Annotated in this window: 69 protein-coding genes and 1 other annotated feature (1 of these 70 only partly in view); of the genes, 58 read left to right on the top strand and 11 right to left on the bottom strand. The window is 27.5% G+C overall.

From position 1 onward, the window contains the following. The 16 genes from ABCP60_RS10770 to ABCP60_RS10695 all read left to right on the top strand — a co-directional run. Positions 1–989, top strand: partial view of a replication-associated recombination protein A gene (locus ABCP60_RS10770; protein ID WP_343101744.1) — the 3' portion only. Its footprint begins 286 nt before the window's first position; 989 of the gene's 1,275 nt are visible here — the last part of the coding sequence; its start codon lies beyond the left edge, outside the window; its stop codon occupies positions 987–989. 115 nt (positions 990–1,104) lie between these two features. Beyond that, complete coding sequence (locus ABCP60_RS10765; protein ID WP_166505820.1) at positions 1,105–1,875, top strand: GNAT family N-acetyltransferase; 771 nt, start codon at positions 1,105–1,107, stop codon at positions 1,873–1,875. Positions 1,876–2,049: 174 nt separating this feature from the next. After that, on the top strand, positions 2,050–2,583 hold the full coding sequence (locus tag ABCP60_RS10760) for a VanZ family protein (RefSeq protein WP_166505819.1): 534 nt from the start codon (positions 2,050–2,052) through the stop codon (positions 2,581–2,583). Positions 2,584–2,828: 245 nt separating this feature from the next. Continuing rightward, positions 2,829–3,275: an Rrf2 family transcriptional regulator gene (locus ABCP60_RS10755; protein WP_092924594.1), complete on the top strand. Its 447-nt coding sequence runs from the start codon at positions 2,829–2,831 to the stop codon at positions 3,273–3,275. 17 nt (positions 3,276–3,292) lie between these two features. Beyond that, positions 3,293–4,486, top strand: coding sequence for a cysteine desulfurase NifS (gene nifS / locus ABCP60_RS10750; RefSeq protein ID WP_343101743.1), 1,194 nt, complete (start codon positions 3,293–3,295; stop codon positions 4,484–4,486). Positions 4,487–4,529: 43 nt separating this feature from the next. Next, complete coding sequence (gene nifU / locus ABCP60_RS10745) at positions 4,530–4,985, top strand: Fe-S cluster assembly scaffold protein NifU (RefSeq protein ID WP_195928527.1); 456 nt, start codon at positions 4,530–4,532, stop codon at positions 4,983–4,985. A 158-nt stretch (positions 4,986–5,143) separates the two neighbouring features. Continuing rightward, on the top strand, positions 5,144–6,235 hold the full coding sequence (gene mnmA, locus ABCP60_RS10740; protein WP_343101742.1) for a tRNA 2-thiouridine(34) synthase MnmA: 1,092 nt from the start codon (positions 5,144–5,146) through the stop codon (positions 6,233–6,235). A 133-nt stretch (positions 6,236–6,368) separates the two neighbouring features. Beyond that, positions 6,369–6,585, top strand: a binding site (T-box leader). Positions 6,586–6,650: 65 nt separating this feature from the next. Continuing rightward, positions 6,651–9,296 carry an alanine--tRNA ligase gene (gene alaS / locus ABCP60_RS10735; RefSeq protein ID WP_092924602.1) on the top strand — a complete coding sequence of 882 codons (2,646 nt, stop codon included), beginning with the start codon at positions 6,651–6,653 and terminating at the stop codon, positions 9,294–9,296. Between the two features lie 21 nt (positions 9,297–9,317). After that, positions 9,318–9,575, top strand: a complete 258-nt coding sequence (locus tag ABCP60_RS10730) for an IreB family regulatory phosphoprotein (protein WP_092924604.1) — start codon at positions 9,318–9,320, stop codon at positions 9,573–9,575. A gap of 9 nt (positions 9,576–9,584) precedes the next feature. Continuing rightward, positions 9,585–11,762 carry a hypothetical protein gene (locus ABCP60_RS10725; RefSeq protein ID WP_092924606.1) on the top strand — a complete coding sequence of 726 codons (2,178 nt, stop codon included), beginning with the start codon at positions 9,585–9,587 and terminating at the stop codon, positions 11,760–11,762. Between the two features lie 53 nt (positions 11,763–11,815). Further along, a complete protein-coding gene (gene ruvX / locus ABCP60_RS10720) occupies positions 11,816–12,241 on the top strand; it encodes a Holliday junction resolvase RuvX (RefSeq protein ID WP_092924608.1) in 426 nt (141 codons plus the stop codon). 67 nt (positions 12,242–12,308) lie between these two features. Continuing rightward, on the top strand, positions 12,309–12,581 hold the full coding sequence (locus ABCP60_RS10715; RefSeq protein ID WP_092924610.1) for a DUF1292 domain-containing protein: 273 nt from the start codon (positions 12,309–12,311) through the stop codon (positions 12,579–12,581). A gap of 273 nt (positions 12,582–12,854) precedes the next feature. Then, complete coding sequence (locus ABCP60_RS10710; RefSeq protein ID WP_166505817.1) at positions 12,855–13,742, top strand: LCP family protein; 888 nt, start codon at positions 12,855–12,857, stop codon at positions 13,740–13,742. Positions 13,743–13,827: 85 nt separating this feature from the next. Beyond that, positions 13,828–14,265 carry a Fur family transcriptional regulator gene (locus ABCP60_RS10705; RefSeq protein WP_092924614.1) on the top strand — a complete coding sequence of 146 codons (438 nt, stop codon included), beginning with the start codon at positions 13,828–13,830 and terminating at the stop codon, positions 14,263–14,265. Between the two features lie 250 nt (positions 14,266–14,515). Continuing rightward, positions 14,516–15,319 carry a MotA/TolQ/ExbB proton channel family protein gene (locus ABCP60_RS10700; RefSeq protein ID WP_166505816.1) on the top strand — a complete coding sequence of 268 codons (804 nt, stop codon included), beginning with the start codon at positions 14,516–14,518 and terminating at the stop codon, positions 15,317–15,319. Positions 15,320–15,321: 2 nt separating this feature from the next. Beyond that, entirely contained in the window at positions 15,322–16,059 is a 738-nt protein-coding gene (locus tag ABCP60_RS10695; protein ID WP_092924619.1) for a flagellar motor protein MotB, read from the top strand. Positions 16,060–16,241: 182 nt separating this feature from the next. Here ABCP60_RS10695 and ABCP60_RS10690 read toward each other — a convergent pair whose 3' ends face one another. Further along, positions 16,242–17,006: a metal-dependent hydrolase gene (locus ABCP60_RS10690; RefSeq protein ID WP_166505815.1), complete on the bottom strand. Its 765-nt coding sequence runs from the start codon at positions 17,004–17,006 to the stop codon at positions 16,242–16,244. A gap of 302 nt (positions 17,007–17,308) precedes the next feature. Between ABCP60_RS10690 and ABCP60_RS10685 the strand changes: the two genes are divergently transcribed. The 5 genes from ABCP60_RS10685 (at position 17,309) to ABCP60_RS10665 (ending at position 21,188) form a co-directional block, all read left to right on the top strand. After that, positions 17,309–18,982, top strand: coding sequence for a ribonuclease J (locus ABCP60_RS10685; protein WP_092924623.1), 1,674 nt, complete (start codon positions 17,309–17,311; stop codon positions 18,980–18,982). Between the two features lie 56 nt (positions 18,983–19,038). Beyond that, the gene (locus tag ABCP60_RS10680) at positions 19,039–19,374 is read left to right on the top strand and encodes a YlbF family regulator (protein ID WP_092924625.1); all 336 of its coding nucleotides are present in this window, start codon (positions 19,039–19,041) and stop codon (positions 19,372–19,374) included. Positions 19,375–19,421: 47 nt separating this feature from the next. Next, positions 19,422–19,709 (top strand): DUF503 domain-containing protein, encoded by a 288-nt coding sequence (locus tag ABCP60_RS10675; protein WP_195237290.1) that lies wholly within the window; start codon positions 19,422–19,424, stop codon positions 19,707–19,709. 110 nt (positions 19,710–19,819) lie between these two features. Beyond that, positions 19,820–20,011, top strand: a complete 192-nt coding sequence (locus tag ABCP60_RS10670; protein ID WP_092924629.1) for a CD1290 family small acid-soluble spore protein — start codon at positions 19,820–19,822, stop codon at positions 20,009–20,011. Between the two features lie 28 nt (positions 20,012–20,039). Then, positions 20,040–21,188 (top strand): D-alanyl-D-alanine carboxypeptidase family protein, encoded by a 1,149-nt coding sequence (locus ABCP60_RS10665; RefSeq protein WP_343101741.1) that lies wholly within the window; start codon positions 20,040–20,042, stop codon positions 21,186–21,188. A 52-nt stretch (positions 21,189–21,240) separates the two neighbouring features. On the opposite strand, the gene ABCP60_RS10660 is transcribed toward ABCP60_RS10665, so the two are convergent. Next, a complete protein-coding gene (locus ABCP60_RS10660; protein ID WP_195928531.1) occupies positions 21,241–22,134 on the bottom strand; it encodes a LysR family transcriptional regulator in 894 nt (297 codons plus the stop codon). Positions 22,135–22,330: 196 nt separating this feature from the next. On the opposite strand from ABCP60_RS10660, the gene ABCP60_RS10655 reads away from it, so the two are divergent. From ABCP60_RS10655 to scpB, 10 genes are all read left to right on the top strand, one after another. Next, entirely contained in the window at positions 22,331–24,031 is a 1,701-nt protein-coding gene (locus ABCP60_RS10655) for an FAD-dependent oxidoreductase (RefSeq protein ID WP_343101740.1), read from the top strand. Positions 24,032–24,052: 21 nt separating this feature from the next. Next, a complete protein-coding gene (locus ABCP60_RS10650) occupies positions 24,053–25,231 on the top strand; it encodes a MalY/PatB family protein (protein ID WP_166505810.1) in 1,179 nt (392 codons plus the stop codon). Between the two features lie 167 nt (positions 25,232–25,398). After that, positions 25,399–26,958 (top strand): AbgT family transporter, encoded by a 1,560-nt coding sequence (locus ABCP60_RS10645; protein WP_343101739.1) that lies wholly within the window; start codon positions 25,399–25,401, stop codon positions 26,956–26,958. A 22-nt stretch (positions 26,959–26,980) separates the two neighbouring features. Further along, complete coding sequence (locus tag ABCP60_RS10640; protein WP_343101738.1) at positions 26,981–28,156, top strand: Xaa-Pro peptidase family protein; 1,176 nt, start codon at positions 26,981–26,983, stop codon at positions 28,154–28,156. A gap of 203 nt (positions 28,157–28,359) precedes the next feature. Continuing rightward, on the top strand, positions 28,360–28,575 hold the full coding sequence (locus ABCP60_RS10635) for a hypothetical protein (protein WP_092924643.1): 216 nt from the start codon (positions 28,360–28,362) through the stop codon (positions 28,573–28,575). 5 nt (positions 28,576–28,580) lie between these two features. Further along, entirely contained in the window at positions 28,581–28,883 is a 303-nt protein-coding gene (locus ABCP60_RS10630) for a spore coat protein (RefSeq protein WP_166505808.1), read from the top strand. Positions 28,884–29,030: 147 nt separating this feature from the next. Next, on the top strand, positions 29,031–29,354 hold the full coding sequence (locus ABCP60_RS10625; RefSeq protein WP_343101747.1) for a M24 family metallopeptidase: 324 nt from the start codon (positions 29,031–29,033) through the stop codon (positions 29,352–29,354). A 166-nt stretch (positions 29,355–29,520) separates the two neighbouring features. After that, positions 29,521–30,108: a site-2 protease family protein gene (locus tag ABCP60_RS10620; protein WP_343101737.1), complete on the top strand. Its 588-nt coding sequence runs from the start codon at positions 29,521–29,523 to the stop codon at positions 30,106–30,108. A 15-nt stretch (positions 30,109–30,123) separates the two neighbouring features. Next, positions 30,124–30,846 carry a segregation/condensation protein A gene (locus ABCP60_RS10615; protein WP_092924651.1) on the top strand — a complete coding sequence of 241 codons (723 nt, stop codon included), beginning with the start codon at positions 30,124–30,126 and terminating at the stop codon, positions 30,844–30,846. Positions 30,847–30,850: 4 nt separating this feature from the next. Beyond that, the gene (scpB, locus tag ABCP60_RS10610; protein ID WP_092924653.1) at positions 30,851–31,381 is read left to right on the top strand and encodes an SMC-Scp complex subunit ScpB; all 531 of its coding nucleotides are present in this window, start codon (positions 30,851–30,853) and stop codon (positions 31,379–31,381) included. Between the two features lie 186 nt (positions 31,382–31,567). Here scpB and ABCP60_RS10605 read toward each other — a convergent pair whose 3' ends face one another. After that, complete coding sequence (locus ABCP60_RS10605) at positions 31,568–31,810, bottom strand: small, acid-soluble spore protein, alpha/beta type (RefSeq protein ID WP_242871303.1); 243 nt, start codon at positions 31,808–31,810, stop codon at positions 31,568–31,570. A gap of 190 nt (positions 31,811–32,000) precedes the next feature. On the opposite strand from ABCP60_RS10605, the gene ABCP60_RS10600 reads away from it, so the two are divergent. The 3 genes from ABCP60_RS10600 to ABCP60_RS10590 all read left to right on the top strand — a co-directional run bounded on the left by ABCP60_RS10600 (position 32,001) and on the right by ABCP60_RS10590 (position 33,614). Beyond that, complete coding sequence (locus ABCP60_RS10600) at positions 32,001–32,600, top strand: DUF2953 domain-containing protein (RefSeq protein ID WP_195237298.1); 600 nt, start codon at positions 32,001–32,003, stop codon at positions 32,598–32,600. After that, positions 32,554–32,976, top strand: coding sequence for a spore germination protein GerW family protein (locus ABCP60_RS10595; protein WP_343101736.1), 423 nt, complete (start codon positions 32,554–32,556; stop codon positions 32,974–32,976). Before ABCP60_RS10600 ends, ABCP60_RS10595 begins: the two co-directional genes overlap by 47 nt. A 197-nt stretch (positions 32,977–33,173) precedes the next feature. After that, positions 33,174–33,614, top strand: coding sequence for a MarR family winged helix-turn-helix transcriptional regulator (locus ABCP60_RS10590; protein ID WP_092924659.1), 441 nt, complete (start codon positions 33,174–33,176; stop codon positions 33,612–33,614). A 201-nt stretch (positions 33,615–33,815) separates the two neighbouring features. Here ABCP60_RS10590 and ABCP60_RS10585 read toward each other — a convergent pair whose 3' ends face one another. Next, on the bottom strand, positions 33,816–34,469 hold the full coding sequence (locus ABCP60_RS10585; protein ID WP_343101735.1) for a hypothetical protein: 654 nt from the start codon (positions 34,467–34,469) through the stop codon (positions 33,816–33,818). Between the two features lie 202 nt (positions 34,470–34,671). Between ABCP60_RS10585 and ABCP60_RS10580 the strand changes: the two genes are divergently transcribed. The 5 genes from ABCP60_RS10580 (at position 34,672) to ABCP60_RS10560 (ending at position 38,313) form a co-directional block, all read left to right on the top strand. Further along, entirely contained in the window at positions 34,672–35,640 is a 969-nt protein-coding gene (locus ABCP60_RS10580; protein ID WP_166505804.1) for a hypothetical protein, read from the top strand. 11 nt (positions 35,641–35,651) lie between these two features. Next, entirely contained in the window at positions 35,652–36,935 is a 1,284-nt protein-coding gene (locus ABCP60_RS10575) for an FAD-dependent oxidoreductase (protein ID WP_195928535.1), read from the top strand. 93 nt (positions 36,936–37,028) lie between these two features. Beyond that, the gene (locus ABCP60_RS10570; RefSeq protein ID WP_195928536.1) at positions 37,029–37,262 is read left to right on the top strand and encodes a hypothetical protein; all 234 of its coding nucleotides are present in this window, start codon (positions 37,029–37,031) and stop codon (positions 37,260–37,262) included. Between the two features lie 108 nt (positions 37,263–37,370). Beyond that, positions 37,371–37,586 carry a DUF4177 domain-containing protein gene (locus ABCP60_RS10565; RefSeq protein ID WP_092924667.1) on the top strand — a complete coding sequence of 72 codons (216 nt, stop codon included), beginning with the start codon at positions 37,371–37,373 and terminating at the stop codon, positions 37,584–37,586. Positions 37,587–37,701: 115 nt separating this feature from the next. After that, the gene (locus ABCP60_RS10560; RefSeq protein ID WP_343101734.1) at positions 37,702–38,313 is read left to right on the top strand and encodes a VanZ family protein; all 612 of its coding nucleotides are present in this window, start codon (positions 37,702–37,704) and stop codon (positions 38,311–38,313) included. Positions 38,314–38,427: 114 nt separating this feature from the next. On the opposite strand, the gene ABCP60_RS10555 is transcribed toward ABCP60_RS10560, so the two are convergent. Both ABCP60_RS10555 and ABCP60_RS10550 read right to left on the bottom strand, forming a co-directional pair. Then, the gene (locus tag ABCP60_RS10555; protein ID WP_166505799.1) at positions 38,428–38,940 is read right to left on the bottom strand and encodes an ImmA/IrrE family metallo-endopeptidase; all 513 of its coding nucleotides are present in this window, start codon (positions 38,938–38,940) and stop codon (positions 38,428–38,430) included. 80 nt (positions 38,941–39,020) lie between these two features. Beyond that, the gene (locus ABCP60_RS10550) at positions 39,021–39,422 is read right to left on the bottom strand and encodes a helix-turn-helix transcriptional regulator (RefSeq protein ID WP_092924675.1); all 402 of its coding nucleotides are present in this window, start codon (positions 39,420–39,422) and stop codon (positions 39,021–39,023) included. Between the two features lie 263 nt (positions 39,423–39,685). On the opposite strand from ABCP60_RS10550, the gene ABCP60_RS10545 reads away from it, so the two are divergent. After that, positions 39,686–39,901: a helix-turn-helix transcriptional regulator gene (locus ABCP60_RS10545; RefSeq protein ID WP_092924677.1), complete on the top strand. Its 216-nt coding sequence runs from the start codon at positions 39,686–39,688 to the stop codon at positions 39,899–39,901. A gap of 96 nt (positions 39,902–39,997) precedes the next feature. After that, a complete protein-coding gene (locus tag ABCP60_RS10540; RefSeq protein WP_343101733.1) occupies positions 39,998–40,804 on the top strand; it encodes a phage antirepressor KilAC domain-containing protein in 807 nt (268 codons plus the stop codon). A gap of 30 nt (positions 40,805–40,834) precedes the next feature. On the opposite strand, the gene ABCP60_RS10535 is transcribed toward ABCP60_RS10540, so the two are convergent. Next, positions 40,835–41,092, bottom strand: coding sequence for a hypothetical protein (locus ABCP60_RS10535; protein WP_343101732.1), 258 nt, complete (start codon positions 41,090–41,092; stop codon positions 40,835–40,837). A gap of 70 nt (positions 41,093–41,162) precedes the next feature. On the opposite strand from ABCP60_RS10535, the gene ABCP60_RS10530 reads away from it, so the two are divergent. The 6 genes from ABCP60_RS10530 to ABCP60_RS10505 all read left to right on the top strand — a co-directional run bounded on the left by ABCP60_RS10530 (position 41,163) and on the right by ABCP60_RS10505 (position 45,572). Further along, a complete protein-coding gene (locus ABCP60_RS10530; RefSeq protein WP_343101731.1) occupies positions 41,163–41,591 on the top strand; it encodes a lambda-exonuclease family protein in 429 nt (142 codons plus the stop codon). 45 nt (positions 41,592–41,636) lie between these two features. Then, entirely contained in the window at positions 41,637–42,167 is a 531-nt protein-coding gene (locus ABCP60_RS10525) for a hypothetical protein (protein WP_343101730.1), read from the top strand. Positions 42,168–42,214: 47 nt separating this feature from the next. Then, on the top strand, positions 42,215–42,898 hold the full coding sequence (locus ABCP60_RS10520) for a hypothetical protein (protein ID WP_343101729.1): 684 nt from the start codon (positions 42,215–42,217) through the stop codon (positions 42,896–42,898). After that, on the top strand, positions 42,783–43,562 hold the full coding sequence (locus ABCP60_RS10515) for an ATP-binding protein (RefSeq protein WP_271899762.1): 780 nt from the start codon (positions 42,783–42,785) through the stop codon (positions 43,560–43,562). The genes ABCP60_RS10520 and ABCP60_RS10515 overlap by 116 nt, the downstream gene beginning before the upstream one ends. Positions 43,563–43,656: 94 nt before the next feature. Further along, positions 43,657–44,085: a DUF4829 domain-containing protein gene (locus ABCP60_RS10510; RefSeq protein ID WP_343101728.1), complete on the top strand. Its 429-nt coding sequence runs from the start codon at positions 43,657–43,659 to the stop codon at positions 44,083–44,085. Positions 44,086–44,456: 371 nt separating this feature from the next. Next, the gene (locus ABCP60_RS10505) at positions 44,457–45,572 is read left to right on the top strand and encodes a hypothetical protein (protein ID WP_343101727.1); all 1,116 of its coding nucleotides are present in this window, start codon (positions 44,457–44,459) and stop codon (positions 45,570–45,572) included. A gap of 73 nt (positions 45,573–45,645) precedes the next feature. Here ABCP60_RS10505 and ABCP60_RS10500 read toward each other — a convergent pair whose 3' ends face one another. Genes ABCP60_RS10500 through ABCP60_RS10490 form a run of 3 tightly spaced genes read right to left on the bottom strand, consistent with a single transcriptional unit; the run spans position 45,646 to position 46,329 of the window. Then, positions 45,646–45,792, bottom strand: coding sequence for a YvrJ family protein (locus tag ABCP60_RS10500; RefSeq protein WP_092924691.1), 147 nt, complete (start codon positions 45,790–45,792; stop codon positions 45,646–45,648). A 58-nt stretch (positions 45,793–45,850) separates the two neighbouring features. Then, positions 45,851–46,078: a DUF2922 domain-containing protein gene (locus tag ABCP60_RS10495; protein WP_092924693.1), complete on the bottom strand. Its 228-nt coding sequence runs from the start codon at positions 46,076–46,078 to the stop codon at positions 45,851–45,853. 26 nt (positions 46,079–46,104) lie between these two features. Then, entirely contained in the window at positions 46,105–46,329 is a 225-nt protein-coding gene (locus ABCP60_RS10490; protein WP_195237315.1) for a DUF1659 domain-containing protein, read from the bottom strand. A 208-nt stretch (positions 46,330–46,537) separates the two neighbouring features. Between ABCP60_RS10490 and ABCP60_RS10485 the strand changes: the two genes are divergently transcribed. The 9 genes from ABCP60_RS10485 to ABCP60_RS10445 all read left to right on the top strand — a co-directional run bounded on the left by ABCP60_RS10485 (position 46,538) and on the right by ABCP60_RS10445 (position 54,462). Beyond that, positions 46,538–46,804, top strand: a complete 267-nt coding sequence (locus ABCP60_RS10485; RefSeq protein WP_092924697.1) for a Mor transcription activator family protein — start codon at positions 46,538–46,540, stop codon at positions 46,802–46,804. A 446-nt stretch (positions 46,805–47,250) separates the two neighbouring features. Further along, positions 47,251–48,441, top strand: a complete 1,191-nt coding sequence (dltD, locus tag ABCP60_RS10480; protein ID WP_195237319.1) for a D-alanyl-lipoteichoic acid biosynthesis protein DltD — start codon at positions 47,251–47,253, stop codon at positions 48,439–48,441. After that, positions 48,401–48,547, top strand: a complete 147-nt coding sequence (locus ABCP60_RS10475; RefSeq protein WP_343101726.1) for a hypothetical protein — start codon at positions 48,401–48,403, stop codon at positions 48,545–48,547. Before dltD ends, ABCP60_RS10475 begins: the two co-directional genes overlap by 41 nt. 15 nt (positions 48,548–48,562) lie before the next feature. Beyond that, entirely contained in the window at positions 48,563–50,071 is a 1,509-nt protein-coding gene (gene dltA, locus ABCP60_RS10470) for a D-alanine--poly(phosphoribitol) ligase subunit DltA (protein ID WP_195237321.1), read from the top strand. Next, positions 50,071–51,219 (top strand): D-alanyl-lipoteichoic acid biosynthesis protein DltB, encoded by a 1,149-nt coding sequence (gene dltB / locus ABCP60_RS10465; protein WP_092924703.1) that lies wholly within the window; start codon positions 50,071–50,073, stop codon positions 51,217–51,219. The genes dltA and dltB overlap by 1 nt, the downstream gene beginning before the upstream one ends. 17 nt (positions 51,220–51,236) lie before the next feature. After that, a complete protein-coding gene (gene dltC, locus ABCP60_RS10460; protein ID WP_092924705.1) occupies positions 51,237–51,467 on the top strand; it encodes a D-alanine--poly(phosphoribitol) ligase subunit DltC in 231 nt (76 codons plus the stop codon). Positions 51,468–51,763: 296 nt separating this feature from the next. Further along, positions 51,764–52,615 carry a DUF3100 domain-containing protein gene (locus ABCP60_RS10455; RefSeq protein WP_343101725.1) on the top strand — a complete coding sequence of 284 codons (852 nt, stop codon included), beginning with the start codon at positions 51,764–51,766 and terminating at the stop codon, positions 52,613–52,615. A gap of 18 nt (positions 52,616–52,633) precedes the next feature. Further along, positions 52,634–53,104 carry a hypothetical protein gene (locus tag ABCP60_RS10450; protein ID WP_092924709.1) on the top strand — a complete coding sequence of 157 codons (471 nt, stop codon included), beginning with the start codon at positions 52,634–52,636 and terminating at the stop codon, positions 53,102–53,104. Positions 53,105–53,148: 44 nt separating this feature from the next. Next, positions 53,149–54,462 (top strand): amidohydrolase, encoded by a 1,314-nt coding sequence (locus tag ABCP60_RS10445; RefSeq protein ID WP_343101724.1) that lies wholly within the window; start codon positions 53,149–53,151, stop codon positions 54,460–54,462. A gap of 40 nt (positions 54,463–54,502) precedes the next feature. Here ABCP60_RS10445 and ABCP60_RS10440 read toward each other — a convergent pair whose 3' ends face one another. Next, positions 54,503–55,789 (bottom strand): transcriptional regulator, encoded by a 1,287-nt coding sequence (locus ABCP60_RS10440; protein ID WP_195581310.1) that lies wholly within the window; start codon positions 55,787–55,789, stop codon positions 54,503–54,505. Between the two features lie 180 nt (positions 55,790–55,969). Between ABCP60_RS10440 and ABCP60_RS10435 the strand changes: the two genes are divergently transcribed. Beyond that, complete coding sequence (locus ABCP60_RS10435; protein WP_092924715.1) at positions 55,970–56,440, top strand: hypothetical protein; 471 nt, start codon at positions 55,970–55,972, stop codon at positions 56,438–56,440. Positions 56,441–56,604: 164 nt separating this feature from the next. Continuing rightward, on the top strand, positions 56,605–57,671 hold a 1,067-nt coding region (locus ABCP60_RS10430; RefSeq protein ID WP_343101723.1), incomplete at its 3' end, for an SH3 domain-containing protein.

Below are 57,671 nucleotides of genomic sequence, written 5' to 3'. Positions count from 1 at the left end.
TAATTTTAATGTTAGATGAGATACAAGCTCTAAATAAAAAACAACAACAATCATTACTAGAAGTTATAGAGGAAGGATCAGTAACTTTAATAGCAAGTACAGCAGATAACCCATACTTTGCTATATATAAAGCAATACTTAGTAGATGTTCAGTATTTGAGTTTAAACAAATAAATTCACAAGATATATTTATAGGCCTTATGAATTCAATAGAAAAATTAAGAAATCTCTATAAAAGCAAAACAATAAAAGTTGAAGAAAAGGCTATAAGATATATAGCAGAAACTTGCAATGGTGATATGAGAAGTGCTTTAAACAAATTAGAACTTGTATTTAATGTTAGCATTGATAGTAATTCTGATGAAATTAACATAACTCTAGATAATACAATAGAATGTTCTTCTGTTAAGATACTTAATTATGACAATAAAGGAGATGATAGCTACTCAATATTGTCTGCATTTCATAAGTCTATAAGAGGTTCTGATATAGATGCATCTATACATTATCTAGCAAGGCTTATAAAGGCAGGAGACTTAAATAGTATAACTAGGAGGCTTTTGTGTATTGCATGTGAAGATGTAGGACTAGCTGTACCCCAAGCTATAACTATAGTTGAGGCTTGTGTCAACGCAGCAAATCAACTAGGGTTTCCAGAAGCACAATTGCCTTTAGCACAAGCTACAATATATCTAGCAAATTGTCCTAAGTCTAATTCTACATACGCTGCTATACAATCAGCTATATATGATTTAGATAATATAGAAGTTGGAGATATACCAGTCCACTTAAAAGATGCACACTATAGTGGTGCTAAAAATCTAGGTAGAGGTATAGACTATAAATACCCTCATAATTATGAAAATAATTATGTAAGTCAGCAATACATGCCAGAACTTATAAAAGATAAAAAATATTACAATCCAGGTAAAAATAAAAATGAGATGGCTTTTAAAGCTTATTGGGAAAATTTAAAAAATAAAGGTTAATAAGAAGGAGATATATTAACAATTATAAAATTATCATAAAAACCACTATTGATAATAAAAATATTATAAGGGTAGTTTTCATATATATATTGATTTTTATATCAGGGGGAAGTATATGATTTTGAAAATAGATGAAAAATATCATAAGAAGGTAGTTGATTATTTAAGCAAGGAACCTGAATTTAATTTATTTATAGTTGGGGATATTGAAAGATTTGGATATGATAATAGTTTTTTTAGTGTATGGGCAGATATAGATAGAAGTGGCAATATAGAAGGAGTATTAGTTAAATATTTAGATTTTTTAACATTTTATTCTCATTCTAAATTTAATGTAAAGAGATTTTCTAACTTTATAGACAAATTAGATTATACTGAAATAAGTGGTAAAACAGCATGTTTAGAAAAATTTGAAAATAATTTAAATATCAATAGAAAAAGAATAGTTAGTTTTTGTAAGTTACTTACAACCAAAAATTTAGAAAATACAATGAGAAGTTCAAATGTAAAAAAGATTAGATTTGGTAATATAGGTAAAGTGGTAAAATTATATGAAGTTATAGAAGAATTTGAAAACACTACAGTAGAAAACATAAAAAATCTTCTAAAAACTGGAAGGGGTTATTATATACCATGTGATAAACAAGTTGTTGCTATGGCAAAGAGTACATTAGAAAGCCAAAAATATGGACTTATAGTTGGTGTAGGGACTCATCCAAATTACAGAAATAAAGGTTATGCAACTGTATGTATAAGCAAGTTATGCAGAGAATTATTAGAAGAAGGAAAAATTCCGTGTTTATTTTATGATAATGAAGAAGCAGGAAAGATATATAGAAAATTAGGATTTAAAGAAATAGGAAAATGGAGTATTTATTATGCTTAGGGTGTCCTCTTATTGGGAGATACCCTATTTTATATTCAAACAATATAGACATGACTAAAGTTTAAGAAAAAACTTTATTATTTAGTGAGTATTATAGGATATATTTTTTGTAAAAATTGGACTTGTATAATTATATAATGTATAATCATTAAATATAAAAGAGGTGATACTACCATGAAAAAAATAATTTGCTTAGTATTAGTTATTTTAGCAATGGGAACTATGTATTATTTTTCAAGCCAAGAAGGTAATGTATCTAAAATACAATCAGATAAAGTTGTTAAAATAGTTGATGAAGTAAGACAAGAGGTTACTCTAAAAGATAGTAAGTTAATAAGTATAAAAGATAAAGTATTTAATGTTTTGAAAAGATATGGAAGCAAAAGTTATATAGTTAGAAAATTAGCTCATTTCAGTATATATGCATGTATTGGCATTTCTTTATGTTTAATGCTTTATGTATTTACTAAAAGAGTATTTATATCAGCTACACTAGCATTTATAATAAGTGCTTTATATGCTTATTACGATGAAATGAGACAACTATCAGTAGCTGGAAGAGTTGGAAGTATAAAGGATGTATTTATAGATTCAAGTGGAGCTATTACTGGAATAATAATACTGGTTGTAATAATAGTTATGTTTAATGGAATAAGAGGATTTTTTAATTTCCTATTCAAAAAAAGTAATTATAAAGAGACTGTTTAAATACGGTCTTTTTTACTTATAAAAAATATTTAGAAAAATTAAAAAAATAATATGTTTACGCTATAAAAAAGGTGGTATATATATAGTATAAATAAAGCATTTTAATTAGTGAATGTGAAAAAATAAAACCTAGTAAATTAGTATGAATTTAATGTTGACAAAATTACTAGGATATAATAAAATAATATTGAAGATAAAACCTAGTAAATTACTATGAATTGTAATTGAGTAAAGGGTGATAATATATGAAACTATCAACTAAAGGTAGATATGGGCTTAAAGCTATGTTTGAATTATCTCTAAATGAAGAGAATGGACCAGTTCCATTAAAATATATAGCTAAAAAACAAAATATATCAGAACAATATTTAGAGCAGATATTTTCATCACTTAAGAAATCTGGACTTGTTAAAAGTGTAAGAGGTGCACAAGGTGGATATTTGCTAGCTAAAAAACCTGAAGAAATAAAAGTAGGGGATATTTTAGTAGTGCTAGAAGGACCTATATCAATTTCAGATTGTGTTATAGATGAGGATATTTGTGAAAATTCAAATATATGCGTTACAAAAGTCGTTTGGGAAAAATTAAAGAAGGGAATAGAGGATGTAATAAATGCTATAAACCTTCAAGACATGATAGATGATTACAACAAAAACAAATTAGACTGTGATATAACAAATTTATTAAAGTAGATTGGAGCGAATACAAAATGGAAAAAAGAAGATTATATATGGATTATTCAGCTACAACACCTGTTAAAAAAGAAGTACTAGATGAAATGATGCCTTATTTAACAGATTATTTCGGGAATGCATCTAGTTTTCATACATTCGGAAGAGAAGCAAAAGCTGCATTAGATAAAGCTAGAGGGCAAGTAGCAAACCTTATAAATGCAAAACCAAATGAAATATACTTTACAGCTGGTGGAACAGAAAGTGATAACTGGGCAATAGAAGGAGTTGCTTTCTCTAATAAACATAAAGGAAACCACATAATAACATCTAAAATAGAACACCATGGTATACTTCATGTATGCGAATACTTAGAAAAATATCATGGATTTGAAGTAACTTACCTAGATGTTGATGCTGAAGGTAGAATTAAATTAGATGAATTAGAAAAAGCTATAAAAGACACTACAATATTAATAACTATAATGTTTGCAAATAACGAAATAGGAACTATACAACCTATAAAAGAAATAGGTGAAATAGCTAAAAAAAATAATATAATATTCCACACAGATGCAGTTCAAGCAGCTGGAAATATTAATATAGATGTTAAAGAATTAAATATAGACTTAATGAGTATGTCTTCTCACAAGATATATGGACCTAAAGGAATAGGTGCTTTATACATCAAAACTGGAACAAAGTTACATTCATTTGTACACGGTGGAGCACAAGAAAGAAGAAGAAGAGCTGGTACTGAAAATATACCTGCAATAGTTGGATATGGAAAAGCAGCAGAAATGGCTAAAGAAAATATGGATAACCATATAGAAAGACTTACTGCATTAAGAAAAAGATTAATAGATGGAATACTTGAAAATATACCATACACAAGAGTTAACGGAAGTATGGAACATAGATTACCAGGAAATGTTAACTTCTCATTTGAATTTATAGAAGGAGAAGGAATACTATTAATGCTAGACATGTTAGGTATAGCTGCATCAAGTGGTTCTGCATGTACATCAGGTTCATTAGATCCATCACATGTTTTAATGGCTATAGGATTACCTCATGAAATAGCACATGGTTCTTTAAGATTATCTATAGGAGACTTTACAACTGAAGAAGACATAGATTATATAATAGAACAATTACCAACAGTTATAGAGAGATTAAGAAGTATGTCACCTCTATATGACAAATTTATAAAAGAAAACAAAGACAAATAATATCGGGAAGATTTAATATATAAAATTAAAGGAGGATAACATCATGCAATATAGTGAAAAAGTTATGGATCATTTCATGAATCCAAGAAATATAGGAGAAATAGAAAATGCTAGTGGAATAGGCGAAGTAGGAAACGCTAAATGTGGAGATATAATGAGAATATATCTTGATATAGATGAAGATACAAAAGTTATAAAAGACGTTAAATTTAAAACTTTTGGATGTGGATCAGCAATAGCTAGTTCATCAATGGCTACAGAAATGGTAAAAGGTAAAACTATAAATGAGGCATTAGCAGTAACAAACAAAGCTGTTGCTGAAGCTTTAGATGGTTTACCACCAGTTAAAATGCACTGCTCAGTACTTGCTGAACAAGCTATAAAATCAGCTTTAATAGATTATTCTAAAAAGCACAATATACACATACCAGAATTAGATGGTGTTGTTATAGATGATGATCATGATCATCACCATGATATAGAAGAGGAAGAAATGTAATTTATTAAGTAATAGATGATATAATATCCCTTTTAAGTTAATACTTAAAAGGGATATTATATTTTATATATTGAAAAATTATGCTATTATCCTTTTAAAAAGTTATAAAAATATATATAATAGTAAGATAAATGTAATTAACAAAAGAAGGTGACGTTATGAAAAAAAGAGTTATGATCGGTATGAGTGGTGGAGTAGACAGCTCTGTTGCAGCGTATCTTTTAAAAGAGCAAGGATATGATGTAATAGGTGTTACTATGAAATTATGGCAAGATGATGATAATGAACTTATAGAAAATGAAGGTGGATGTTGTTCATTAGCAGCTGTTGAAGATGCGAGACAAGTTGCTGATAAGATAGGTATACCTTTTTATGTATTAAACTTTAGTGATGTATTTAAGGAAAAAGTTATAGAACCATTTATAGACGAATATTTAAATGGAAGAACCCCTAATCCTTGTATATCTTGTAATAAGCACATAAAATTTGATGACTTCTTTAGAAAAGCTCGTCAAATAGGATGTGATTATGTAGCTACAGGACATTATGCAAAAATAGAAAAAGATGAAGAAAGCGGAAGATTTTTACTTAAAAAATCTGTTACAGATAAAAAAGACCAAACTTATGCTTTATACAACTTAACTCAAGAGCAGTTAGAACATACTTTACTTCCAATAGGAGATTATGAAAAGGATAGAGTTAGAGAAATAGCAAAAGAAATGGGCATGGATGTTCATAATAAGCCAGATAGTCAAGAAATATGCTTTGTCAAAGATAATGATTATGCTGGATATGTTAAAAAACATTCTAAAAAAAGAATTGAAGAAGGATTCTTTGTAGATACTAAAGGAAATGTATTAGGAAAACACAAAGGTATAATAAACTATACTATAGGTCAAAGAAAAGGTCTAGGAATAGCGCTTGGTAAGCCTATGTTTGTTGTTGATATAGACCCTGTTAGAAATACAGTTGTACTTGGAGATAATGAAGATATATTTAATAAAGTATTAATAGCTAAAGATGTAAACTTTATATCAATAGATGGTGTAAAAGAAGACGAACCTATAAGAGTTGAAGCTAAAATTAGATATTCAGCTAAGCCATCACCAGCTACTGTATACAAGCACGGAGAAGATGCTATAAAGATAGTATTTGATGAGCCACAAAGGGCTATAACTAAAGGTCAATCAGTTGTTATGTACAACGGTGATGTTGTAGTTGGCGGAGGAATCATAGACTTAGCTTTATAAAGCTATTTTATTAATAACTAAGATAAAATTACAAGTATTTGTGAAACAATATGAATATAAATTTATATGTGTAGCAAAATACTATTGATTATTTCAACATAATTTAGTAATATAATGTAATAAAACAAATATATTAAATACAGTGAAAAGAAATAGTAAATTAATTGAAGCTTTACAGAGAGAGAATATTGGTGAGAGTTCTTATGATAGATTAATTGAAGCAGTCTTTGAGTATCGATTTTGAAATAATAGTATGAGTCGACGGTAGTTCCGTTATAACTTAAGGTTTTCCGAAGATACTGAATATTCAGTAAGTAGGGTGGTACCGCGAGAATAAGCTCGCCCCTATACTATGTTATAGTGGCGAGCTTTTTTATATGCAAATTTGTAATACATAATTAAGGAGGAAAAAATAATGCAATCAATGGGATTAAATGAAATAAGAAGTAAATTTTTAAACTTCTTTGAATCTAAAGGTCATTTAGTGCAACCAAGTTATTCACTAGTTCCACAAAATGACAAAAGTTTATTATTAATAAATGCAGGTATGGCACCGCTTAAAAACTACTTTACAGGTGCTGAAGTACCACCAAGCAAGAGAATGTCAACTTGTCAAAAATGTATAAGAACAGGTGATATAGAAAATGTAGGTGTTACAGCTAGACATGCTACATTATTTGAAATGCTAGGTAACTTCTCTTTCGGAGATTACTTTAAGCATGAAACATTAAAGTGGGGATGGGAATTTGTTACAGAACATTTAAACATACCTCAAGATAAAATATGGGTAAGTGTATACTTAGAAGATGATGAAGCTTACGAAATATGGGAAAAAGAAATAGGTATACCTAAAGAAAGAATAGTTAGACTTGGTAAAGAAGATAACTTCTGGGAAATAGGAACTGGTGCTTGTGGTCCTTGTTCAGAAATACATTTTGATAGAGGTCCTGAATATGGATGTGACAATCCAGATTGTAAGCCAGGATGTGATTGTGATAGATACTTAGAATTCTGGAATCACGTATTCTCTCAATTTAACAAAGATGAAGATGGAAACTACAACCCACTTGAGCATAAAAACATAGATACAGGTATGGGTCTTGAAAGAATGGCTTGTATAATGCAAGGTGTTGACACTATATTTGAAGTTGATACTATAAAGCATATATTAAACTCTGTTGAAAAAATAACTAATACAACTTATGGAAAAGATGCTAAGAATGATAAATCTATAAGAATAATAACTGACCATATAAGAAGTGTTAGTTTCTTAGTATCAGATGGTGTACTTCCATCAAATGAAGGAAGAGGATACGTTCTTAGAAGATTACTTAGAAGAGCTGCTCGTAATGGAAAATTACTTGGAATGAAGGAATCATTCTTATATAAATTAGTTGACGAAGTTATAAAAGTAAGTGGAGAAGCTTACCCAGAGCTAGTTGAAAAGAGAGACTATGTACAAAAAGTTATAAGAATAGAAGAAGAAAAGTTTAATGAAACTATAGATAAAGGTATAGAAATATTAGCTTCTTATATGGAAGATTTAAGAAAAGAAGAAAAGACAGTATTAAGTGGAGAAAATGCATTTAAACTGTATGATACTTATGGATTCCCTGTTGACTTAACTAGAGAAATATTAGAAGAAGAACATATGACTATAGATGAAGAAGGATTCCATGCTGAAATGGAAAAGCAAAGACAAGCAGCAAGAGATGCTAGAGGAAATATGGACTCTGTAGCTTGGGAAAAAGATGCAGTATCTCAATTAGATAAGTCTATATGCACATCATTTGAAGGATATAACAACTTAAATGAAGAAGCTACTGTTAAGGCAATAGTTAAGGATAATGAAATAGTTGAAAGTGTTGAAGCAGGTGATGAAGCTATAATAGTACTTGATAAAACTACTTTCTATCCAGAAGGTGGAGGTCAAGCAGGAGATAAAGGTACTTTAGTTAATAAAAATGAAGATATCGTAATAGATGTTGTTGATACTAAAAAAGGTCCAAACAATACTATAAAACACATAGTTGTTGTAAGAAGTGGTAAAATAAATGTAGGAGAAACTTTATTTGCTAAAGTAGATAAAGAAAGAAGAATGGCTTGTGCTAGAAACCATAGTGCTACTCACATACTTCATAAAGTATTAAAAGAAGTATTAGGAGAACATGTTAATCAAGCAGGTTCTTTAGTTACAGAAGATAGATTAAGATTTGACGTAACTCATTTTGAAGCTATAACTAAAGAGGAAATAAAAGTTATAGAAGAAAAAGTAAATGATATAATATTTGATGCTTTAGATATAACTTGTGAAAATATGAGTATAACAGATGCTAAAAATAAAGGTGCTATGGCTTTATTTGGAGAAAAATATGGTGATGAAGTAAGAGTTGTTTCTATGGGAGATTATTCTATAGAACTTTGTGGAGGAACTCACTTAACTAACACTTCTCAAATAGGAATGTTTAAGATATTATCTGAAGGTGGAGTAGCTGCAGGAGTTAGAAGAATAGAAGCTATAACAGGTAAGGCAGTTTACAACTACTTAAATGGAAAAGAAGATGTAATAGCTAATGTTTGTTCAAGCTTAAAAACTAAAGAAGATAGCTTAACTACAAGAGTAGTAGCTTTATTAGAAGAAAACAAAAACTTAGCTAAAGAATTACACGATGTTAAAACTAAGATGAGTTTACAATCAATAGAATCAGTACTTGATTCAAAGGTTGATGTAAATGGAGTTAACTTAGTTACTGCTAAATTCGAAGGAATGGATATGAATACTTTAAAAGAAGTAGCAGATAACTTAAGAGACAAATTACAAAGTGGAGTTGTTGTTTTAGCAAATGTAGCTGATGATAAGTTAAATCTTGTTGTAACTGCTACTAAGGATGCAGTAGATAAAGGAATACACTCTGGAAATATAGTTAAATCTATAGCAGCTATAGCTGGTGGAAAAGGTGGAGGAAGACCTAATATGGCTCAAGCTGGTGCACCAGATGTAGAAAAAGTAGAAGAAGTATTAAATGGAGCTAGTGAAGTTGTAAAATCTCAAATAAAATAATTTTAATAAGGGGGATTTAACATGAATAATAATTTTGATAGTACTGTGAAATTTGAAGGATTTGAATCTGAAAATATGAGTATTAGTGATACAATAAAATTTGTATATCAATCACTAGTTGAAAAGGGGTACAATCCTATAAACCAATTAATAGGATATATCTTATCAGGTGATTCTAGTTATATAACTAGTCATAACAATGCAAGGGCTGTTATAAAGAGATTTGAAAGGGATGAAATACTAGAGGAAGTAATAACACATTATCTAAATAGAAAGTAGGTCAATCTTATGAAAAAAAAGGTTGTATCAGTGTTGATAACATTAATGATACTCCTAGTTTCTATTCCAAAATATAGCTTTGCCGATGAACACGGCAAAGTTATATTTATTAATATGAATAGAACTAATTTAAATACTATGCTAAGTGTACCAACTCTTAAAAAAGAATTAAAAAATAGAGGATATGTTGCCCTTATGAATATAAGAGGTGATGGAGGTACTGATGATAGAAGATCTTATGCTAGTATGGGTGCAGGAGGAAGAGTTAATGTATCTGCACAAGAGTATATAGATTTTCAAGAGTTAACTAAAGAAAATGGAAAAGTTTTTAAATCCGTAACAGGTAAAGAACCAAAGGCAATAAACAATATAGATATAAATAAATCTATAAATGATAATATAGAATATGGCCAATATGGATCAATGCTAGGTGCCCTTGGACAAACATTATCTGAAAATAATTTAAAAACAGCAGTTCTTGGAAATAGTGACAAGATTGAAAATGGAGAGCTTGTAAAAAATAGAAATATAGGCTTAGTTGCAATGGATGAGTACGGAAGAATAGATGGTGGAAACATTGATAATATTAATGTAAAAGATGAATCTATGCCGTATGGAATAAGAACAGATTATAATAAACTTATAAAAGAAACTCAAAAATATTACAATGAAAGTGATGCTATATTTGTTGACTTAGGAGATACATATAGATTAGATCAATATAGATTATTCTTAAATGATAATACATACAAAAGTATGAAGGCAAATATAGTTAAAAATATAAATAAATACCTTAAAGAAGTATTTAATATGGTAGGAGAAAATGATGTTGTATATATAAGTAGTGCATTTCCAAATGATCTAGACTACAAAAACAGAAGAAGATTATCTCCTATAATAAAGTTTGAAGGAAATAAAAAAGGATTGTTATCATCAGCAACTACTAGAAGAGAAGGAATAGTTGCTAATATAGATGTTGGTGTTGATATCTTAAATGAATTTGGACTTAAAAATAAAAATATGGTAGGTAGAAGCTATGAATTAATTCAAAAGGATGATAACATAGGTTATATTCAACATGAATTTGTAAAAATGGTTTCAGTATCTGACATAAGAGCAAATGTAGTAAATACATTTGTTGGTATAGTGTCAGCTTCTTGGGTAATAGGAATGATTGCTATATTACTTAGAAAATATGTACCATACAAAGAACGAGTATTTAATGTATTAAAAGAGCTTATAAAATTAGGGATAATAATGCCACTAGCACTACTTCTGGCACCTGTATTTAATTTTAAGACACCTATGACTATAACAGCTGGGATAGTACTTACTACACTAATTCTTTATATATTAGGTAGAAAGCTATTTAAAGATGATATAAAGCAAATGGGATTCTTTGCTTTAGTAACTATAATTGTTATAGTTATTGACTCCGTATTTGGAACATATTTAATGAGAAACAATATAATGAGTTATGATGCTATAATAGGTGCAAGATACTACGGTATAGGTAATGAATATGAAGGAGTAACAATAGCAAGTGCTGTATTTGCTATGGCAGTGCTTCTAAATTACAAAAAAATACCTAAGTGGTTAGTAGCTCTAATGAGTATAGTAATACTAATAACAAGTGCATATCCTTCTATGGGAGCCAACGTTGGTGGTGCTATATCTGAATCAGTAGCATACTTATTATTTATACTACTTATATATGATGTAAAATTAGACTTTAAAAAGGTTATATTACTAGGAGTAGCAGCAGTAGCTGTAGTTGTAGCCTTTGCAGTATTAGACGTAGTATCAGGAAGTGAATCTCATTTATCTGTATTTGTAAATCAAATACTAGTAAATGGACCAGGAGCTATACTACAAACATTTGGTAGAAAGATACAAATGAATATGAAGTTAGCTCAAACTAGTGTATGGGTTAATATATTGCTAGCAGGAATATTTATAATTGCTATGTTTATATTTAAGCCACCTAGACACTTTAGAGACATAGCTAAGAAATATCCTATATTATTTAAAGGATTTATTGCATCTATGGTAGGATGTATAGTTACACTTTTAGTTAATGACTCAGGAATAGTAGCAGCTTCAACTGCATCAATATACATACTTATACCAATAATAATTATAAGTATAAATATGATAATATTTAACAAAGAAGACAATAAAAATTAAACCATAAAGGTCAGGTTAAAACCTGACCTATCTTAAAATTTAAGGAGAAAAAAATGCTAGACGGAAGAATAATGGGACTTGATGTTGGTGATAAGACTATAGGAGTTGCAGTTAGTGACTTAATGGGTCTTACAGCACAAGGAGTTAAAACAGTAAAGAGAATAGGGAAGAAAAAAGACATAGAAGCATTAAAAGAAATAATAAAAGAAAGACAAGTAACTAAGATAGTTTCAGGGTTACCTAAGAATATGAATGGAACATTAGGTCCACAAGGTGAAAAAGTAATAAAGTTTTGTGAATTATTACAAGAAGAAACGGGAATAACAATAGAATACTGGGATGAAAGATTATCAACAGTAGCAGCAGAAAGAACACTTATACAAGGTAATGTTAGAAGAGAAAATAGAAAAAGTGTTATAGATATGGTAGCTGCTGTAATAATACTTCAAGGATACTTAGATAGACAAAGAAATTTTTAAAATATATATAAATTAACTAGTTTATGATATATAATATAGTTAATAAATAGAATTAGAGGTGGATAACATGCAAGAAAATATAATAAACTTAATCGATGAAAATGGCCAAGAAAGTGCTTTTGAAATAATATTAACACTAGAAGCAGAAGGAAAAGAATATGCTATATTAGTTCCTTTAGAAGAAGAAACAGAAGAAGCTTTAGTATTTAGAATTGACCAAGATGAAGAAGGCGAAATATTAGTTCCATTAGAAGATGACAAAGAATATGAAATAGTTGTTGATGTATACAACACATTAATGGAAGAAGAAGGATTAAACTTCGACGAAGACGAAGAATAATAAAAAGACTACCTAGCAATAGGTAGTTTTTTATATATTAAGGTATTATAAACTATTTAGTTTTAGGATAATTTATAGTAGTTTAATATATAAAATTTAAAATATTTTACTGATACTTAGTTTGAGAGATTGATGCAAACATAAGTTAGATAAGATATATAATTGGTAAAATGAAATATTTCGTCGATACGTCGCTTAAGCATAGTAAATTTTTTGAGTAAAAATATAATAGTGAGGCAAAATATTTACAAATAAGAATAAGGAGTAATGATAATGAAAAAATTTATATTATGTCTTTTTATAATACTTATTTGTATAACACAAAAGATTGACTCATTAGAAAATAGTAGTTTAGAAAATAGTAAAAATGATATTGAAAATATACTTCTAATTGGGACAGATAGTTCAAATACTAATAAACCATCAAGGTCTGATTGTATGATAATACTAACTATAGATACTAAAAATAAAGCTCTAAGGCTTACGTCCCTAGCCAGAGATACATTAGTTAATATACCTAATATAGGATATGAAAAATTAAATCATGCATATGCTTATGGTAAGGAAAAACTACTTTTAGAAACAATAAATAATAATTTTAATTTAGATATAAAGGATTATGCAGTAGTAGATTTTAAATCATTTATAGAAATAGTAGATACTATAGGAGGGGTAGAAGTAGACGTTAGTCAAAAAGAAATAGAATACCTTAATAAAACTATAGAAGTCTGTTATGATTTAAATTCTCAAAATGAGGGTAATATAAAGTATATAGACAAAGTAGGAAATAATAAATTAAATGGATACCAAGCTCTTGCTTATGCAAGAATAAGGAAGATGGATACCATTTATAAGCGAGATGAAAGACAAAGAAAAATATTAACTGATATAGCAAACAAATTAACTAATATACCTTTAAAAGATTATCCAAAGGTTATAAGTAGTGTAGTTAAACATATAGATGTAAATATATCTATTGATAAAATATTTAAATTAGCATTAATATCTCAAAAGTTAGCTAATTATGAGATAAAGCAATTGGAGTTTCCAGTAGAAAAGTATAGAGATGAAGGTATAAGCAATGAAAGTAAAAAGTATGTTATAAAGTGGGACAAAGAAGAAAATCTGAAAATTCTAAATGGTTTTATATATAACAAATAAAATGTCTATAAATTATTGACAAAATGGCCATTATCAAATAAAATAATTAATAAAGATTATCAATTGAAAACAAGGGTGATATTATATGAATACAATGGAGTTATTAAAAGATAAATTAAAAGAAACAGGATTTAAAATAACACCACAAAGAAGAGCAATAGTTGAAATACTTATAAAAAATACAGATAAACATTTAAGCAGTGAAGAAATATATGATTTAGTTAGAGTAGATTGTCCTGAAATCGGATTAGCAACAGTTTATAGAACTATGCAGTTATTAGATGATGTTGGGGTTATATCAAAGCTTAACTTAGACGATGGATGTATAAGATATGAAATATGCCTAGATAAAGAAGATAGCCATAATCACCATCATTTAATATGTAAAAACTGTTCAAAGATAATAGAGGTTAAAGAAGATTTACTAGACTCAATCGAAAGACAAATACAAGAAACATACAAATTTGAAATAATGGATCATGATTTAAAGTTTTACGGACTATGTGAAGATTGTTCTAAATAAAAATATAATTATATTTTTTACTAGATAAAAAGGCATCTATCAAAAGATAGATGCCTTTTTGATTATGGATATTTATTAAATGTGTTTACTTAATAATGTATAAAAGCTACATAAGCTATATAAATAAAAACATGTTAAATATATAAAAACATACTTAATATATGATGATAAAAGCCGATAATATAAATTATAAATATTAGAATAGTAAAGCTTTCTAAAGATACAAAAAATATAGAAGGGACATTGAATTATGACTGGTTTAATATCATTATTTTTAGGTTTTGGATTTTTATTACTAGGTTTCATGGGTGAAGGAGGGCATGCTAGTGCTCTTGTTTCTTGGACGCCTCTTGTAATAGTATTTGGAGGAACAATTGGTTCCTTAGGTACATCATTTACTCCTAAACAATTAAAAAATATAGGTAGAATTTTAAAAGTTGCTTTTACTAGAAAATCAGCAGACTTAGTAGAAGTAATAGCATATCTTAATCATGTATTAGACAAAGTAAAAAAAGAAGGTTTTTTAAGTATTGAAGCTGAAGTAGACGAAGAAGAAAAAATGGATCCTTTTATGAAAAAGGCACTTTTATCAGCTATTGATGGGGTTCACCCTGAAGAGCTTAGAAATATGTTAGAAATTGAAGCATCAATGAGTTTTAAAAGACATAAGGTTGGTGCAGCTATATTTGACTCTGCTGGAGGAACAGCACCAACTATGGGTATCGTTGGTACAGTTTTAGGTCTTATACACGTTCTTGGAGGACTAGCAAGTGCAGATATGAATGCACTAGGAGGTAGTATATCGGCTGCATTCTTAGCAACTCTTTATGGACTTGGAAGTGCCAACTTAATATTCCTTCCAATTGGAACTAGACTTAAAAATTTAGGAAAAAATGAACAATTAGAAAAAGAAATTATAATGGAAGGTATAACATTAATTCAACAAGAAGTAAGCTCAACAATATTTATAGAAACTCTTAAAGGTTTTTTAGATAAAAAGGATCAAGCTAAGTTAGAAGAAAGATATTTAGAACACGTTGAATTGGAGGGTTAATCATGCAAAAAAGAAATAGATTTGAAGAAGAAGAAGAGCATGAAAACCATGAACGTTGGTTGCTTTCCTATGCAGACTTTATAACATTATTAATGATATTTTTCATTATAATGTATGCAATGAGTAGTATAAATAAAGGGAAATATGAAAAACTTACAACTGCTTTAAATGAGGCTATGGGTGATGGAACAGCTATAGCAGATACTGGAAGCAATATGGGTGGAGAAACTGGAAATGGCCTAAGTGAAAATGAAAAGTTAGAGAAAGTAAAAGAAAAGTTAGATAAGTATCTAAAAGAAAATAATCTTTCAGGTAGTGTTAATACAACAATAGAAAAAAGAGGATTAGTTGTTAGCTTTAATGATTCATTATTCTTTAATAGTGGTAAAGCAGACGTAAAACCAGATCAAGTTAATAAACTTGTTAAAATAAGTGAGATTATAAATAAATCCTTAGTAAAGGATAGTTATATAAGAGTTGAAGGTTATACAGATAATGTGCCTATGCACAATGAAATATTTAAATCTAACTGGGATTTATCAGTAATGAGGGCTAGTAACGTAGCGCAGATTTTAATAAATAATGGTGGAATAAATCCTCAAAAAATATCAGCAATAGGTTATTCAGAATATAGACCAAAATCTGATAATAATACAGTAGAAGGTAAGGCTAAAAATAGAAGAGTGGATATATTAATATTAAATTCTAAGTTTAATGAAGTTGAGAATAACAAAAAATAAAACATATATGCTCTAATTAACAATTTACATAAAATTATTAATTTAAATATTACTAGTGTAGTTACTGAATATTTATAGTAGCTATAATTTAGAATTAAAAAAGATATTAGCACAAATTGTGTTAATATCTTTTTTATATACAACTAAGCTTTAATATTTTAAGTATTTTTTAATAAATACTATTATAATATTGATAAATTTAATAAATTAAACTTATTTATTATAGTGAAAACTACCAATGTAGTTAAAATCATAATAAATATTATTTCTATAGCGTTATTTAAAAAGCCACCTACTTTAAAAAATCCTAGAGAAAACTTTTTATCACTAATAGGATATAAAAGAGGAATACCTGATCTTGTAAATAAATCTCCTAAAAATATATGACTAGCATAACTTATAGTTCCAAAAAATGATAAATTTAATATATTAGTTATTAGCTCGATTTGTTTTAATAAAAAATATACTATAATTATTGCAAATATACTGTGAGAAAAACTTCTATGTTTTAGCCAAGGAAATGTGGCAAGCATAAAGCAAAATATAGAAAAGTATATTTTAATATTAACTAAATAAAGACAAAATCCGAGAAGTATAAATATTAATGATATAAATACTTTTCTTAAGAAAGTATGATTAAGCTTTGACTCTATTATAAAAATAGATATAAATGTTATTAATGAGCTTAAAAAAAAGTTATCATTTATTTTAAGTGATATAAAAAATATAAATACATTTATCAAATATATTGTGATTTTTAAAATAAACTTAGAAGTATTCTTTTTTAAAAACATTTCAGATACTATTGAATTTGATTCATCTAAATCTGGTAGAATAGAGAAAAATGCAGATAATATGATATTAAAAATAGATATTGGTATATTAAATAATAATGAGGCTTGAATAACACTTAAAACACCTATAGTACAATGAGTTTTACCCCTCATAAAACCTCCCATTATAATTTAGATAAATATAATGTATATTTATCGCTAAATTTTATTTAATCAATACCTAAATAAAATGCATATTTAAGTATATAATAATATTTTATTTTATAGTTTGAGAATATCAGAATAATTTGACTTTGTCAAAATAATACAATAAATGTATTTCAAATACTACTTAATTTATTGATGAAATTATGGTACAATGATAATAACTGGTAAAGAGTGCGTGAATCGATATTATTTAAAATTTTAGAACGTGTTGAAATTTTAATAAAAACTGAATAGACATAGAGGAGATGATGCAGTTGTTCAAAAAAAGCGCCAATAAGATAAAAGTAATGGCACTAGGCGGTCTTAACGAAGTCGGCAAAAACATGACAGTTATCGAATACAAAGATGAAATAATTGTTATAGATGCGGGGTTAAGTTTTCCAGATGATGATATGTTAGGGGTAGATATAGTTATACCAGATATAACTTATTTAATCAAAAACAGAGATAAAATAAAGGGTATATTCATCACACATGGACATGAAGACCACATAGGAGCGCTTCCTTATATACTTAAAAAAATTAATGTACCTGTGTACGGTTCTAAGTTAAGCATAGGTCTTATACAAGTTAAGTTAAAGGAACATAAGTTAAATAACGTTAAGTTAAACGTTACTACACCAAGACAAATAATAAAGTTAGATCATATGGATGTTGAATTCATAAGAAATAATCACAGTATACCGGATGCTTGTTCTATAGCTGTTCATACAGATCAAGGAATAATATATCATACAGGTGACTTTAAAATAGACTTAACACCTATTGATGGGGATGTAATGGATATGCATAGAATATGTGAGCTAAGTAAAAAAGGTATACTTTTAATGTTAGCTGATAGTACTAATGCTGAAAGACCAGGATCTACATTATCTGAAAAGACAGTAGGATTAGGATTATATGATTTATTTAGAAAAGCTGAAAATAATAGAATAATAGTTGCAACATTTGCATCTAATATACACAGATTGCAACAAATAATAAATGCAGCAGAAAGATTTGGAAGAAAAGTTGCAGTTTCAGGAAGATCTATGGTAAATGTAGTAGGCGTTGCTAGTGAATTAGGATATTTAGACGTACCTGAAAATATGCTAATAGATCTAAACGATCTTCACAGATATGAAGATAGTGAAGTAGTTATAATAACTACAGGTTCTCAAGGAGAGCCAATGTCAGCTCTTGCTAGAATGGCAAGTTCTGATCATAAGAAAGTGGAAATAAGAAATGGAGATTTTATAATAATATCAGCTCATCCAATACCAGGAAACGAGAAATTAATATCTAAAGTAATAAACTGCTTATTTGAAAAAGGGGCAGAAGTTGTCTATGATGAAGTAGACATACACGTATCAGGACATGCTAAGCAAGAAGAATTAAAGTTAATCCATAGATTAGCTAGACCTAAGTTTTTCATGCCAGCACATGGTGAGTATAGGATGCTTAAAAAGCATGCGGAACTAGCAGAAGAATTAGGTATGCCTAGTCAAAATATATTTGTAAATAAAACAGGAGATGTTTTAGAAATAGATAGAAATTCAGCTAAGGTAACAGGAACTATACAAACAGGAAATGTATTAGTTGATGGATTAGGTGTGGGAGATGTAGGAAACATTGTTTTAAGAGATAGAAAGCATTTATCAGAAGATGGACTTATGATAGTTGTAGTTACTATATCTAAAGAAGAAGGAAGAGTATTAGCAGGACCAGACATAATATCTAGAGGATTTGTATATGTAAGAGAATCTGAAGATTTAATGGATGGAGCTAAAAATGTTATAAAAGATGTATTAAGAGACTGCGAAGATAAAAATATTAAAGAGTGGGCTTATTTAAAAAATAGTATAAAAGAAAACTTAAAAGAATATTTATACCAAAGAACAAAGAGAAATCCTATGATACTTCCTATAATAATGGAGGTATAATTAGAAAAGATTGAATATAATTTATTATATTCAATCTTTTTTTATGGGGGGAAACTATGTCAGTAAAAGATAGCGCTATGAAATTAGCAAATGAAATAAGAAATAGTAAGGAATATAAAGACTTTAGAAAAAATATGAATGAAGTAAAAAAAGATAAATCTTGTGAAAAACTTTTAAAGGAATATCAAGATATTCAAATTAAAGCACAAGGATATGTACTAAGAAACCAAGAGGTAGATAAAAAAGTCATTATGAAATTAGAATCTGTAGGAAAAAAGGTATCTAATAATAAAAAATTATATAACTACTTAAATAGTGAGCAAAAATTTAAATCTATGATGGATGATATAAATAAAATACTTGCTAAAAGTGTTGAAAAGGATTATAAATAGAAATACTATTAATAAATTTCATAGACTCACTAAGGAGAAAATAATATATGAAGATACTAGTCTTAAAAATAAGTTTAAGAGCAAATTGGGTTCATTCCCTTAAGGAAAAAAGAATGATAGTAAAAAGTATAATAAAAAAACTACAAAATAATTTTAATGTATCTATTATAGAAGTAGATAATCAAGATGTTCATCAGATAATATCAATAGGAATATGTAGTATAAGTTTAGAATTTAGTATGTGTGATTCAATAAAAGAAAAAATAATAAACTTTATAGAAGATAATACTGATGCATTAATGTTTGAAATAGAAGAAGAAATAATAAATTACTAAAAAGGACTTAAAGTTAAGTCCTTTTTTTATTACAAAAAATAACAATCATAAATACCTTATATTAGTAAAAGATAAAAACATATAGAAATTTACTAATAGGAGGTAAAAATATGAGCAAGCAAAATGCAAAAAAAGCTCTAAAGCAACTAAAAATGGAAGTTGCAGCTGATTATGGGATGACTTATGATGATGCATTTGAAATAATAGAAAATGCACATGTAAATGAAGTTTTAGCTAATCATTTAAAAAGAGTAGAAGAACATAAGACTTATTTTTCTAACAAATTAAATAATCAAAATTAATATAACTTAAGCATAAGAGGTGTATAATATGAAAAAGCTAGCTAGTATATTAGTTGCATTTATAATGGCTATTGTACCTATTAATACAAGTTTTGCAAATGATACGGGAAACATAAATGTATCCTCAAAATCCGCAGTACTTATGGATGTAGGTAGCGGAAAAGTTTTATATGAAAAACAAGCACATGAAAAGTTGCCACCAGCTAGTGTAACAAAAGTAATGACTATGCTTTTATGTATGGAAGCACTAGAAAGTGGTAAGCTAAAATTAACAGATGAAGTGCAAATAAGTGAAAATGCATCTAGTATGGGTGGAAGTCAGATATTTTTAGAAGCTGGAGAAGTACAAGATGTAGATACGTTAATAAAAGGTATAGCAGTAGCATCAGCAAATGACGCTTGTGTAGCTATGGGAGAACATATTGGAGGAAGTGTAGAAGGCTTTGTAGATATGATGAATAAAAAGGCTAAAGAATTAGGTATGAAGGATACTAACTTTGTAAACACTAATGGTCTTCCAGTTGATAATCACTACACTACTGCTTATGATATAGCTTTAATGTCTAGAGAGCTATTAAAGCATGAAGCTATAAGTAAGTACCTTACAACTTGGATGGACAAGGTTGTAGTAGGAAAGAAAAAGGTAGAAGTAGGACTTGCTAATACTAATAAGATGGTAAAACACTATCAAGGTACAACAGGTGTTAAAACAGGATTTACACAACAGGCAAAATATTGTTTATCTGCATCAGCTAAAAGAGGAAATACTCATTTAATAGCAGTAACATTAGGTGCAGAAACTTCACCAGAAAGATTTAAAGATTCTTCTAACTTACTAAACTATGGATTTGCAAATTATGAAAGTGTTAATCTTTGTACAAAAGATGATAAAATAGCAAACATAAAGATAGATAAAGCTGAAGATGAAAATATAGAATTAGTTGCAAAAGATGATTTAAGCCTTTTAATCAAAAAGGGTGGAAATAAAAACTTTGAAAGAAAAGTTAAGTTAAATGAAAATCTAAAACTTCCTATCAAAAAGGGAAGTGTACTTGGACAGATGGAAATATATCAAAATAAAAAGTCTATAGGGAAAGTGGACTTAGTAAATAATAAAGATATAAATAAAGCTGGATATATGAAAATGCTACAAAGGGTTATAGAAAACATGTTTTAAAAAATAGGTGCCTTAAACAACTTTTATAGTTAGAATAAGGCACCTATTTTTACTAATAACAAAAACATCTAGATTTAGATGTTATAAATTTCATAAAAATTTCTTCTGATTTACTGAATTTATGATTTTTTCTATAAGATATATAATAATTAAATTTAGTATCTAATTCTTTTACATCAACTTTTTTTAGAGTTTGATTTCTAAGTTCTTGTCTAATTGTAATTTTAGGAACAAAAGAAAGTCCTCTACCAGAAACTACAGATTGTTTTATTGCTTCAGGGGAATTAAATGAAAATATTATATTTAGTTTATTAACATCTAAACCATTTTTTCTAAGTATATTCTCTAAATTAAGCCTAGTAGCAGATGAATCTTCTCTCATTACTATTGGTATATTATAAATATCATCTATAGATATTTTATTATAAGTAGAATCTGGACTTGCAACTAAAACAAGTTCATCAGAAAGTATAGATACACATTCTAAGTCATTAGGAACAGATGATTCTTGGATTATTCCTAAGTTTAGGGTCATATCTTGTATTTTTTTTATAATTGAAAAAGTACTATCTATATGCATGGATATATTTATATCACTGTATATTTGTTTAAAAGTATATAAAGTACAAGGAAGGGCATAGTCCCCCATACTCCTACATGAACCTATATTTAAATCAGTATTTCTTTCTTCAAGTTTTTTTAAAGAAAGATGTATATTATCTTCAAGTGCTAATATAGCATCTGCATAATCATAAACTATCTTACCTTCTTCAGTAAGTTCAACGCCTCGACGTCCTCTATTTAATAGACATACTCCAAGAGTATTTTCAAGACTTTGGATTTGCATACTAAGACCAGGCTGACTTAAGTGAAGCATCTTAGCAGCTTTAGATATACTTTTAAATTTAACAGTATTGTAAAACGAACGTAAATGTATAAGATTCATAAACACTCTCCTAAAAGTTTTTCAAATAAATGATAATTAATTCTTACAATAAATACATTATATAACAAAACGTTATCATATATAACAAATACTTATATAAAATGATATAAAAACTATGTTAATATTTAAATATGAACTTGATATAAAATTAACGAGTAATTAATATTATAAAAAATATTTCAAAGAGGTGAAGAAATTGAGTAGGAAAATTTTAATAGTAGGTGGAGTTGCAGGTGGAGCTTCAGCTGCTGCTAGGCTTAGAAGACTTAATGAAAATGATAAAATAATAATGTTTGAAAAAGGGCCACATGTATCTTTCTCAAATTGTTGTTTACCATATCACTTAAGTGAAGTTATAGAGGATGCAGAGTCTTTAGTTTTTATGCAACCAGATAAGTTCTTTAATCAATATAGAATAGATGCAAGAATAAATAATGAAGTTATAGATATAGATAGAACAAATAAAAAAATTAAAGTTAAAGATTTAATAAACAATAAAGAGTATGAAGAAAGTTACGATAAGTTAATATTATCTCCTGGTGCAAATCCAATAGTACCTAATATACCTGGAATTGAAAATATAAATGTATTTACAGTTAGAAATGTTGTTGATATAGCAAAATTAAAATATTTTGCTAATAAGTCATATGAAAATAAAGTAACTGTAATAGGTGGAGGATTTGTAGGAGTTGAAGTTACTGAAAATCTTAGAGAAGCTGGATATGATGTAACATTAATAGAAGCATCTAAGCAAATAATGAAGCCATTTGACTATGATATGGTACAAATACTTCATAAAGAGTTAGATGATAAAGGAGTTAACTTAATATTAGAAGATAAGGTAGTAGCATTTGAAGATGGACATACTGTACTATATTCAGGAAGAAAAATAAAGTCAGACGTAGTTATTATGGCTATAGGAGTTACTCCTGATACTAAGTTAGCTAAACAAGCAGGGCTAGATATAGGTGAAACTGGATCTATAAAGGTAGATCACAATTATTGTACAAATGATAAAGACATATATGCAGTAGGGGATGCAATAGAAGTATATAATGCTTTAACTCATAGAAAAACTAGATTACCACTTGCAGGGCCTGCTCAAAAACAAGCAAGAGCTGTTGCAGATCATATAAACAATATTCAAGTTAGAAATACTGGATTTATAGGTTCTTCAGTTATAAAAGTATTTGATTTAAATGGAGCATCTACTGGTCTTAATGAAAATATGATAAAGGAATTAGACATTAATATAGACTATGAAGTTGCAAGGGTTATACCTTCAGATAAAGTTGGATTAATGCCAGGAGCAAATCCAATGCACTTTAAATTAATATTTGAAGTACCAACAGGAAAAATACTAGGAGCACAAGCTATAGGTAAAGGAAGTGTAGACAAAAGAATAGATGTTATAGCAACTCTTATAAAATTTGGTGCAACTGTAGAAGATTTAAAAGATTTAGAGTTATGTTATGCACCAACATTTTCAACTGCAAAGGATGTAGTAAACCATGCTGGATATGTAGCATCTAATTTACTTAACAATACATTTAAGCAAGTACCTGTTACAAAGGTTAGAGAGCTAGTAGAAAATGGGGAATATATAATAGATGTTAGAGAAGAAAATGAATTTGAATTAGGTCATGTAGTAGGGGCTAAAAACATACCTTTAAGTCAATTAAGAGATAGATTAGATGAAATACCAAAGGATAAAACATTATATGTACACTGTAGAAGTGCACAAAGAAGTTATAATGCAGTATTAGCACTTAAGCAGTTAGGATTTGAAAATGTATATAATATAGCTGGAAGCTTTTTAGGTATATGCTTATATGAATATTTTAATGATAAGACTAAAAATAGAAAGCCTATAGTTACACAATATAATTTTAATTAGGGGACAATTTGGAGGAGTAATATGATATATAATTTCGATGAAATAATGGATCGTAGTAACAATTTTTCAGCAAAGTATGATGAGGCTAAAAATAAATTTGGGAGAGATGATATAATACCTCTTTGGATTGCTGATATGGATTTAAAAACAGCACAGCCTATAATAGATGCAATAATAGGAAGAGCTAATCAAGGGATGTTTGGATATGTATCAAGACCAGAAAGATACTTTGAATTAGTAAGAGAGTGGCAATTAAAGAGAAATAATTGGGATGTTGATACAAAGTATATGGCACATGCTACAGGAGTAATGCCAATGATGTGTCATTTTATGAGAGAGTTTTTAAATGAAGGTGATAAGGTTATAGTTCAACCACCAGTATATTCGGAATTCTTTACAGCTGTAAAAGATTGGGGAGGAGAATTAGTATACAATCCTTTAAAGCTAGTAGATGGAGATTATCAAATGGACTTTGAAGACTTAGAAAAGAAGCTTAAAGATGGGGCTAAGTTTTTAATAGTTTGTAATCCTCATAACCCAGTTGGGAGAGTTTGGAGTAGAGAAGAACTAACTAAACTTGGTAATTTATGTTTAGAAAACAATGTTATGGTTATATCTGATGAAATACATTCAGACTTAATATTATTTAATAACAAGCATATACCAATGGCATCTATAAATGAAAACTTTAAAAAGAATACTATAACTTGTATGTCAGCTACAAAGACTTTTAATTTAGCAGGTCTTCAAGTATCAACTACAGTATTTCCTAACTTAGAAATGAAAAAGATATATGAAGATGTACAAGGAAAGTTGGATTCTAAAAGAAACAATGCATTTAGTGTAGTGGCAAATATGGCAGCTTATGCTCATGGTGAAGAATGGTTAGAGCAATTATTAACTTACTTAGAAGGTAATGTTGAGTTTATAAATAACTTCTGTAAAGAACATATACCACAAATAAAGCCAAATACTCCAGACTGTACATATTTAATGTGGCTAGATTGTAAGGATTTAGGGCTAGAGGGAGATAAATTAGTTGATTTCTTTACAAATGAAGCTAGACTTGGATTAAATGATGGAAGAAGTTTTGGAATAGGTGGAGAAGGCTATATGAGATTAAATGTAGCTTGTTCTAGAAAGTTATTAGAAAAAGCTATGAATCAATTAAAAGAAGCAGTAGATAAGAAAAACTTATAGGGGAGTATAGGTTTTAAAATAAGGGATTATAGCTAGTTTAGTTATAATCTCTTGAAAATAAATTTATCTAAGAGTTAATGATTTATATAACTAATAATAATTTTGCTCAAAAGGAAAAGGGTTTTATACATTGTTTTAAATAAAATTTTATAATACGGGGGTTTATTATGGAAATTAAAGCACCGGCAAAGTCAAAAAAGAGCTTTCTTTTAAGATCTTTAGACACAGTTGAAAGAGTAGGTAATTCGCTACCTCATCCAGCGACAATATTTATAATATTAACAGCAGTTGTAATATTAGGATCAGCTATTGCAAGTAGTATGGGTCTTTCTGTAAGTTATGATGCTTATGACCAAGCAACTGGAGCTATAGTTGAAACTCAAGTTGTAGCAGAAAGTTTACTATCACCAGATGGTATTAGATATATGTTTACTTCTATAGTATCAAACTTTACTAGCTTTTTTGCACTAGGACCAGTATTTGTAATAATACTATGTGTTGGAGTTGCAGAAGGAACAGGATTTTTATCAGCAGCCTTAAGAAAAGTAGCAAAAGTTACACCAAAGAAGATGGTTACAGCTATGATAATATTCTTGGGAATAATGTCAAATGTAGCATCATCTACTGGATATGTTGTATTAGTTCCATTAGGAGCAATAATATTTATGAGTTTTAAAAGACATCCAATCGCAGGTATGGCAGCAGCATTTGCAGGAGTATCTGGAGGATGGAGTGCAAACTTACTTATAGGTACAAATGACCCAATGTTTGCAGGTATATCAACAGAAGCTGCAAATATGATAAATCCAGAATACTTTGTTCAACCAACAGCTAACTGGTACTTTATGATAGCATCAACTTTCTTAATAGTAGCAGTAGGAACATTTGTAACAGAAAAAATAGTAGAGCCAAGACTTGGAAAATATGTATCAGATGAAGACGCAGTAGTTGAAGATATAACAGACCTTGAAAAAAGAGGTATGAAGTGGGGAGTATTATCATTAATAGTTTATATAGCATTTATAGGATTATTAGTACTTCCTCAAAATGGAGTACTTAGAGACCCAGAAACTGGTTCAATATTAACTTCACCATTTATGAGTAGTATTATACCTATAATGGCATGTTTATTTTTGGTACCTGGAATATTCTATGGAATAGGAGCTAAGGTTATAAAAAATGATAAAGATGTTATAGAGTTAATGATAAAAGGTGTAACTAGTATAGCAGGATTTTTAGTTTTAGTATTCTTTGCAGGACAATTTATAAAGTTCTTTGACTATTCAAAGCTTGGAACTATAATGTCAGTTAATGGAGCACATTTCTTAGAAAATACAGGCTTTGTAGGATTACCACTTATAATATGCTTTATAGTTTTAACAGCTCTTTTAAATATAATAATAGCTGTTGACTCTGCTAAATGGGTTTTAATGGCTCCAATATTTGTTCCTATGTTTATGCAAATAGGATTATCACCAGAGCTTACTCAATTAGTATTTAGAATAGGAGATTCATGTACTAATGTTATAGCACCACTTATGCCATTCTTTGCACTTATAGTGGCCTTTTGTCAAAAGTATGAGAAAAAAGCTGGGGTTGGTACATTAATAACAACAATGTTACCATACTCAATAGCATTTTTAATAGGATGGACGTTATTATTTATAGTTTGGTATACATTTGGTTTACCAATAGGACCAGGATCACCATTATTTTATGGAGCATAATATAAATTAGGAGATAGTGAATATGAAACCTAAAGTTCAAAAGATAAAGAGATTATTAAGAGAAAATAATATTGATGGAGTTATAGTAAACTCTCCGGAAAATTTTACTTATATAACAGCTTATTCTTCACATCAACATACAGTATCTAGACAAGCACATTTTGCTGTAAGTGTATTAGATAACAAAGAAGAAAGTAGGGCTATAGCTATAGGAATGGATTTTGAAAGTGAAGCATTTTCTGATTATATGGACTGTATAGTTAAAAAATATAGTACATGGGTTGGGGGAAAAACTTTTGAAGAAGTTTTAGCTAATAAAGAAGTTGTATCTAATAAAATTTTTGTAACTTCATTAGATGTAGTAGTTGAAAGTATAAAAGAATTAAATCTTGAAGATAAAAAAGTAGGTATAGAACTTGATTTTATATCAGCAACATATTTTGATTCTTTAAAGAGAGCTCTTCCTAATGTGGATTTTGTAAATGTTTCTAATTTATTTATAGAAGCTAGAAGTGTTAAAGAAGATGATGAAATAGAATACTTTAGAAAGTTAGCTAGAGTAGCTGATGAGGCACTTTTACATACAAGTCAGTTTGTTAAAGAGGGAGTAAGTGAAAGAGAACTGTTTGATATATACTGTAAAAAGGTAATGGAATCAGGAATATGCTTCCCAAGTGGATGGTCATCATTTTGTGCAGGTGAAAATTCAGGAAGACTTTGTCGATCTACTGATAGGATAATAAAAAATGGAGATGTAGTAAAATTCGACGGGGGGGTAAATGGAGACACTAACTTTTATACAACAGATTTTTCTAGAAGTTGGATAGTTGGAGATGCTCACCCAGTACTTAGTGAGTTAAAGCAAAGATTAGTTGAAGCTCAAAGGCTTATGATAGATTCAGTTAAACCAGGACTTGGTTTTGATGAATTATTCTCAATAGGATTTAATTATGTAAAAGAAAAGTATAAGTTCTATGAAAGAGGTCATCTAGGACATAGTATAAGTATGGGACCTCAAACGGCAGAGTCACCATTTATATCATTAAGCGAAAAAAGAAAGCTAGAAGTTGGTATGATACTTTGTATAGAAACACCATGTTATATATCTGGATTTGGTGGATTTAATATAGAAGATATGATATTAGTTACAGAAGATGGTTGTGAAGTATTAACACCACTTACACCACATTATAAATAAAAATAGAAGGTAGTGTTAAAGTGCTTAACACTACCTTTTTATATACTGATGAAATTATAATATTTTAAAAGTTATGAAAAATTGTTGTATAGTAAGTTTATATATTTATTTTGAATTTATTAATAAGGTAGATATTAACATGATTACTTTTAAATATTAATACGCATAATATTATATGAAAATATATTGTAGGAGGTAATTGAATGAGAGCACTTTCAGAAATAGAAAATCTATCTTTAGCAGCAGTGTTAAAAATGGAATCTGATGGTTTAATTATGCAAAGAGCAATAGATTCTTTAATATCAGATGAAGACTTAAAGAGACAATCAGAGGCTAGTATATTAGCAACAGAAGGAAGAATTAAAGCAATACAACAATTTATAGTTGAGAATAAAATACCAGCTACTGAGGAGGAATAGATACTATGAGAAATATGCTAGGAAATTTAATAAAAGATAATGCAGATCTAAACGATGAAATAATAGCTTTAGGTATGCTTTCATCTGCAAAAGAAGCTGCAGACATGTATCTTAATTCTACATTAACAAGTAGTACACCAGAATTAAGAGCGCTATATTCAGCATCATTAACTCAAATGGTTGGAGGTCATACAGCACTTACTGAATTAAGTCTTAATAAGGGATGGATTAAGCCATATGATACTCCTATTCAACAATTAACATGTGCTTATAATGAATCAAAACATGTTATTAGCGAAAATAGATAGTTATATTTCAATTTTAAAGAACTTAAATTGTAACCTTTATTTTGTCATTCAACCGACAGGATAATAAAAAATGGAGCGTAGTTAAATTCGACGGGGGGGGTAAATGGAGACACTAACTTTTATACAACAGATTTATCTAGAAGTTGGATAGTTAAAGCTCAAAGGCTTATGATAGATTTAGTTAAGCCAGTACTTGGTTTTAATGAATTATTCTCAATAGGATTTAATTATGTAAAGGAAAAGTATAAGTTCTATGAAAGAGGTCATTTAGAACATAGTATAAGTATGGGACCTCAAACGGTGGAGACACCATTTATATCATTAATCGAAAAAAGAAAACTAGAAGCTAGTATGATACTTTGTATAGAAACACCATGTTATATATCTGGATTTGGTGGATTTAATATAAAAGATATGATATTAGTTACTGAAGATGGTTGTGAAGTATTAACACCACTTACACCACATTAAAAATAATATATAAATTAAAAAGGCAGCTATTAATAAATAATTAGTAGCTGCCTTTTAATGTAATAGATTAGTGGTTAACATATAAGTATCTGATTATACAAAAGTTTTGATTATGAATTAATTACTTGATATAATAAAATTAAAACTAAATATAGGAGATGAAAAAATGAATTTAGATTATATATTGTCAACGGTAGTTGCAATTGCTGTTGCTATAAGCGTTCATGAGTTTGGTCATGCGTATTCGGCACACTTACTGGGGGATGATACAGCTAAGATGTATGGAAGAATGACTATAAATCCAGCTAAGCATATAGACCCTATTGGGCTTTTAATGATGATTATATTTAAAATAGGTTGGGCAAAACCTGTTCCTGTTAATCCAAATAATTTTAAAAACTACAAGATAGGAAATGTGTTAGTTTCATTTTCAGGAGCTATAGCAAACATTATAACTGCTATAATATGTGTGCTTATAAATAAGTATATAAATATGCATGCTATTAATTTAATAGCTTCTATGACTATGATATATAATGTAGGTTTTGCTGCATTTAACTTACTTCCTCTACCTCCACTTGATGGATGGGGAATAGTATCAACATTTATACCATATAAATACAATGAATATGTTTATAGATATGAAAATATGAGTAGTATAATATTTTTAGTTTTAATATTTACAGGATTAGTTGGTATATTTGTAGAACCAATAAGAGATATAATAATTAACATAGTATTTTTATTTGCATAATTTAAGAGGTAATCCATGAAGTATAATATACATTTACAGGTTTATGATGGACCACTAGATTTATTATATGATATGATATCTAAGCAAAAGATAGATATAAAGGACATATCAATAATAGAAATAACAAAACAATACATAAATTATATAAAAATGCTAGAGAAAATGGACTTAGAGGTAACTAGTGAATTTATAACAATGGCATCTAAGTTACTTCAAATAAAATCTAAGTATTTATTATATAAACAAAAAGAAGATGAAGAAAGTGTTGACCCTAGACTTGAATTAGTAGAACAATTAGAAGAATATAAAAAGTTCAAGCTAGCAACAGATTCTATAAAAGATAACATAACTTATATAGATGAATTATTCTTTAGAAAAAAAGAAGAAATAATAACAGATGAAAAAGTAGAATTAGAAGATATATCTATAGAGGCTATAAAAAATATACTTCCTTTAATACTTAAAGTAAAATCTGTTGAAGATGAAAAAGTAGAAGATAAAAGATTAGACAAAATAGTAAGAGGTAGAATAATACCTGTTGAAGAAAAGATATCTTTTATAAGAAGTATAATAGAAGTAGAAAAAGAAGTAAGATTTACAAAGATAATAGAGTCTTGTGATAAAGATGAAGTTATAGCAACATTTTTATCTATATTAGAAATGATAAAAGGAAAAGAAGTAATAGTAGAACAAGACTTATTCTTTGATGACATAATAATAAAGAAAAGCTCGGAGTGATAAAATGAGACGTGAAGATATTAAAAATATTATAGAAGCTATAATGTTTGCTTACTCAGAACCTATAAGTATTGGTGAGCTAAATAGTATAATAAATGAAGAGCTATCAAGCAAAGAGATAGAGTTAATGTTAAACTCTTTAATAGAAGAGTATAAGGAAAACAATAGAGGTATACAAATAATAAAATTAGAAAATAAATACCAAATGACTACTAACAAAGAGTATGCAGGATTTATAAAAAAATTATTAGAACCAAAAAAAAAGAAAACACTAAGTCAGGCAACTCTTGAAACACTAACTATAATAGCCTACAAACAACCTATAACAAAGGTTGAAGTAGAAAATATAAGAGGAGTAAAATGTGATAGAGCAATATCTGTTTTACTTGAAAATGAACTTATAAAAGAAGCTGGAAGGTTAGAAAAAATAGGGAAACCTATAATATATAAAACTACTGATGAGTTTTTAAAATTACTAAGCATAGAAAGCTTAGATGATTTACCACCATTAAATGAAGAAAAAGAAATCCAATAGGTTTATCCTATTGGATTTTTTACATTCAAGATAATTATATTAAGTATAAAACTATTGATAACTCATAAAGGTAAGATATTTCAATAGCTTTGAAAATGTAAAAAATAATATTTTAAGCAACGGACAAAGTCGTTGGCGATATGAGCGAAGCGAATTTTTTTAATTATATTAATTTTAATAAAAAACTTACTTTTCTTTATACATCTTTAAAAGTATTTCTTCGCCTTTAGTAACTAATGATTTAGTCATAGCTCCTCCAACTAGCTCTCCAGCAAGAACATTCTTATATATCCCTTCTAGTGTGTTTTGAGGGGCATTACTTTCAATTTTATCACTAACTTCATTGTAGTTAAATCCTTGTTCATTAGCAATTTCCATTTTAAGCATATTTAAAGCTTGTTTTGCATTTTGGTTAATTGGTTTATTCATAGAATACATCCTTTCATTTGTTGTATTTATAAAATAGGATATACGTAATTTAAAATATAATACAAGATATTAAAATTCTATATAAAAGTATATGAAATTACTGCTTATATAACTTTATATTTAAATTAATATCTGTATTTTTTTGTATATATATTCAATATTTAGAAATAATAAAACTATGAGATACAGTGTGTTATTAATTATTTGTATAGTAATAGTATTATTACTAATACTATTTAACTCAAAGTTACATATATTAATCATTTCTAAAGTAAAGAATGAACATATAAGGGTAGATTTAAGGATAAAGTATTTCTTTAATATAATAAATATAAATATACCACTTTATCCAACTAATAAAAAATGTACCAAAACTAAGAAGGGAGAAATTAAAAGAAATAGAAGCATATACAATTCAAATTTAAAAGAAATAAAAGTAGTATTTGGGTTACTAAAAAGAGTTAAGATAGAAGAAATATATATAGATATAAATTTCGGCAGTGAAAATATACCTTTTACAAGTTTTATATATGTACTTATAAATTTTATTTATTCTAGCATAATAAACATTATAAACTCTAATAAGGTATATTTAAATGTAAAACCAGATTTTACTAAAAACTTTATAAATTGTGATTCAAAGATAGAAATAAAACCGACAATAAAAGATATAATAATAATATCGATTGCTATATATAAAATTTACATTAAAATTAATAAAGGTAAAAGGAATGGTGGTAATATTGAAATCGACAAACTCAATAAAAAGTCTTATGGAGACAACATTTGAAACTATTAAAGGCTCAATAGATGCAAATACAGTAATAGGAGACCCTATAAAAACAGATACAACAGTTGTTGTACCTATATCAAAAATAACAATAGGATTTGGTATAGGTGGAGGAGATTACTCTAGAGGTCCACATAAAGAAAATAGAATTTTAAAAGTAGAATGGGACAATGAAACAAACTTTGCAGGAGGAAGTGCAGGAGCCATATCTATACAACCCGTAGCATTTGTAGTAGTTGAAGATGGTGAAACAAGACTTATGAGCTTAGATAACAATATAAATATGGTAGACAATATATTAGCAGTTACACCAAAGGTTATAGAAAAAATTCAAAAGTTATCTAAGAAGGATGATTTAAACAAAAAACAATGCTAATAGTAAGTAAATTAGGGCTATCTAGAGTTTAAAATAAATAAATTATAGATAGCTTTATTTTAGCAAATACTTTGAAAGCAAATAATTTAATTGGTAAATATTAAAATTGTGTAGTATAATAAAGTGTATAGTTAAAATACTAACTAATGTAGAGGGTATTATAGGGTGTATAGAGCAAAATTTCGAGGTGAAGAGCTATGAACAACAGAGAAATTTCTACATTAATGGTGGACAGTATGAATGACTTTGCTAACTTAGTAAAGCTTATAAGTGCGGAGAGGGTGCAACATGATAGTGTTTTAACAGAGAGGCAATTTGTTACATTAAGCAGAATAAATATGCATAAAAAAATCGAGCTTAAAAATTTAAGTAAAGATTTATATGTATCAACTTCTAGTTTATGTATATTATTAAACAAATTGGTGGAACAAGGATATGTGTACAGAGAAGAAGATCCAAAGGATAGAAGAAATACTTTCTACTGTATAACTGAAAAAGGGCATGTTTTAATCAAAGCTGAAGTAGACCATTTACTAGATGTAATAGGTCATAGAATAGAAAAGTTAGATGAAGATAAAAAAGAAAGGTTATACAACTGTATGGTTGAATCAAGCGTTATATTTAAGGAATTATTATAAAATAAAATAAAAAATCATACCAAATTATGTTATAATGAAAATAACCTAAGATTTTTATTTTCTTCTTACATTTATTATTAGGAAATAAAAGTATATTTGCTCGCTAAATTAGCGAGCATTTTTTTACATGTAATTAAATTATATTAAGCATAAATCTATTGATAACTCATGAAAATAATATATATTAATAGGTTTAAAAATTTACCTTTTAATATTAAAATTAAATTTATCAAATAAAAGTACTGGTATATATACTATATTAGTTGAAATTATAAATACAATGATATTTAAAATATTAAAATTGGAAAAATCACGATTAAAATTAAAGTTTGTAAAAATATTTAAGAAAAATAAAAATGAAAAATATATTATACAAGTAATTAAATTATCTTTAATAGCACTAGAGCTTACCTTAAATTTTCTAACTTCTATTAGATATACATTAGCATATACTAATATCATTTTAGAAAATATAAGTAAGAAATAAAGTATATTTGGAAACCTATAAGGAATACTTTTAAAAAATATTATCTCACCTATAGAACAAGCCAAACTCCATGAAAAAAATACATTAAACAATTGATATCTTTTAAAATATAAAATTGCTATGCAAATATAAGAACAAAATCGACCTGGTCCAATAGGTAGTGAATTTAATGTATCATAACCTCCCATAGATATTAATGAAACTTGTTCAGATACTATTTCTAATATAATAAGTGCACATATTACTTTCTCAACAATATAACTATAAGGTAATAAATTTTTAGTAAGCTTTGGACAAACATATAGAAATATTGAAAATAATAAAAGTATAGTTAGATGTTCTTTAGAAAAAATGAAATCTCCATTCATAAATAACTCTCCTAAGATAAATTTAATAAAATCAAGTATACGGCATATCCAAAAATTTTATATATACTAAAGTATATTTTGAGGCTACAAAAATAGAAGTAATAAAATTTGTATTAATTTGTGGTAGTGTAACAAAAAAAAATTAAAATAATAAATTGATAATATACTATTCAAGACATTAAAAAATAAACAATTTAAGGATGTGAATATATTGAAAAAGGGTAGTGGGAAAATATGTGCAGATGCTGGGAGCAAGTATTGCCCGTGTCATCTTGCTTACTCAGGGGATTGTATAAAATGTCCTCTTATAAGAGGAGAAAAATGCTCAAGTTGTTCATGGCAAGGAGTATGTATTTATAATGAACTTAAGCATAGTGAGAATTCAAAAATTAAACAAAGAGAAGAATATATCTGTGATATAAAAGATATAAAAGAAATTAAGGATAATGTATACCTTATAAAAATACAAGTTCCTAAAAATATCATAATAGATTTAAAAAGCCCAGGAGCTTACATGCTTATTAAGGGGATAGACAAGGATAGAGATATATTTAACACGCCTATATCTGTTATGGATGTGGATGATAAAGAAAACATACTAGAAATAATCATAAAGCCAGTAGGAGTAAAGACTAAAAATATAATAAACTTTAAAAAAATAAGAGTAAAAGGACCGTATTTTAATGGAATATTTGGGATTAAAGAAATAAAATCTACATCCGGAGAAAATGTAGTTGTAATAGGCAATGGATTATCTTTAGTAAACTCTATAAATGTAGTCAAAAGACTTATAGAGAATAATAACAAGGTAGAAGTGTTTATAAATAACCAAGCAGATATATTAGATGAAGTAGTAGATAAGTTAGAAAAATTAGGAATAAATGTATATATAACTGATATAAATGAAAATAAAGACTTCTTATTAGACTATATAAAAAGAAATGATATAAGCCTAGTGTATTCAGCTGGAGGCAATAGATTTAATAAATATATTATGGATATTGTAGATGAATACAGCAAAGATATAAAATTTGCTATATCAAACAATAACTTAATATGTTGCGGTGAAGGAATATGTGGTGCTTGCATAATCAATGTAAATGGAGAAAAAGTTAAATCTTGTAAGATGCAAATAAACAGTAGAGATTTTTTAAATTCTAACAATGTATAGGGGGAGTTGTAATGCCTAAAGTAGTTGTTATTGGTGGTGGATGGTCAGGATGTGCTGCTGCCATATCTGCTAAAAAAGCAGGTGCTGATGTTACCGTATTAGAAAAAACAGACTTATTAATAGGTCTAGGTAATGTTGGTGGAATAATGAGAAATAACGGAAGATATACAGCAGCAGAAGAAGCAATAGCACTAGGTGCTAGAGAGTTATTTGAAATCACTGATAAATATTGTACTCATAAAGATATAAATTTCCCAGGACATGATCATGCTACATTGTATAATGTAACAAAGGTAGAAAGACAAGTAAGAAATAAATTAATAGAAATGGGAATAGACGTTAGATTATTTAGCAGAGTTGTAGATGCAGAGGTTGAAAACGGTAATATAAAAGCTGTAATTTTAGAAGATGGAGAAAAAGTATATGGTGAAGCATTTGTTGAAACAACAGGTTCAGCAGGTCCTATGGGTAACTGTACAAAGTATGGTAATGGGTGTGCAATGTGTATACTAAGATGTCCATCTTTTGGAGGAAGAGTGAGTATAAGTGAAACTTGTGGATTAGAAGATATGATGGGAAGAAGAAATAATGGTGACTTTGGTGCATTTAGTGGTTCTATGAAACTATTAAAAGAATCTTTAAGTGAAGATATACAAAAGGAATTAAATGAAAAAGGATGTGCAGTAATAGCGCTACCTGATGAACTTAAAAATGAAAAGAAGTTAGACTTAAAGGTATGTCAACAATATGCTCTACCTGCATTTTCTGATAATATAGTTTTACTAGATACAGGTCATGCAAAACTTATGAGTCCATTTTTTGCTATAGAAAAACTAAGAAAAGTTAAAGGCTTTGAGAATGCTTGTATAGTTGACCCATATGCTGGTGGTAAGGGTAATTCTATTAGATATTTATCTGTAGCCAAAAGAGATAACTATATGAGAGCTAAAGGTATAAATAACTTATTTGTTGGTGGAGAAAAATCAGGATTTTATGTAGGTCATACAGAGGCAATATGTACAGGAAGCTTGGCAGGACATAATGCAGCTAGAAGCTGTGTTGGAATGTATTTACTTCAACTTCCAACTAATTTATTAATAGGTGATTTTTTAGCTTATTCTAATAATGAAATGCAAAAAGAAGGTGGAGATAAGTTAAGATTTACATTTGCAGGAAGTATTTATTTTAATAGGATGAAGGAGCTAGGATTTTATACTATAGATAAGGATGTTATAAGGGATAGGGTTAGAAAGGCTAGTCTGGAAGGTATATATGACAAGAAGGTTATAGGTTAGGCATTTTGCCTAGCCTTTTTTATAGGGATTATATAGTTGCGAAAGTTAAATTTCTGTATAGAATATATTATAAAAGGGGTGGAGGTGATGTATATGAAGAGATTAAATAATTATATAAATTTTGGATTATTATTCAATATTATTTTCTTGTTAGGAAATTGCACTAATTTACTTCCAGAGTTTATAAAAGGGATATGTGTTGGATTAGGTTTTACATTAATATTTATTGGGATATATTCAGAAACTCATGATGTATCTAAAATAGGAAAATACAAAAAAGGGTACTTAATAAATTACTATCAAAATGATATTTTATTTATTATATAAATTTAAATAGATACTATTATTTTATAAGATAGGAGCATTTGCTTCTATTTTATTGTTATATATTACCTGTAACAATTGCTATAATTAAATAAAGGGGGGAAAAGCTATATGTATGAGTATAAATTTATAAAAGTGCCATTAAAAAAAGGATGGAATGTTAAAACTGGTGATACTTTTGAGGAATGTAAAAATACTATTCAAGAAGAAGCAAAAAATGGATGGAGATTAAAGCAAGTTATTGTTCCAGTAAATGAAAATACTGGTATAGCACCATATCAAGCATCATATTGTTATCAAATTATTTTTGAAAAAGAAATAAAATAACTATTTGAAACAATAAAAGGCAAGTGAATATTCTTATAACCTAATTGATATAAATTTACAATCATGATATATTAAGTATTGTAATTTTTGGAAAATGGTTGAAGGGGAGTAAGATATGTATTCATTTGAACTGCGTGGATTATTTATTTTTGGATTACCAGTATGGATAATTGCAAGAATAATAATCTTAATGAACAGAAAGAAAAAGGGTATTAAATTTAACATTGGGGATGAAATTTTAACTAATCTATTTGTAATATATTTATTTTACCTTATAGGAATAACTATTTTACCTATAAATACAGGTGAAACATTGCCATATTTACAAGAATTAAGCTTTATAGAAAGGTGTAATATAAACATAGTTCCATTTATAGATTATTTTAAAGGTGCAAATTACCTTGGAAGTATAATAAGAAATATAGTTGGAAATTTAATTTTATTAATGCCATTTATACTGTATATATGTGCAAAAAGTGAAAAATCAAGAGATTTAAAATCCGCTACTAAGATAACTTTTTTAATATCATTATCAATAGAGTTAACTCAGTTAGTTATGAATATATTTGGACTTACGTATACAAGAGTTGTTCATGTTGAAGATTTAATATTAAATACATTAGGTGGGATTATAGCGTGGGGCATATTTAAACTTATGTATAGAGGTAAAATAAAAATTATGATAGATAATACACATTCTCAGTTAATTGAAGAGGGTCAAATTTAATATACTAAAACTAATAGAGCATTAGAAATATTGCTCTTTTTTATTTAAAAAATTTTTATAAATATCTAAAATTAGGCATAAAAATAAATTGGTAAAAAGTATTACCAATATTATTTAATATGAAACATAGTGAGAATTTGTAGCAAAAAGTTGTTCATAGTGTTTTTTAACAGATTTATCTAAATTATTTACTTTAATATTAACATACCTAACAGGTATTTTTTCATGATTTGCTATTTTATAATTACAACCAGTAAAGTATTTCATAAAGACATCATCATCTAATAAAAACTCAGCTACAAAAGTATCAGCTTCCTTTTCAAGTTTTTCATAAAGAATCGGATCATATTTTTCAACCTCTAAAGTATTTATATCTGGATGAAGTAGTACATGTCCAAGTTCATGAGTATAAACTCTTTTTTTATCTTCATCAGAAAGATTAGGGTCTATAAGTACATACTTTGTATTACCAATCTTAAAATAACACCCCTCAGGTAAGTCAGTCCCCAAAATATCATCAAAACAAGAAGTAACAACTTTAAATTGATGAAGTAATTCTAATGCACTATATCCTGGATAATACTTCTTTAGAATTCTCACTTTTTCTTTTATATATTTTAAATTCAAAATTAATCTCCCCTTCATAAAAATCGCTTTGCTCATGTCGCCAACGACTTCGTCCGTTGCTCAAAAATTAAAAGTTATTACTATTTATTCTTTTCTTTGTCTATAGCTAAAAGCATCCCCATTTTAATAGCTTGTAAAACCCCATCTATGGCTTCTTTAGAAGCTGGCTTACCACAAAACATTAATCCATCTTGCTTTAACATTTCTTCAGCATTTTCTAATATGTTTTTAATATCTTTTTCACTTTTTTTAGTTATATCACATTCATCATAAGTTCTTTCATCAGTAAGGCCTAGTAAGTAGTCAGTAGACACTTCAAGTGCATCAGCAAGTCTTGAAAGTACGGCAGATTTTGGTTCTCTTAATCCATTTTCATATCTAGATAAACTAGCTTCTGTTATATTTGCTCTTTTTGCTAATTCTTTTTGATTTAAATTTAAATAACGTCTAGCTCTAGAAATTCTCTGTGCAATAGTCTCCAAATTCTTCACGCTCCTTTGGTTAAAATTAACATTATTTAGTTATATTTTAATAATATCACAGTGTTATGAAAAAGGAAATAAAAATATACATACGGTAATAAAAATATACAAAACATACAAATTACTAAAAAAAATGATAATTTGTATAATAAAATTACCAAAAACTAATTGACACTTACAAAATATGGATGTAATATTTAGTTACAAAGGAGCAAAAAAATATTTATCATAAAAAAATAAAATAGAGATAGGGGAGTAAAATAATGGGACTTAGAATACTTAAATCAAAAAGGGCATTATTTGGATTAACACAAGTTAAAGTAGCAAATATGATGGGGATGAATACAAAAACTTATAATCTTAAAGAAAATGGAAGGGTAGATTTTTCATTAGAGGAAGTAGTAAAAATAAGTAAGGTATTAAATCTTAATATTAAAGAAGTAAATGAGATATTTTTAAATTTAGATATTGAGAATTAGTTATACAAAAATTTTTACTCATTATATTACCAAAAGGTAATAAAGATAGCTAAATTATAAAAAAAATGATAATAAATATATACAAAGGGGATTTATATGAGAGATTTAAAGGTATTTTTTAATAAGGAATTTGGAGAAATAAATGTAATAGTAGTAAATAACAAGGAATATATAGAGGCTATAGGAATAGCTAAGATATTAGGATATGTAAATCCTAGAGATGCAATAATAAGACATTGTAAAAAAGAGGGGGTAATTTTTTCCGACGTGGGGGTAGTTACTGGTTTTAGAGATAATAAAAGTGAAATAATACAATTTGTTAGAAAGAAATTTATAGATGAAAGTAATGTGTATAGATTAATTATTAGGTCAAAACTACCTAGTGCAAAAAGATTTGAAAAGTGGATAATGGAAGAAGTAATACCTTCTATTAGAAAAAATGGAGCTTATATGAATGAAGATGTTATTGAAAAAGCTTTAGAAAATCCAGACTTTATAATACAAATGGCAACTAAGTTAAAGGAAGAAAGAAATCAAAGAATGTTAGTAGAGAAAAAGGCTAGAAAGCTTGAAAAAACTATAGAACTAGATAAGCCACTTGTAAATTTTGCAAAGACTATAGCTACAAGTGAAGATGCTATAACAATAGGACAGTTTGCTAAAATACTAAACAACAATAACATAAAAATAGGAAGAAATAGACTATTTAAATTGTTAAGAGATAATGGATATCTTATAAAAAGTGGTAAAGAAAAGAACATGCCAAAGCAAGTATATATAGAAAGAGGGCTTTTTAAAATATCTGAAAGTATTTTAAATACAAGTGAAGGTGAAATAATATCAACAACAACACTTATAACTGGAAAAGGTCAAAAATATTTTTTAGAAAAAACTTACAAATAGATAAAAAAATAATGGTTAAAATTAACCATATTAAGTATTAACAGTAAATAATAAAGATAAACCAATAATAAAAACAACTATATATCCTAGTATATCTATTTTTGTAAATGATTTAAAATCTTTAAAAAATTTATAAAGTACTCTAATTAATATAATTACAACAAATACGCTAATTAGAAAATTATAAGAACTAAAGTTGGTATTAGGTAAAAATATAGCATCAAATGTACTTAAACCTATGGCAAGTACTAAAAATATTATAAATTGCTGTTTATCAGTTAATTTCAAATAATCACCTCAGAAGTATTATATATTACTAGGAAAAAACTTACAAATAAATATAAAGGGGGATAAACTAATGAGAAAATTTTTAGAGGCTAATATAACTCATAATACAAAGAAAATGAGTAAATATGAGTGGTTAAAGGAAAGGGGAAAAGGTATAGGTGGAAGTGATGCATCTAGCGTAGTTGGGCTTAATCCATACAAAAGCTCTGTAACTGTATATTTAGAAAAACTTAACTATATAAAAAATAACATAAACAATATAGATGATAAAACTATAAATAGTATATTAAATAAAAATACACAACATATTGAAGATACTATTTATACAAATTACAAAATGGAGCTAGGTAATAAGTTAAAAGATTTTGTAGCTAAGGAATTTGCCTTAAAAACTAATAAGAAAGTTAGAAATATTAATGGAATACTTAAAAATGATAAATATCCATTTGCAATAGCAAATATTGATAGAGCTATTGTAGGAGAAAAAGCATTTTTATAGCGCAAGGTAAGTGGAAGCTATTTTAAAGGAGAATGGAAAAATGGGGTGCCAATTAATTATAAAGTACAATGTTATCATTATATGGCAGTTACAGGAGCCACTCATTGTTATGTAGCAGCACTTATAGGTAATGAAGATTTGGTTATTCATAAGATTGATAGAGATGAAGAAATAATAGAAGATATTATGAAGTTAGAGAAAATGTTTTGGGAAAAGTGTGTACTAGGAGATAATATCCCAATACCAGATGGAAGTGATGATTATTCAAAGGTACTTAAAAATCTTTATAAAGAAAGCAAAGAAGAAGAGATAATACTATTTGAAAAGGAAAATTACTTAAATAGATATGATGATGTAGTAGGTCTTATAAAAGAGCTAGATAGTGAGAAAAAGGCTATAGAACAATATATACAAAGTCAAATGAAAGAGTATGAAATAGCTTATATTGGGGATAGAAAAATTAGTTGGAAAAAGCAAAGTAAAAATATATTAGATTCTAAAAGATTAAAAAAAGAACATCCTGATTTAGCTAAAAAGTACATGAAAACTACTACATCAAGAGTGTTTAGAATTTAAGGAAAAATTAATTATGGATTTAAAAGCTTAAAATTAGGGGGATTAATATGGCAGTTTATAGGCATATACACATAGATTATTGGCAAGATGGTTTTGTACTTGATTTAACACCAGAGGAGAAATATTTTTATATTTACCTTATGACAAATAGTAAGACTAGCCAATGTGGAATATATGAATTACCTAAAAGGATTATAGAAACAGAAACAGGATACAACAGAGAAACAGTAGAAAAGCTTCTTAAAAGATTTGAGGACTATGGAAAAATTATTTATAGTGAGGAAAGTAAGGAGATTTTTATTAAGAATTGGCTTAAGCACAACAAGATGGTAAGTCCAAAAGTTAAAAAATGTGTAGAAAAAGAACTTTTAGATATTAAAAGCATTGACCTTATAAATTTATTTTTAAAAGAATGTCATAGGTATGGATACGCTATAGACATAAAAAATAAAAATATTACCACTATGGATAGTGTATCTATACCCATAACTAAAGTAGAAAATAACTTTGAGTATGGGTATGGGGAAAAAGAAAAACAAAAAGAAAAACAAAAAGAAAAAGAAAAATATAGAGATGGTGAGATAAATAGGGGTGGTAGTGATGGAAAGTATAAAAATGAGTCTAAAAAATTTAAATGTACCACAAAATATGAAAAAGAGGATGGAGTATTTTATAAAAAGCCAAGTGAAGAACAACTTAGAAAGTTCAGAGAAGAACTTAAAAGAATATAGATGTTATAAGTGTAGAGATATGACTTTTATTATAAATGATGGTGTAGCAGTTCCTTGTAGTTGTAGAAAAGTTAGAGAAGCTGAAGATATTTTAAAAAAGAGTGGAATAAGTGAAAAGTTTAGAAATAAAAGATTTGATAACTTTGACTACTCAGTAGATATGATTCTAATGGATGCTTATAAAAAGGCTAGTGATTATGTAAAGTTTTTTAATGAAATTGAAAATGATAGAGGAAATTCTATTATGTTTTTAGGACAAGTAGGATCTGGTAAGACTCACTTAAGTCTTGCTATTTGTAATGAGCTTATGGATAGTGGTGTTGGTGTTGTGTATATGGGTTATAGAGATGTTATAACTAGGCTTAAGCAAAATATTATGGATGAAGTTTATTATAACAATGTTATGAATAGGTATAAAAATGCTAGAGTTCTTTTGATTGATGATTTGTTTAAGGGTAGGATAAGCCATAGTGATGTTAATATTATTTTTGAGATTGTAAATCATAGGTATTTTAATAATTTGCCTGTTATTGTAAGCTGTGAAAAGAGAGTTAGTGAGCTTATGGATATTGATGAGGCTATTGGCAGTAGGATTGTTGAGATGTGTGGTGATTATATTTGTGAGATTAGAGGAAAGAAGCTTAATTATAGAATTAGGGGATAGAGAAACTAAGTTTATATAATATGAAAATTGAGATATATTACAAAATTATGTAAAATAATAGTAATAAAAAATTATTAAATAAAAGGGGAGTTATATGAAAAAACTTATTATATGTCTTTGTTTTATATTATCAATATTTTCATTAGTTAGCTGTAATAAAGGAAAAGTATCTAATGATATTAAAATTGAAGTTAGTGAATCTACTAAATTTTCTAAAGAGGAAATAGATAATGCAATTAAATGTGTTAAAGATAATTTTAGTTTTGAAGGATCTACTTTAACAAAGATATGGTATGATGAAGAGAAATCTAATCATTGGGTTGATGCTTATTTAAAATATGGACGTGGTTTGGAAAATGGAGCTAAGGGAGAAAATGTTATTGTTTTACTATCAGATTTTGATGTTGATGGCTCTGGTGATAATCCTGTTTTAGAGCCAAATACCACATACACAGACTATCAATGGACATTGATAAGAGATAATAAAGCAGGCAATTGGAAAATTGATGGTTCGGGTTATTAGAATTTAATTTATTATAAATAGCAAAAATAAACAATTTAAGTAATAAAAAAGACAGGTTTCCGATGCCTGTCTTTTTTAATTAGTGAAAATTATATTAAATAAAAAGAATAAAAAATAATAATGGATTTATTTTAGTAGGATATTTAAAGTATGTCCTAAAATGGAATTAATATACAAAAAAATTGTAAATAAATAATTAGAAGAAAATATATTAAGTGATTTAGACTTAATTATAAATTATAAAAAGTATGGATATATCTTAGAATAATTGTAAATGTTTTCATTTGCAATTCAGGTAAATATAAAATATGGTATAATATTACAGTTAAAAAATAAATATTGTTTATAAATTATAAAACATGAGGGATAAAATGAATATAGTAAACTTATTAGGAATAACGTACAAAGAAGATATAATAAGCAACTTAATAGTTGGATTAATAAATGAATCTAAAGTATTTAGAAACTCATTTATTAAAAATATTTTAAATATAGAAAATCCATCAGATTTTAAAGTTAAGGCTTATACAAGAATAGCAACATCAGCTGGTATTCCAGATATAATTGTAACATTAGAAAATGAAAAAGATTCAAGATTATTAATAGTGGAAAATAAGTTAAAGGCAGATGAAGGGTTTAATCAAACTTTAAGGTATTCAGATGAAAAATGTATAGAGGATTTAGTAGATAATAAGTTATTGGAATTAAAAAATAAAGATTTAATAAAAGAATTTATATTTTTAACTTTAATTCCTGAACAAATACCTACTGGGGATAAATTTAAAAACATAACATATAAAGATTTAATTGAAAATGTAGACGTAGATATTGAAGATGAAGTATTAAAAAGAGTATATTGTGATTTTGTATCAATATTAAAAGATTTCTATAAAGATTTAGATATTAATGAATATGATAAACTTATAGATAGTTGTTTTAATGAAGAAGATAAAACTAGGGCATTTATAAAGTTTAAAAATATAGTAAAAAATATAAACGGCAAAAGTGGACTAAGTGTTAGAGAAATTGGAAAAGCAGGTGGAAATGGTAGGTTAAGTTATTATGCAAAAATATCTAAAGATAGCTGGATAGGAAATGAGGAAGCGCGATTTATAGATGATACTTATAAAATAACAGAAGATTGTTATGATATACATCTAGAAGCATCCTTTGATATTTTTAATAAAAAGATGACATTACCTCTACATTATGAACCTAGACCATATATACCTAGAAAAAGGTTAATAGAAAAAACAAATGAAGAAGATTATCAAAAATATATAACTAAAAGAAATTATGTAAAAGGTTTAGTACATAATGAAATTCATGATCTTGGAGATAGTAATATAAAACCTTACAATGGGTCTAACACGATAGCATCTATTAATATACCAATAGATGAAAATATTACAATTAAAGAGTTTATAGAGTCAATTGAAAAGTATATGATTATAGTAGAAAACATAGTAGATAAGTGTTTAAAGTAGGCTATGAGTAAATAGAAGTTGATTTTATGATAACTTAATATAAACAACAAATGAGCTGTATTTTACAGCTCATTTATTTCATTCCTATTATATTTTTAGATAATTCATTAATACTATCAGATAGAACCTGAAGCTTTCCTTCAATCCTTACAAGCAAATACATACTAAGGGCTATAGGAAAGCCAACAGAAGCTATAAGATTTTGTAATTCAGAATTCATAAAAACACATCCTTTCAATAAATTAAAAGCTATGCTAAAAATAGCATAGCCTTATTAACTATAAAACCAAGTCGTACTCAGTAGTTCCAGTTTCAACAACTTTAGCCTCTACTAAAGATGCAAAGTTTTCTCCACCTGGTTTAAATATATTTTTAGAAAGTATAGTAGTCATAGCTGTTTTTATCTCTGATTCAGTTAAATTTTCTCTAGGGTCATCTACTGATATAGAAACTTTTTTTCCTGATGTTGTCATAAAGCTCATTAATAATTTCTTTGTAATTTCCATAATACACCTCCATATAATTTAATAACCTATTCTGATAATGTAGTGTTATCTATTATAGCTACTTCAAGTAACGTATTATTTTGAAGTGATGCTATAACAGATCCAACAGCATATACATCATCATCTGTTGCTTCTGGGTCAACATTAGAGTAAGTTTTACTTTTTACCTTTGTCTTTCCAGTTACATCATCCATACCACAGTCAAATCTTAACTTTAATCCTGATAGATTTTTAGTTGCTACTACTGCCATAATCATTCCCCCTTTTTTGTAGTTCTTGATAATAAGTATAGGTATTTTGAGTTTTAATAGAAATTAAAGTTTTTTATAAAAAAATTTAAATACCTATGTATGAAAACACGACGTAGGGTATTGTATTTTATAATTAAAAATAGAAGGAAGTATATTAAAAATATTGAAAGTTAAGTATAATTTAAATTAAAGGTGGAGGTGCTATTTTATGCTAGATTATTTGACTAAAGATGATTTACCAGAGTCTATTAAGGATTTAGCTGATGTTATTGGAATAGATTCCTTTAAAAAGCTTGTTAAGTTTGCTGGGGGAAGTAGCGTATACATTCCTAATGAAAGTAGTATTACTAAATCTGTTAGGAATAAAATTATGAAAAAAGATTTTAATGGTAATTATAAGGAACTGTCTAGAAAATTTGGCATAAGTGAAGTTCAAGTTAGAAATATTATAAATGACAAAATTGATAGAATTTAAAAAAATTAGGTTACAAAATTATTAAAAAATTAAATTATACATTATAATAAAAATATATTTATATATTTATTGATAACAAAAATACTAACTATATAAATATAGTATTTAAATATTAGAAAAATAACTAAACTTAAATAATTAAGGTTTTTTTATATAAAACTATTAAAAACTAAAAAAATAATACAAAAGATAAAAGTATAGATATATATCTATACTTTTTTGATATGCAAATTTTTACTAACTAAAAGAAAAATTATAAAAAACTTATATTTCTTATTTGAAATATGCTAAAAATAAAATATTTAAGTGTAAAATGATTTTAAAAATAATTTAAAAAAACCTTAAAAATACCTTAAAAAAACATAAAGTTACAAAAGTGTTATTGAATATATGTCGATAAAGTAATAAAATAGTTAGGTATTACGATTAAATTAGAGGAGAGAAATATGAAAAAAATAACTTATTTCATTGTGCCGGTATTAATAGGAGGATTATTTTTATTTGGGTTAGACAAATTCTTAGATCATGAAATAAAAGACCTATTAAATAAAAAAGACTTAATTCCTGTAATGAATTATCCTCTAAGCTCGGAAAAGGATAAGGGAATTATATTAAATAATCATCTTTTAAAGCAAAATGATATTATGATGATAGGATCATCAGAGTTAGGACTTGCTACAAAGCAACATCCTACTTACTATTTCAATACACATAGAAGTAAAAATGGAGTTTTTACAATAGGGAAGGCATATACTCAAAATTTACAAGATGCAACTATAATTGGGAGTACAGACCCTAATATAAAAGATAAAAAAGTTGTATTACTACTTTCTATGCAGTGGTTTATGGATAAAGAAGGTGTTACACCTCAACATTATCAAGGTAGATTTTCACCTGTTCAATTCTATGCCTTTTTACAAAATCCTGAAATATCAAAGGAAAATAAAGAGGAGTTTGCAAAAAGAACAATTGAGCTATTAGCTGGATCTGGAGAGTTTAAGCCAGAAGCTGTATATGCAAAGTTATATATTAGTGATTCATTCATTTCAAAAGTAGAAAAGACTATATTACACCCTTACTTTAAAGCAAGACAATTTGAAGTAGTGTTAAAAGACAAGGGAATGTTATTTAGAAAGTTATTAAGAGCTCCTGAGAAAAAAGAAGTTAAAAAAGGAGAGCCTATTAACTGGGAAAATGAAACAAAACAAGCAATTGAAGATGCTAAAAAAAGAGTTGGAAACAATGATTTATGTATAGACAAAATGTACTATGAGAAAAACTTTGGTAAAAACCTAGATAAAATGAAAGGTAGATACGATTATGTTAATCTATTAGAATCAAGAGAATTTGATGATTATGAGTTAACATTATCAGTATGTAAAGATTTAGGAATAAAGCCAGTAGTTGTTATGCTTCCAGCTATGGACAAGTTCTATAACTTAACAGGAATATCAAGAGAAGAAAGACATGCTTTTTATGATAAAGCAGAGAAAATGGCAAAACAAAAAGGTTTTGATGTTATAGATTTAAGAGACAAAGAAACTGAAAAGTATTACTTAAGGGATGTTATGCACCTTGGTACGAAAGGATGGGTAGATGTTTGTGAAAAATTATTTAAAAAATTTGATCAACAATAAATACTTAATGATAAGTATTACATTAACAATAGTTATAATAGCAGCTATATTAGTGATGACATTTACATCATTTAAAGAATTACCATTTATATATAATGAATTTTAATAAGGAGGATTACTAATGAAAATCATTGAAGGTATAAAAAAATACGCAAATACAGACAGGATAGCATTAAAATGTAATGATGAAAGTCTTTCTTATAAAGATTTAGATAAGTACTCAGAAGCAATAGCTTTATATTTAAAAGAGATACATGAAGATAACACACCAATAGTTATATATGGAAACAAGGAAAATATGATAATGGCATGTATGATAGGTGCCTTAAAATCAGGAAGAGCATATGTACCACTTGATATAAGTTTCCCACTAGATAGAGTATATGATGTAACTGGTGAAATTAAGCCAAAAGTTGTATTTAACTTTAGTGAAGTAAACTTAGATGGATTAAATGTAGTTAATGAAAATGAATTAAAAGAAATTATAAAAAAATATGAAAATAAAGAGATAGATAAATCTAACTGGGTAAAGGATGATGAAAATGCATACATCTTATTTACATCAGGAAGTACAGGAAAGCCAAAGGGAGTTCAAATAAGTTCAAACAACTTAGATAGCTTTGTTGATTGGATTAGTCCATACTTAAACATAGATGGAAGTGAAAAAGTAATAATGAATCAAGCAGCATATTCATTTGACTTATCAGTTACATCTATATATCCAGGATTAGTTCATGGTGCTACTTTATTCTCTTTAACAAAGAAAGTATTAGCAGACTACAAGGAACTATTTAGACAATTTGGTGAATCTGATATGGCAGTATGGGTTTCAACACCATCATTTGCAGGTGTTTGTGTAACAGAAAAGAGCTTTAATAGTGAAATGTTACCAAAACTTGAATCTATGATATTTATAGGTGAAGCACTTCCAAAGAGTTTAACAAAAGAACTTTTAGAAAGATTTGAAAATACTAGAGTTATAAATGGATACGGACCAACTGAAGCTACTGTTGGAGTAAGTGTAAATGATATGACTATGGAATTAGTAGAAGATGAAAAAAGCTTACCTGTGGGATTCCCTATGGAAAACTGTAAGATAAAAATTATAGATGAAGAGGGAAATGAACTAGGTGAAGGTGAAAAAGGTGAAATAGTAATAATAGGACCTTCAGTTTCAAAAGGATACTTCAACAATGAAGAAAAAACTAATGAAGTATTTTACTTTGATGAAATAGATGGAGTAAAACATAGAGCTTATAAAACAGGAGATATAGGATATCTTCTAGATGGAAGAATATACTACTACGGTAGAAAAGATTTCCAAATAAAATTAAACGGATTTAGGATAGAAATAGAAGATATAGAAAACAACTTAAGAAAAGTTGAAAATATAAAAAATGCAGTAGTTATACCAGTTTATAAGGATGAAAAAATAGCATACTTAACAGGTATAGTACAATTAAAGGAAAAGAACTCCCTAAGCAATCTTAAAAATGGGATGATAATCAAAAAAGAATTAGGAAAATATATACCATCATATATGATTCCTAGAAATATAAAGGTTATAGATGAATTCCCAACAAACATAAACGGAAAAATAGATAGAAAGAAACTTATGGAGGAAATTTAATGACTTTTTCACAATATGGAGATTATTTTTATCTTTATATATTATTATTAACGTCAATACCAGCTATAATATTAGGACTTTGTGAAAAAAAGATAAAGTACTATGGAATGATAGCAACTGCATTTATGATACTTTTAATAGTTGGAGTAAATGTACACCTAAAATTCTTAATAGCCTTTATGGTAATTGAAGTTATAGTAGTTAAAGGATATGAATATGTAAGAAAGAAAACAGACAGTAAGCTTGTATATAGATTATTTTTATTAGCATCAATGTCTCCAATAATAATTAATAAATTATCACCATATACATCAATGGGGACTATTGGTTTTATAGGAATATCTTATTTAAACTTTAGAACAATACAAATGGTTATAGAAATTTATGATGGGGCAATAAAAGAAGTAAAATTATTAGATATGATTTACTTTGTACTATTTTTCCCAACATTAAGTTCAGGACCAATAGATAGATCAAGAAGATTTGAAAAAGAATTAGAAAAAAATATATCAAGAAGCGAATATGTAAATGAATATTTAGCTCCAGGTATTAAAAAAATATTTATGGGGATTGGATATAAGTTTGTAATAGCATTTTTAATAAATGTTTACTGGATGTCAAAAATACCTACTGATATAACTTTTAAAAATGCACTAAGCTATATGTATGCTTATAGTTTATATTTATTCTTTGACTTTGGAGGATACAGTTTATTTGCAGTAGGTACAAGTTATATATTTGGTATAAAAGCACCAGATAACTTTAACAAACCATTTATAAGTAAAGATATGAAAGAATTCTGGACAAGATGGCATATAAGTCTTTCTAGATGGTTTGGAGATTATATATTCTCAAGATATTTAATATCTTCTATGAGAAAGAAAAGATTTAAAAGTAGAGCTACAGCAGGTCGTGTTGCTCAAATGATAACAATGTTAGTTATGGGATTTTGGCATGGTTTAACATGGTTTTATATAGTATATGGTATATATCAAGGTCTAGCATTAGTTCTTACAGATATATATCAGAAAAAATCCAAATTCTACAAAAAGCATAAAAAAGAGAAATGGTTTGAATATGTGCAAATATTTGTAACATTTAATATAGCATGTTTTGGACTACTAATATTCTCAGGATATTTTGCTTAATTTAAGGAGGACATAAAATGCAAGAAACAGTTATAGAAATATTTGAAGATGTTTTAGGTAGTGATGAAATAAGAGATGATTTAGATTTTGATTTATTTGAAGCAGAGCTTTTAGACTCATTAGCTATAATACAAGTATTACTTGAAATAGAATCTAGATTAGGAATAGTACTTCAGCCAACAGACTTAGAAAGAAGTGATATGGCTACAGTTAATAACTTAGTTAAATTCTTAGAAAATAGAAAATAATATTTTAATAAAAAGGGCTGTAAAAATACTTAAGCTTGGTATTTTTGCAGCCCTTTTTAATTTTTAAAATAAATTAAAAAAACTAATATATAAATTGTAAAAATATTTGTTATGAAAACGTATTGACAAAAATCTCCAAATATTTTATTCTTTAATTACGGACAACTTAATGACATGTCAAAAATAAAACTTTAAATATTTTACAAAAAGCTTTTATTTTTGAAAATAGGCAAACGTATTCTCGAAAAAGGGGAACTTTGCTTTAGTTAAATACTTATATTTTTTAGGGAGGAAATATGGAAAATAACAAAAGTCTTATGAAAGTTATGCTTGCAACTTTATTAATAGTTGTAGGGTGCGAATTTATTGGAGAGTATACAGTTAAGCTAGGTTCTGTAGCCTTAGTATTATTCCCAATGTTATACGCAGTAATTATAGGAATTATAATCACACCAGATTTATTAGGAAAGAAAATAAAAGTATTAAAAGAAATGGTTGGGGAAAAAGAAATAAATATAGCTGGAGATGTTGTTGGTATCGCACTTGTTTTACTTGGTATAAAGTATGGTTCAACAGTTGGTCCTAACCTTGCAAAAATAATACAAGCAGGTCCAGCATTTTTAGCTCAAGAATTTGGACATATATTAGCACCTATAGTAGCACTTCCTTTAGCGTTACTATTTGGTTTTAAAAGAGAAGCTGTGGGGGCTTGCTCTAGTATAAGTCGTGAAACTTCTTTAGGAGTTATATCTGAAAAATACGGAATAAATTCACCAGAAGGTAGTGGTGTTTTAGGTACATATTTAATGGGAACAGTAATAGGAACTATATACTTCTCTATACTAGGTTCTGTTTCAATATATACAGGTCTTCATCCATATGCACTTGGTATGGCAACAGGAGTTGGTAGTGGTAGTATGATGACTGCAGCTTCAGCAGCACTTACAAAAGTACCAGAAATAGCAGCTGATCCTGCTATGGTTGATACTATACTTTCATATGGGGCTACAAGTAATATGATGTCTAGTTTAACTGGACTAATATTCTTAGTATTTATAACTTTACCATTTACAAATAAGTTATATAAAGTTTTAGAGCCTAAAATAGGTAGAAAGTCTAAAAAAACATCAAAAAATAGTGTAGCTTAGTAAAGAGAGGGATAAAAAATGTTTGCTAATATAAATGTTAAAAAAAGTTTTAATCAACTTATAGTCATGCTAATGGTTGGAGCTATGATTTTAATAGGGCAATATATAAGTAAGGGAGTAGCAATAACTACAGCTCTTCCTGGAATGTTAATAATGATAGCAGCAGCTATGGCAGCAATGATATTAAAAGATTTATTTCCAAAATCAATATTTCCTGCATTTGGATTTGCAACAATAATAGGGTTAATACTTAGTATACCAGGAAACCCAGTATCAGATGTATTTAATGAACAAGTTGCAAATATAAACTTTATGGCTATAACTACACCGCTACTAGCATTTGCCGGAATATCTGTAGGTAATAAAATAGAAGAATTAAAGAAAATGTCTTGGAAAATAGTAGTTATATCTTTAGTAGTGTTCACAACAATATTCTTTGCTTGTGCATCTATAGGACATATAGTACTAAAAATGCAAGGGGTTATATAGTTTAATATAATACAAATATTTATATATTTTGGGAGGAACTAATTATGAATAAAGCTAAATTAAAAGAATTAATTATAAAAACAATAGATGAAAATAGAGATAAAATAATAGAAGTAGGTCGTGGAATATATGAAAATCCAGAATACGGATATAAAGAATATAAAACTACTGAAGCTGTAGCAAACTTTTTAAGTGAAGAATTAGGACTAGAAGTAGAAAAAAATATAGCTGTTACAGGATGTATGGCTACTGCAAATAGTGATAAAAAAGGACCACATGTATCTATATTAGGTGAATTAGACGGAATATCTTGTAAAGAGCATAAACACTCTAATGAAATAGGTGTATCTCATACTTGTGGACATAATATACAAATAGCTGGAATGTTAGGTGCTGCGGTTGGGTTAGTTAAAAGTGGTGTATTAGATAATCTTGATGGAAAAGTATCTTTTATGGCTACTCCAGCAGAAGAATTTATAGAGTTAGAATATAGACAATCATTAAAAAATAAAGGTGAAATAACTTACTTTGGTGGAAAGCAAGAACTTGTTAAAAGAGGATACTTTGATAATATAGATATGTCTATGATGTTCCATTCATTAGATATGGGAGAAAATAAGGCATTAGTAGGTCCAGAAAGTAATGGATTTATAGGAAAGAAAGTTCAATTTATAGGAAAAGAATCACATGCAGGTTCAGCACCACATGAAGGAATAAATGCTTTAAATGCAGCAATGCTTGCTATAAATAATGTAAATGCACTAAGAGAAACATTTAAAGAATCTGAAAGAGTTAGATTCCATCCAATTTTAACTAAAGCTGGAGATATAGTAAATGTTGTACCTGCTGATGTTCAAATGGAATCATATGTAAGAGCTAGAACTATAGATGGTATGATAGATGCTAGTGAGAGAATAAATAGAGCATTAATAGCAGGTGGTAATGCAGTTGGAGCAGAGGTAGTATTAACTGAAATACCAGGATATTTACCAATACTTCGTTATAGAGATATGGATAAATTATTTAGTGATAACTTAGTTGATTTAGGAATAGAATCAGAAAAAATAGTTGACGGTGGAGATTTTACAGGTTCATTTGACTTTGGTGATATATCTCATTTAATGCCGACACTTCACCCAATGGTAGGTGGTATAAAGGGTGCACTTCATACTAGAGAGTATGAAATAGTAGATGAAGAATTAGCATATATAGTACCTGCAAAGTCTATGGCTATGACTGTTGTAGATTTATTATTTGATGGTGCAAAAGAAGCTAATGAAATATTAAATAACTTCACTCCTGTAATGACTAAAGAAGAGTACCTAAGCTTCTTAGAAAAATACGATAGAACTATATAATTAAGTAATAAAAAGGGCTTTTAATAAGCCCTTTTTTGTACTAAAATAAAAGTTCAACAAGGTTTTTAGGTCTACCGACTCCCTCACTAGTTCCCTTTGCACACACTCTTGCTAGTTCTTTTGAAACTAATTTATTTAAAATTCTTCGAGCACTTCTATCACTTATATTTAAGTGTGTAGCTAACTCTTTTGTATCATATATTTTACTTTGTCTAGTATTACTTATTGCTATAATTTTTGATATTGATTCACAGCTTAGTCCTGACTTTTTAGAAATATCTATTGTATATTCATCAGAGGCTATAAGTGAATAGTTAATTTCACTATCTAACCCTAGAGGACCTTTTAAAAACTTATTTTCATCAATTAAATATATATCAAAATCAGAAGAATCTAAAGAACGCTTTAATGCTTTATATCCATTTGTTTCAGCTTGATATGAAGTATTTCCAATACCAATACCTACAGCAAGAGAAAATCCAATAGATTTTATTTTATTTTTTAAACTAAACAATTTATTGTAGTTTATAGTGTTTTCAATAGCACCTTTATGAGCAAATATTATATACTCATCTCTACCAAAATTAAAAACTGAACCTTGTATATCCCTAACATATTCAACTATAATTTTATCAAGGTCACATCTTTTAATCATGTTAGAGTAATACTTGTCCATACTTTCTTTATAATCTACTAAGCTAAGAATTTCAACACCTATCTGAGAGTGTTTAGCTTTATTTAATTCATATTTACTTTTTAGTTCATTATAACTTACTCTTATAAGAGGTCTAGTTGCTTCTAGTCTAAATACTGGATATCCTTTTGATTTTAAGTAATTATAAACATTTGCAAGTCCAGTTAGCATTACATCTGTTTTTTTGCTTTCAAATAAATCAATATGCCATTTAGCATAATCCATTTCAGAAATATCATTAGAATAAGGCATAGAATATACATTATTAATATCAAAGTCAATTTCATATAAAGCATCACTTAAAATCTCGTTATCAACAACATCTATACTAAACTTATTAAAATTTATATTACTGTTTTTTATTTGCCAAAGAGCTTTAACAATACTTGCGTTACCTCTTGATACAAAAACATTAGGCAAGTTTATTTTATACTTAGCCTTAACGGATTCATAAACTCCACAACCTGTAAATATTATTCCATCACATTCATTTTCACAATCTATTATTACTTCTGGTGCATCTACTAACTTTTCTCTTATATATAATTTTATCTCTAAATTATTATCTATTTCATTTAAATATTCTTTTATTTTTTTACTAGAATCTAAAGGTCCTACAACTCCTATCTTCATAAATATCCTCCAAAACCACTAAATTAATTACATATTATGAATTTACTATAACATAGTATATATTATGATAGAAGGAATTTATAAAATATAGAAATACAAACAATTTATCGTTTAAAAAAGAGGTAAACAATAGAGTTTATCAAAATATTATAATAAATATATTTTTAGGGGTAGAGATATATGATAAATGATAAAGATTATAAATTACTAGAAATATATGCAAAGGCATATAAGAAAAGTTCATTAAAGGTAGATTTAGTAAGAATAGAAAAATTAGAAAAGAATATGAAAAATTTAAATGAAGAAATAACAGAATATATAAAAGAATTATGTGAATTAGATTTTGAATTCAAAAAAAATACAAGTCCTATTCCAGACCCTATAAAGTACTTTATAGAAAATGGAAAGGCAATAGAACAATGGGACTATATAAATAATACACTTTGGGATGGATATTGGAAAAGATGTAGTGGAAGGGATTTAGAGTACTTTATGTCTTATTTAGAATATCCAATAATTTATCCAAATCATAAAAGCTATATTGAAAATAATAAAAATTTAGTAGAAGTATTTAAAAAAGAAACTGGACTTAAAAAAGTTCCATATGGTGTAAAATGTGCAGAGGTACTTAATAAAAAATATTTCAAATAAAAATGTTTTAAAATATAAATTTCTCTATATTTCTAGAAAAAGTTACAAAAAAACTACAAAATTTTAGTTTTATTTGTCGGATAAGATTTACTAAAAAAATATACTGTCGTATAATTATACTAATCGTATATAATGTCAAATTTATCCACAAGGAGAGAATATAGATGAAAGAAAAGATAGCATTAGCAGCACTAGCAGCAGTGCCTATGACCGTAAGTAGTGTTTATGCTTCTGATTTAACAGGAATTGTTACAACAAGTTATTTAAATGTAAGAAGTGGACCTTCAACTAGTCATGCAGTAATATTTAGTGTTAAAAAGGATGAAAAAGTATCAATTGAAGAACAAACAGACGGATGGTACAAAATAAAAACTAATACAGGAAATACTGGATGGGCGTCATCTACATACATATCATTATCTAATAATGAATCAAATGATAATCCTTCTTCAGATAACCAAAGAAGAGTTACAATAGAAGGACTTAACATGAGAAATGGTGCAGGTACTAGTTATAGAGCTATAACTAAATTAAAAAATGGAACAATATTAGAATTAATATCAGAAAACAATGGATGGTCTAAAGTTAAATATGATGGAAGAATAGGCTATGTATATAGTGATTATTTAGAAAAAGTTTCAGATTCTAATATAAATACTAGAGCGAATACTACAAAGGTAGTAAATTATGACTTCTTAAATGTAAGAAGTGGACCATCAACATCTCATTCTATAGTTGGAAAACTAAATAGAGGAGATAAGGTAGGGGTTATATCAGAAAGTAATGGATGGAGTAAAATAAATTACAATGGAAAAGTTTCTTATGTATCTAGTAGATATTTAAGTAATCCATCAAATACAAATCCTGAAAAGCCAGACTCAAATAATGAAAGCGTAAAAGAAACAAAAGTAGTAAACTATGAATTCTTAAATGTAAGAAGTGGACCATCAACATCTCACTCAAAAATAGGAACATTAAAAAAGGGAGATAAAGTAGGAGTAATATCTGAAAGCAATGGATGGAGTAAAATAAAATATAATGGAAATATAGCATACGTATCAAGTACATATTTAAGTAAAGAAAATACAACACCAGAAGCACCAAGTAACCCAGGTGAAAGTGTAAAAGAAACAAAAGTAGTAAACTATGAATTTTTAAATGTAAGAAGTGGACCATCAACATCTCACTCAAAAATAGGAACATTAAAAAAGGGAGATAAAGTAGGAGTAAT

This window comes from Romboutsia sp. MSSM.1001216sp_RTP31141st1_G3_RTP31141_220114 (assembly GCF_039031195.1).
GTDB lineage: Bacteria > Bacillota > Clostridia > Peptostreptococcales > Peptostreptococcaceae > Romboutsia_C > Romboutsia_C hominis.
The sequence above is the reverse complement of the archived record's forward strand: the minus strand, read 5'-3'. Positions and strand labels throughout refer to the sequence as shown.

What these genes read in the sequence shown, in the direction of transcription:
- ABCP60_RS10765 (WP_166505820.1), top strand. Translation starts at nt 1,105, where the DNA reads ATGATTTTGAAAATAGATGAAAAATATCATAAGAAGGTAGTTGATTAT.
- ABCP60_RS10760 (WP_166505819.1), top strand. Translation starts at nt 2,050, where the DNA reads ATGAAAAAAATAATTTGCTTAGTATTAGTTATTTTAGCAATGGGAACT.
- ABCP60_RS10755 (WP_092924594.1), top strand. Translation starts at nt 2,829, where the DNA reads ATGAAACTATCAACTAAAGGTAGATATGGGCTTAAAGCTATGTTTGAA.
- nifS (WP_343101743.1), top strand. Translation starts at nt 3,293, where the DNA reads ATGGAAAAAAGAAGATTATATATGGATTATTCAGCTACAACACCTGTT.
- nifU (WP_195928527.1), top strand. Translation starts at nt 4,530, where the DNA reads ATGCAATATAGTGAAAAAGTTATGGATCATTTCATGAATCCAAGAAAT.
- mnmA (WP_343101742.1), top strand. Translation starts at nt 5,144, where the DNA reads ATGAAAAAAAGAGTTATGATCGGTATGAGTGGTGGAGTAGACAGCTCT.
- alaS (WP_092924602.1), top strand. Translation starts at nt 6,651, where the DNA reads ATGCAATCAATGGGATTAAATGAAATAAGAAGTAAATTTTTAAACTTC.
- ABCP60_RS10730 (WP_092924604.1), top strand. Translation starts at nt 9,318, where the DNA reads ATGAATAATAATTTTGATAGTACTGTGAAATTTGAAGGATTTGAATCT.
- ABCP60_RS10725 (WP_092924606.1), top strand. Translation starts at nt 9,585, where the DNA reads ATGAAAAAAAAGGTTGTATCAGTGTTGATAACATTAATGATACTCCTA.
- ruvX (WP_092924608.1), top strand. Translation starts at nt 11,816, where the DNA reads ATGCTAGACGGAAGAATAATGGGACTTGATGTTGGTGATAAGACTATA.
- ABCP60_RS10715 (WP_092924610.1), top strand. Translation starts at nt 12,309, where the DNA reads ATGCAAGAAAATATAATAAACTTAATCGATGAAAATGGCCAAGAAAGT.
- ABCP60_RS10710 (WP_166505817.1), top strand. Translation starts at nt 12,855, where the DNA reads ATGAAAAAATTTATATTATGTCTTTTTATAATACTTATTTGTATAACA.
- ABCP60_RS10705 (WP_092924614.1), top strand. Translation starts at nt 13,828, where the DNA reads ATGAATACAATGGAGTTATTAAAAGATAAATTAAAAGAAACAGGATTT.
- ABCP60_RS10700 (WP_166505816.1), top strand. Translation starts at nt 14,516, where the DNA reads ATGACTGGTTTAATATCATTATTTTTAGGTTTTGGATTTTTATTACTA.
- ABCP60_RS10695 (WP_092924619.1), top strand. Translation starts at nt 15,322, where the DNA reads ATGCAAAAAAGAAATAGATTTGAAGAAGAAGAAGAGCATGAAAACCAT.
- ABCP60_RS10690 (WP_166505815.1), bottom strand. Translation starts at nt 17,006, where the DNA reads ATGAGGGGTAAAACTCATTGTACTATAGGTGTTTTAAGTGTTATTCAA.
- ABCP60_RS10685 (WP_092924623.1), top strand. Translation starts at nt 17,309, where the DNA reads ATGCAGTTGTTCAAAAAAAGCGCCAATAAGATAAAAGTAATGGCACTA.
- ABCP60_RS10680 (WP_092924625.1), top strand. Translation starts at nt 19,039, where the DNA reads ATGTCAGTAAAAGATAGCGCTATGAAATTAGCAAATGAAATAAGAAAT.
- ABCP60_RS10675 (WP_195237290.1), top strand. Translation starts at nt 19,422, where the DNA reads ATGAAGATACTAGTCTTAAAAATAAGTTTAAGAGCAAATTGGGTTCAT.
- ABCP60_RS10670 (WP_092924629.1), top strand. Translation starts at nt 19,820, where the DNA reads ATGAGCAAGCAAAATGCAAAAAAAGCTCTAAAGCAACTAAAAATGGAA.
- ABCP60_RS10665 (WP_343101741.1), top strand. Translation starts at nt 20,040, where the DNA reads ATGAAAAAGCTAGCTAGTATATTAGTTGCATTTATAATGGCTATTGTA.
- ABCP60_RS10660 (WP_195928531.1), bottom strand. Translation starts at nt 22,134, where the DNA reads ATGAATCTTATACATTTACGTTCGTTTTACAATACTGTTAAATTTAAA.
- ABCP60_RS10650 (WP_166505810.1), top strand. Translation starts at nt 24,053, where the DNA reads ATGATATATAATTTCGATGAAATAATGGATCGTAGTAACAATTTTTCA.
- ABCP60_RS10645 (WP_343101739.1), top strand. Translation starts at nt 25,399, where the DNA reads ATGGAAATTAAAGCACCGGCAAAGTCAAAAAAGAGCTTTCTTTTAAGA.
- ABCP60_RS10640 (WP_343101738.1), top strand. Translation starts at nt 26,981, where the DNA reads ATGAAACCTAAAGTTCAAAAGATAAAGAGATTATTAAGAGAAAATAAT.
- ABCP60_RS10635 (WP_092924643.1), top strand. Translation starts at nt 28,360, where the DNA reads ATGAGAGCACTTTCAGAAATAGAAAATCTATCTTTAGCAGCAGTGTTA.
- ABCP60_RS10630 (WP_166505808.1), top strand. Translation starts at nt 28,581, where the DNA reads ATGAGAAATATGCTAGGAAATTTAATAAAAGATAATGCAGATCTAAAC.
- ABCP60_RS10620 (WP_343101737.1), top strand. Translation starts at nt 29,521, where the DNA reads ATGAATTTAGATTATATATTGTCAACGGTAGTTGCAATTGCTGTTGCT.
- ABCP60_RS10615 (WP_092924651.1), top strand. Translation starts at nt 30,124, where the DNA reads ATGAAGTATAATATACATTTACAGGTTTATGATGGACCACTAGATTTA.
- scpB (WP_092924653.1), top strand. Translation starts at nt 30,851, where the DNA reads ATGAGACGTGAAGATATTAAAAATATTATAGAAGCTATAATGTTTGCT.
- ABCP60_RS10605 (WP_242871303.1), bottom strand. Translation starts at nt 31,810, where the DNA reads ATGAATAAACCAATTAACCAAAATGCAAAACAAGCTTTAAATATGCTT.
- ABCP60_RS10590 (WP_092924659.1), top strand. Translation starts at nt 33,174, where the DNA reads ATGAACAACAGAGAAATTTCTACATTAATGGTGGACAGTATGAATGAC.
- ABCP60_RS10585 (WP_343101735.1), bottom strand. Translation starts at nt 34,469, where the DNA reads ATGAATGGAGATTTCATTTTTTCTAAAGAACATCTAACTATACTTTTA.
- ABCP60_RS10575 (WP_195928535.1), top strand. Translation starts at nt 35,652, where the DNA reads ATGCCTAAAGTAGTTGTTATTGGTGGTGGATGGTCAGGATGTGCTGCT.
- ABCP60_RS10570 (WP_195928536.1), top strand. Translation starts at nt 37,029, where the DNA reads ATGAAGAGATTAAATAATTATATAAATTTTGGATTATTATTCAATATT.
- ABCP60_RS10565 (WP_092924667.1), top strand. Translation starts at nt 37,371, where the DNA reads ATGTATGAGTATAAATTTATAAAAGTGCCATTAAAAAAAGGATGGAAT.
- ABCP60_RS10560 (WP_343101734.1), top strand. Translation starts at nt 37,702, where the DNA reads ATGTATTCATTTGAACTGCGTGGATTATTTATTTTTGGATTACCAGTA.
- ABCP60_RS10545 (WP_092924677.1), top strand. Translation starts at nt 39,686, where the DNA reads ATGGGACTTAGAATACTTAAATCAAAAAGGGCATTATTTGGATTAACA.
- ABCP60_RS10540 (WP_343101733.1), top strand. Translation starts at nt 39,998, where the DNA reads ATGAGAGATTTAAAGGTATTTTTTAATAAGGAATTTGGAGAAATAAAT.
- ABCP60_RS10530 (WP_343101731.1), top strand. Translation starts at nt 41,163, where the DNA reads ATGAGAAAATTTTTAGAGGCTAATATAACTCATAATACAAAGAAAATG.
- ABCP60_RS10520 (WP_343101729.1), top strand. Translation starts at nt 42,215, where the DNA reads ATGGCAGTTTATAGGCATATACACATAGATTATTGGCAAGATGGTTTT.
- ABCP60_RS10515 (WP_271899762.1), top strand. Translation starts at nt 42,783, where the DNA reads ATGAGTCTAAAAAATTTAAATGTACCACAAAATATGAAAAAGAGGATG.
- ABCP60_RS10510 (WP_343101728.1), top strand. Translation starts at nt 43,657, where the DNA reads ATGAAAAAACTTATTATATGTCTTTGTTTTATATTATCAATATTTTCA.
- ABCP60_RS10505 (WP_343101727.1), top strand. Translation starts at nt 44,457, where the DNA reads ATGAATATAGTAAACTTATTAGGAATAACGTACAAAGAAGATATAATA.
- ABCP60_RS10500 (WP_092924691.1), bottom strand. Translation starts at nt 45,792, where the DNA reads ATGAATTCTGAATTACAAAATCTTATAGCTTCTGTTGGCTTTCCTATA.
- ABCP60_RS10495 (WP_092924693.1), bottom strand. Translation starts at nt 46,078, where the DNA reads ATGGAAATTACAAAGAAATTATTAATGAGCTTTATGACAACATCAGGA.
- ABCP60_RS10490 (WP_195237315.1), bottom strand. Translation starts at nt 46,329, where the DNA reads ATGGCAGTAGTAGCAACTAAAAATCTATCAGGATTAAAGTTAAGATTT.
- ABCP60_RS10485 (WP_092924697.1), top strand. Translation starts at nt 46,538, where the DNA reads ATGCTAGATTATTTGACTAAAGATGATTTACCAGAGTCTATTAAGGAT.
- dltD (WP_195237319.1), top strand. Translation starts at nt 47,251, where the DNA reads ATGAAAAAAATAACTTATTTCATTGTGCCGGTATTAATAGGAGGATTA.
- ABCP60_RS10475 (WP_343101726.1), top strand. Translation starts at nt 48,401, where the DNA reads ATGTTTGTGAAAAATTATTTAAAAAATTTGATCAACAATAAATACTTA.
- dltA (WP_195237321.1), top strand. Translation starts at nt 48,563, where the DNA reads ATGAAAATCATTGAAGGTATAAAAAAATACGCAAATACAGACAGGATA.
- dltB (WP_092924703.1), top strand. Translation starts at nt 50,071, where the DNA reads ATGACTTTTTCACAATATGGAGATTATTTTTATCTTTATATATTATTA.
- dltC (WP_092924705.1), top strand. Translation starts at nt 51,237, where the DNA reads ATGCAAGAAACAGTTATAGAAATATTTGAAGATGTTTTAGGTAGTGAT.
- ABCP60_RS10455 (WP_343101725.1), top strand. Translation starts at nt 51,764, where the DNA reads ATGGAAAATAACAAAAGTCTTATGAAAGTTATGCTTGCAACTTTATTA.
- ABCP60_RS10450 (WP_092924709.1), top strand. Translation starts at nt 52,634, where the DNA reads ATGTTTGCTAATATAAATGTTAAAAAAAGTTTTAATCAACTTATAGTC.
- ABCP60_RS10445 (WP_343101724.1), top strand. Translation starts at nt 53,149, where the DNA reads ATGAATAAAGCTAAATTAAAAGAATTAATTATAAAAACAATAGATGAA.
- ABCP60_RS10440 (WP_195581310.1), bottom strand. Translation starts at nt 55,789, where the DNA reads ATGAAGATAGGAGTTGTAGGACCTTTAGATTCTAGTAAAAAAATAAAA.
- ABCP60_RS10435 (WP_092924715.1), top strand. Translation starts at nt 55,970, where the DNA reads ATGATAAATGATAAAGATTATAAATTACTAGAAATATATGCAAAGGCA.